Origin of the sequence: Jiangella endophytica (genome assembly GCF_003427025.1) — a bacterium.
GTDB classification, from domain to species: Bacteria; Actinomycetota; Actinomycetes; order Jiangellales; family Jiangellaceae; genus Jiangella; species Jiangella endophytica.
The window spans coordinates 1-54,321 of record NZ_QVAI01000029.1 but is presented as its reverse complement, the minus strand read 5'-3'; the positions used below and the strand labels follow the sequence as shown (position 1 = coordinate 54,321).

The 54,321-nt window shown below is 71.3% G+C and carries 45 protein-coding genes; 16 read left to right on the top strand and 29 right to left on the bottom strand.

The genetic code is table 11. From position 1 onward, the window contains the following. Positions 1-139: 139 nt before the first annotated feature. From DZA62_RS33160 to DZA62_RS33085, 16 genes are all read right to left on the bottom strand, one after another. Positions 140-1,168, bottom strand: a complete 1,029-nt coding sequence (locus DZA62_RS33160; RefSeq protein WP_116953252.1) for an ABC transporter ATP-binding protein — start codon at positions 1,166-1,168, stop codon at positions 140-142. Next, complete coding sequence (locus DZA62_RS33155; RefSeq protein WP_232827668.1) at positions 1,143-2,192, bottom strand: ABC transporter ATP-binding protein; 1,050 nt, start codon at positions 2,190-2,192, stop codon at positions 1,143-1,145. Before DZA62_RS33155 ends, DZA62_RS33160 begins: the two co-directional genes overlap by 26 nt. A 26-nt stretch (positions 2,193-2,218) precedes the next feature. Then, entirely contained in the window at positions 2,219-3,145 is a 927-nt protein-coding gene (locus tag DZA62_RS33150; RefSeq protein ID WP_116953251.1) for an ABC transporter permease, read from the bottom strand. Next, positions 3,138-4,064, bottom strand: coding sequence for an ABC transporter permease (locus DZA62_RS33145; protein WP_116953250.1), 927 nt, complete (start codon positions 4,062-4,064; stop codon positions 3,138-3,140). The genes DZA62_RS33150 and DZA62_RS33145 overlap by 8 nt, the downstream gene beginning before the upstream one ends. A 105-nt stretch (positions 4,065-4,169) precedes the next feature. Further along, positions 4,170-5,828 (bottom strand): peptide ABC transporter substrate-binding protein, encoded by a 1,659-nt coding sequence (locus tag DZA62_RS33140; RefSeq protein WP_198664466.1) that lies wholly within the window; start codon positions 5,826-5,828, stop codon positions 4,170-4,172. 326 nt (positions 5,829-6,154) lie between these two features. After that, positions 6,155-7,057 (bottom strand): ABC transporter permease, encoded by a 903-nt coding sequence (locus DZA62_RS33135; RefSeq protein WP_116953248.1) that lies wholly within the window; start codon positions 7,055-7,057, stop codon positions 6,155-6,157. After that, positions 7,050-7,970, bottom strand: a complete 921-nt coding sequence (locus tag DZA62_RS33130) for an ABC transporter permease (protein ID WP_116953247.1) — start codon at positions 7,968-7,970, stop codon at positions 7,050-7,052. The genes DZA62_RS33135 and DZA62_RS33130 overlap by 8 nt, the downstream gene beginning before the upstream one ends. Positions 7,971-8,083: 113 nt before the next feature. After that, entirely contained in the window at positions 8,084-9,724 is a 1,641-nt protein-coding gene (locus DZA62_RS33125; RefSeq protein WP_116953246.1) for a peptide ABC transporter substrate-binding protein, read from the bottom strand. Positions 9,725-9,962: 238 nt separating this feature from the next. Continuing rightward, positions 9,963-11,822: a translational GTPase TypA gene (gene typA / locus DZA62_RS33120; RefSeq protein WP_116953245.1), complete on the bottom strand. Its 1,860-nt coding sequence runs from the start codon at positions 11,820-11,822 to the stop codon at positions 9,963-9,965. A 481-nt stretch (positions 11,823-12,303) separates the two neighbouring features. Further along, on the bottom strand, positions 12,304-13,344 hold the full coding sequence (locus DZA62_RS33115) for an ABC transporter ATP-binding protein (RefSeq protein WP_116953244.1): 1,041 nt from the start codon (positions 13,342-13,344) through the stop codon (positions 12,304-12,306). Between the two features lies 1 nt (position 13,345). Next, entirely contained in the window at positions 13,346-14,512 is a 1,167-nt protein-coding gene (locus DZA62_RS33110) for an ABC transporter ATP-binding protein (protein WP_232827667.1), read from the bottom strand. Next, positions 14,512-15,510 carry an ABC transporter permease gene (locus tag DZA62_RS33105; protein ID WP_116953242.1) on the bottom strand — a complete coding sequence of 333 codons (999 nt, stop codon included), beginning with the start codon at positions 15,508-15,510 and terminating at the stop codon, positions 14,512-14,514. The genes DZA62_RS33110 and DZA62_RS33105 overlap by 1 nt, the downstream gene beginning before the upstream one ends. Before the next feature lie 13 nt (positions 15,511-15,523). Continuing rightward, positions 15,524-17,056 (bottom strand): ABC transporter permease, encoded by a 1,533-nt coding sequence (locus DZA62_RS33100; RefSeq protein WP_116953241.1) that lies wholly within the window; start codon positions 17,054-17,056, stop codon positions 15,524-15,526. A 175-nt stretch (positions 17,057-17,231) separates the two neighbouring features. Then, entirely contained in the window at positions 17,232-18,992 is a 1,761-nt protein-coding gene (locus DZA62_RS33095) for an ABC transporter family substrate-binding protein (protein WP_198664465.1), read from the bottom strand. Positions 18,993-19,172: 180 nt separating this feature from the next. Continuing rightward, positions 19,173-20,399: an MFS transporter gene (locus DZA62_RS33090; RefSeq protein WP_157988062.1), complete on the bottom strand. Its 1,227-nt coding sequence runs from the start codon at positions 20,397-20,399 to the stop codon at positions 19,173-19,175. Further along, positions 20,396-20,986: a winged helix-turn-helix domain-containing protein gene (locus tag DZA62_RS33085; protein WP_116953256.1), complete on the bottom strand. Its 591-nt coding sequence runs from the start codon at positions 20,984-20,986 to the stop codon at positions 20,396-20,398. The genes DZA62_RS33090 and DZA62_RS33085 overlap by 4 nt, the downstream gene beginning before the upstream one ends. Positions 20,987-21,186: 200 nt before the next feature. Between DZA62_RS33085 and DZA62_RS33080 the strand changes: the two genes are divergently transcribed. The 7 genes from DZA62_RS33080 (at position 21,187) to DZA62_RS33050 (ending at position 27,103) form a co-directional block, all read left to right on the top strand. Continuing rightward, on the top strand, positions 21,187-21,474 hold the full coding sequence (locus DZA62_RS33080) for a hypothetical protein (RefSeq protein ID WP_116953239.1): 288 nt from the start codon (positions 21,187-21,189) through the stop codon (positions 21,472-21,474). 79 nt (positions 21,475-21,553) lie between these two features. Next, entirely contained in the window at positions 21,554-22,351 is a 798-nt protein-coding gene (locus DZA62_RS33075) for a hypothetical protein (RefSeq protein ID WP_116953238.1), read from the top strand. Between the two features lie 16 nt (positions 22,352-22,367). Continuing rightward, positions 22,368-24,155, top strand: coding sequence for a fumarate reductase/succinate dehydrogenase flavoprotein subunit (locus tag DZA62_RS33070; RefSeq protein ID WP_116953237.1), 1,788 nt, complete (start codon positions 22,368-22,370; stop codon positions 24,153-24,155). Between the two features lie 42 nt (positions 24,156-24,197). After that, positions 24,198-24,968 (top strand): succinate dehydrogenase/fumarate reductase iron-sulfur subunit, encoded by a 771-nt coding sequence (locus DZA62_RS33065; RefSeq protein ID WP_408620152.1) that lies wholly within the window; start codon positions 24,198-24,200, stop codon positions 24,966-24,968. 45 nt (positions 24,969-25,013) lie between these two features. Further along, on the top strand, positions 25,014-25,310 hold the full coding sequence (locus DZA62_RS33060) for a 4a-hydroxytetrahydrobiopterin dehydratase (protein WP_116953255.1): 297 nt from the start codon (positions 25,014-25,016) through the stop codon (positions 25,308-25,310). Positions 25,311-25,318: 8 nt separating this feature from the next. Continuing rightward, the gene (locus DZA62_RS33055; RefSeq protein WP_116953235.1) at positions 25,319-26,317 is read left to right on the top strand and encodes an acetamidase/formamidase family protein; all 999 of its coding nucleotides are present in this window, start codon (positions 25,319-25,321) and stop codon (positions 26,315-26,317) included. Between the two features lie 27 nt (positions 26,318-26,344). Next, positions 26,345-27,103, top strand: a complete 759-nt coding sequence (locus DZA62_RS33050; RefSeq protein WP_116953234.1) for an SDR family NAD(P)-dependent oxidoreductase — start codon at positions 26,345-26,347, stop codon at positions 27,101-27,103. Between the two features lie 752 nt (positions 27,104-27,855). Here DZA62_RS33050 and DZA62_RS33045 read toward each other — a convergent pair. The 7 genes from DZA62_RS33045 to DZA62_RS36095 all read right to left on the bottom strand — a co-directional run bounded on the left by DZA62_RS33045 (position 27,856) and on the right by DZA62_RS36095 (position 38,565). Beyond that, on the bottom strand, positions 27,856-28,440 hold the full coding sequence (locus DZA62_RS33045) for a class I SAM-dependent methyltransferase (RefSeq protein ID WP_116953233.1): 585 nt from the start codon (positions 28,438-28,440) through the stop codon (positions 27,856-27,858). A 12-nt stretch (positions 28,441-28,452) separates the two neighbouring features. Next, on the bottom strand, positions 28,453-30,105 hold the full coding sequence (locus DZA62_RS33040; protein ID WP_157988061.1) for an exo-alpha-sialidase: 1,653 nt from the start codon (positions 30,103-30,105) through the stop codon (positions 28,453-28,455). 29 nt (positions 30,106-30,134) lie between these two features. Further along, complete coding sequence (locus tag DZA62_RS33035) at positions 30,135-31,052, bottom strand: dihydrodipicolinate synthase family protein (RefSeq protein WP_116953231.1); 918 nt, start codon at positions 31,050-31,052, stop codon at positions 30,135-30,137. Then, positions 31,052-32,665 (bottom strand): FAD-dependent oxidoreductase, encoded by a 1,614-nt coding sequence (locus DZA62_RS33030; RefSeq protein WP_116953230.1) that lies wholly within the window; start codon positions 32,663-32,665, stop codon positions 31,052-31,054. Before DZA62_RS33030 ends, DZA62_RS33035 begins: the two co-directional genes overlap by 1 nt. Then, a complete protein-coding gene (locus DZA62_RS33025; RefSeq protein WP_116953229.1) occupies positions 32,662-34,677 on the bottom strand; it encodes an MGH1-like glycoside hydrolase domain-containing protein in 2,016 nt (671 codons plus the stop codon). Before DZA62_RS33025 ends, DZA62_RS33030 begins: the two co-directional genes overlap by 4 nt. A gap of 82 nt (positions 34,678-34,759) precedes the next feature. Beyond that, positions 34,760-35,836, bottom strand: coding sequence for a LacI family DNA-binding transcriptional regulator (locus DZA62_RS33020; RefSeq protein ID WP_198664463.1), 1,077 nt, complete (start codon positions 35,834-35,836; stop codon positions 34,760-34,762). Between the two features lie 263 nt (positions 35,837-36,099). Continuing rightward, positions 36,100-38,565 (bottom strand): hypothetical protein, encoded by a 2,466-nt coding sequence (locus DZA62_RS36095; RefSeq protein WP_157988060.1) that lies wholly within the window; start codon positions 38,563-38,565, stop codon positions 36,100-36,102. 151 nt (positions 38,566-38,716) lie between these two features. Here DZA62_RS36095 and DZA62_RS33010 point away from each other — a divergent pair, with 151 nt between their 5' ends. The 3 genes from DZA62_RS33010 to DZA62_RS33000 are packed head-to-tail and all read left to right on the top strand — an operon-like array spanning position 38,717 to position 41,099. Continuing rightward, positions 38,717-39,607, top strand: a complete 891-nt coding sequence (locus tag DZA62_RS33010; RefSeq protein WP_198664462.1) for a phytanoyl-CoA dioxygenase family protein — start codon at positions 38,717-38,719, stop codon at positions 39,605-39,607. Further along, positions 39,597-40,508 (top strand): helix-turn-helix transcriptional regulator, encoded by a 912-nt coding sequence (locus DZA62_RS33005; RefSeq protein ID WP_198664461.1) that lies wholly within the window; start codon positions 39,597-39,599, stop codon positions 40,506-40,508. Before DZA62_RS33010 ends, DZA62_RS33005 begins: the two co-directional genes overlap by 11 nt. Positions 40,509-40,541: 33 nt before the next feature. Then, entirely contained in the window at positions 40,542-41,099 is a 558-nt protein-coding gene (locus DZA62_RS33000) for an AAA family ATPase (protein ID WP_116953225.1), read from the top strand. Here the strand turns inward: DZA62_RS33000 and DZA62_RS32995 are convergent. Beyond that, entirely contained in the window at positions 41,072-41,296 is a 225-nt protein-coding gene (locus DZA62_RS32995; protein ID WP_198664460.1) for a KTSC domain-containing protein, read from the bottom strand. The genes DZA62_RS33000 and DZA62_RS32995 overlap by 28 nt on opposite strands. Before the next feature lie 94 nt (positions 41,297-41,390). On the opposite strand from DZA62_RS32995, the gene DZA62_RS32990 reads away from it, so the two are divergent. Together DZA62_RS32990 and DZA62_RS32985 are read left to right on the top strand one after the other, a co-directional pair. Continuing rightward, positions 41,391-43,106, top strand: a complete 1,716-nt coding sequence (locus DZA62_RS32990) for an ABC transporter ATP-binding protein (protein WP_116953224.1) — start codon at positions 41,391-41,393, stop codon at positions 43,104-43,106. Next, entirely contained in the window at positions 43,103-44,908 is a 1,806-nt protein-coding gene (locus tag DZA62_RS32985) for an ABC transporter ATP-binding protein (RefSeq protein ID WP_116953223.1), read from the top strand. Before DZA62_RS32990 ends, DZA62_RS32985 begins: the two co-directional genes overlap by 4 nt. Positions 44,909-44,912: 4 nt before the next feature. On the opposite strand, the gene DZA62_RS32980 is transcribed toward DZA62_RS32985, so the two are convergent. Both DZA62_RS32980 and DZA62_RS32975 read right to left on the bottom strand, forming a co-directional pair. Next, a complete protein-coding gene (locus DZA62_RS32980; RefSeq protein WP_116953222.1) occupies positions 44,913-45,503 on the bottom strand; it encodes a DinB family protein in 591 nt (196 codons plus the stop codon). 38 nt (positions 45,504-45,541) lie between these two features. Further along, positions 45,542-45,946 (bottom strand): RidA family protein, encoded by a 405-nt coding sequence (locus tag DZA62_RS32975; RefSeq protein WP_116953221.1) that lies wholly within the window; start codon positions 45,944-45,946, stop codon positions 45,542-45,544. Between the two features lie 31 nt (positions 45,947-45,977). Between DZA62_RS32975 and DZA62_RS32970 the strand changes: the two genes are divergently transcribed. Together DZA62_RS32970 and DZA62_RS32965 are read left to right on the top strand one after the other, a co-directional pair. After that, the gene (locus DZA62_RS32970) at positions 45,978-46,553 is read left to right on the top strand and encodes a CGNR zinc finger domain-containing protein (RefSeq protein WP_232827666.1); all 576 of its coding nucleotides are present in this window, start codon (positions 45,978-45,980) and stop codon (positions 46,551-46,553) included. Between the two features lie 207 nt (positions 46,554-46,760). Continuing rightward, positions 46,761-47,063, top strand: coding sequence for an HNH endonuclease (locus tag DZA62_RS32965; RefSeq protein ID WP_116953219.1), 303 nt, complete (start codon positions 46,761-46,763; stop codon positions 47,061-47,063). Here the strand turns inward: DZA62_RS32965 and DZA62_RS32960 are convergent. Beyond that, positions 47,038-47,517: a hypothetical protein gene (locus DZA62_RS32960; protein ID WP_116953218.1), complete on the bottom strand. Its 480-nt coding sequence runs from the start codon at positions 47,515-47,517 to the stop codon at positions 47,038-47,040. The two genes, DZA62_RS32965 and DZA62_RS32960, sit on opposite strands and share 26 nt — an antisense overlap. Positions 47,518-47,557: 40 nt before the next feature. Further along, on the bottom strand, positions 47,558-48,631 hold the full coding sequence (gene ychF, locus DZA62_RS32955; RefSeq protein WP_116953217.1) for a redox-regulated ATPase YchF: 1,074 nt from the start codon (positions 48,629-48,631) through the stop codon (positions 47,558-47,560). A gap of 130 nt (positions 48,632-48,761) precedes the next feature. Here ychF and rmuC point away from each other — a divergent pair, with 130 nt between their 5' ends. After that, on the top strand, positions 48,762-50,243 hold the full coding sequence (gene rmuC, locus DZA62_RS32950; RefSeq protein WP_116953216.1) for a DNA recombination protein RmuC: 1,482 nt from the start codon (positions 48,762-48,764) through the stop codon (positions 50,241-50,243). A 139-nt stretch (positions 50,244-50,382) separates the two neighbouring features. On the opposite strand, the gene DZA62_RS32945 is transcribed toward rmuC, so the two are convergent. Next, the gene (locus DZA62_RS32945; protein WP_198664459.1) at positions 50,383-53,112 is read right to left on the bottom strand and encodes a glycosyl hydrolase family 18 protein; all 2,730 of its coding nucleotides are present in this window, start codon (positions 53,110-53,112) and stop codon (positions 50,383-50,385) included. Positions 53,113-53,705: 593 nt separating this feature from the next. On the opposite strand from DZA62_RS32945, the gene DZA62_RS32940 reads away from it, so the two are divergent. Further along, positions 53,706-54,321, top strand: a 616-nt coding sequence (locus tag DZA62_RS32940) for a phosphatase PAP2 family protein (protein WP_116953214.1), incomplete at its 3' end; no start/stop codon positions are given.

The window sequence follows — 54,321 nt, the reverse complement described above, 5'->3', positions numbered from 1 at the left end:
TCGTCGGGGAACCCGGAGAATACGACCGGGCGGGCGATGGGCGGGCTGGGTTTATGGGCGGCCCGCCCGGTCGTGAGACGAGGGTAGGCGACGACACGTTGCAGTCGCGTTGCGAGCGCGGCCGCCCGGGTCGAACCCCTCAGTGCTGGACGACGACGTCTTCGCGGACGGCGGCGTAGTGGCAGGCCGACTCGTGGTCGCTGCCCGGCCGCACCGTCAGTTCAGGGTCCTCCTCGGCGCACTTGTCCGTGGCCTTCCAGCAGCGGGTCCGGAACCGGCAGCCGCTGGGCGGGTTGGCCGGGCTGGGGACGTCGCCGCTGAGGATGATCTGCTGCCGCTGGCCGCGCACGGACGGGTCGGGCACCGGCACCGCGGACAGCAGCGCCTGGGTGTACGGGTGGGTCGGCCGCTCGTAGATCTCGGCGTCGGTGCCGGTCTCGACGATGCGGCCGAGGTACATGACGGCGACGCGGTCGGAGATGTGCCGGACGACGGAGAGGTCGTGCGCGATGAAGATGTACGACAGGCCGAACTCGTCCTGCAGTTTCTCGAGCAGGTTGACCACCTGTGCCTGCACCGACACGTCCAGCGCCGACACCGGCTCGTCGCAGACGATGATCTCGGGTCGCAGGGCCAACCCGCGGGCGATGCCGATGCGCTGGCGCTGACCGCCGGAGAACTGGTGCGGGTAGCGGTTGATGTGCTCGGGGTTGAGGCCGACGACCTCAAGCAGTTCCTGGACGCGCTTGCGCCGCTCGCCGCGGGGTGCCGCCTCGGGGTGGATGTCGAACGGCTCGCCGACGATGTCGCCGACGGTCATGCGCGGGTTCAGCGACGAGTAGGGGTCCTGGAACACGATCTGGATGTTCCGGCGCAGCTCGCGCAGCGCCTTGCCCTGCAGGTCGTAGATGTTCTGGCCCTTGAAGAACGCCTTGCCGCTGGTCGGCTCCTCCAGCCGCATGAGCAGCTTGGCCAGGGTCGACTTGCCGCAGCCGGACTCGCCGACGATGCCGAGGGTCTCGCCGCGGTGCAGCTGCAGTGAGACGCCGTCGACCGCCTTGACGGCGCCGACCTGTCGCTTGACGACGACGCCGGTGGTCAGCGGGAAGTGCTTGACGAGGTTGTCGACCTCGAGGACGACCTCACTGCTGGGCGGGTTCGATGTCACCCTCGAGCACCTCCTGTGCGAAGTGGCAGGCGCTGAACCGGCCGGGGACGACCTCGGTCAGTTCAGGACGCTGCTCCTTGCAGATCTCACGCGCGTAGGGGCAGCGCGGCCGGAACTCGCACCCGGCCGGGATGTTCGTGAGGTTCGGCGGCAGCCCCTTGATCGCCGAGAGTTCCTGGCCCTTGAGGTCGACCCGAGGGATCGACTCGAGCAGCCCTTTGGTGTAGGGGTGGGCCGGCGTCGCGTAGATGTCGTGCACCGGCGCCTGCTCCATGATGCGCCCGGAGTACATGACCTCGATCTTGTCGGCGACGTCGGCGACGACGCCGAGGTCGTGGGTGATGAGGATGAGGCCCATGTTCCGCTCGCGCTGCAGGTCGGCCAGCAGCTGCATGATCTGCGCCTGGACGGTGACGTCGAGCGCCGTGGTGGGCTCGTCGGCGATGAGGACGTCGGGGTCGAGCGCGATCGCCATGGCGATCATGATGCGCTGGCGCATACCGCCGGAGAACTGGTGCGGGTAATCGCCGGCACGCTCTCTGGCGGCCGGGATGCGCACCTGCTCCATCAGCTCGACGGCGCGGTTGCGGGCGTCCTTCTTCGACATGCCCTCGTGGACGCGGAACATCTCAGCGATCTGCCAGCCGACCGGGAACACCGGGTTGAGCGCGGACAGCGCGTCCTGGAAGATCATCGAGATGCTGCGGCCGCGGTAGGCGCGGCGCTCGTCGTCGGGCAGCGCCAGCAGGTCCTGGCCGCGGAAGCGCACGGCGCCGCCGGTGACGAACCCGGGCGGGCTGTCGAGGATGCCCATGATGGCCTGCGCCGTGACGCTCTTGCCGGAGCCGGACTCGCCCAGCACGGCCAGCGTCTCACCCTCGTGCAGCGTGTAGGACACGCCGTTGACGGCCTTGGCCACACCGTCGCGGGTGCGGAACTCCACGCGGAGGTCCTCGACCTCCAGCAGCGGGGTCGCCCCGGTCTGATCCGGCAGCGGTGCGATGCCGGTTTGTGTGGTCGCCACTCGTCGCCCTCCTCCTGTGATGTCGCTCAACGCAGCTTCGGATCGAGCGCGTCACGTATGGCATCACCGAGCATGATGAAGGCCAGCACGCACAATGACAGCGCTGACGCTGGGAACAACAGCATATGCGGCGACGTGCGAACGTAGTCCTGTGCCCGGCTGATGGCCAGCCCCCACGAGACCACCGGCGGCTGCAGTCCGACGCCGAGGAACGACAGCGTCGCCTCGGCCGCGATGTACCCGCCGATACCGATGGTCGCGACGACGATGACCGGCGCGATCGAGTTCGGCACGACGTGCTTGAGGATCATCCGGGTGCCGCCGGCGCCGAGCGCCCGGGCCGCCTGGACGTAGTCGGCCGAGCGCACCTGCAGCACCGACGAGCGGGTGATGCGCATGATCTGCGGCCAGCCCAGCACGGCCAGCGCCAGCACGACCTTCGAGATCGTGACCAGCTCCGGTGTCTCGGCGTTGCCCGGGAACGAGACCAGCACGATCAGCGCGCCGAGCAGCAGCGGGATCCCGAAGAAGATGTCGCCGAGCCGGGACACGACGGTGTCGGTCGAACGCCCGTAGAAGCCGGCCACGGTCCCGGCGATGCCGCCGATGAGCAACACGCCGACGGCCGTCAGCACACCCACCATGATCGAGGCGCGGGCGCCGTAGATGGTGTGGGTGTAGACGTCGCAGCCGTTGTTGTCGTACCCGAACCAGGCCGCGCTGCTGGGGCCCTGACGGCTCAGCGAGAGGCTGCAGTCGGTGGGGCTCAGCGACGTGAACAGGCCCGGCACGATCGCGATGGTCACGAAGATCACGAACAGCACGCCCGAGACGATGAACGTGGGCTTGCGGATGAGATCGTGCCAGGCGTCGCGGCCGAGGGTGCGAACGGTCGTCTCCGTCGCCGCGGGCGCTTCGGCCTCGACGATGACGGGGGGTGTGGGGTCAGCCATGACTGATCCTCGGGTCGAGCCAGCCGTAGATGAGATCGACCAGCAGGTTCACCAACAGGAAGACGAGGACGAGCACGGTCACCGCGCCGGTGACCATGACGCCGTCTCTGGTGGTGATGGAGCGGAAGATGAGGTTCCCCACGCCGGGGACGTTGAAGATGCCCTCGGTGACGATGGCGCCACCGAGCAGCGCGCCGAAGTCGGCACCGATGAACGTGACGACCGGGATCAGCGAGTTGCGCATCGTGTGGATGCCGATGACCCGTCGCTGCGGCAGGCCCTTCGCGACGGCGGTGCGGACGTAGTCGGCCCGGCGGTTCTCCGCCAGGCTGGTCCGGGTGAGCCGTGCGACGTAGGCCAGCGAGAGTGAGGCGAGCACGAACCCGGGCAGGATCAGGTTGTAGAGACTCGCGTCGCCGCCGACGGTGGCCGGGAAGATCCCCCACCGCATACCCAGGAACAGCTGCAGCACGGAGCCGATGACGAACACCGGGATCGAGACGACGACCAGGGTGGAGACCAGCACGAGGTTGTCGATGAAGCTGCCGCGTCGCAGGCCGGCGAGGATGCCGGCGCCGATGCCGATGATGATCTCGAACGCGATGGCGACGAGGGCCAGCTTCACCGTGGTCGGGTAGGCCCGCAGCAGTTCCTCACCGACCGAGAGGCCCTGGAACGTCTCGCCGAAGTCGCCTCTCAGCAGATTGCCGAGGTACTGGATGTACGCGAGGGGCAGCGGGTCGTCGAGGTTGTACTTGGCCGTCATGTCCGCGACGTAGGCGGCCGGACACGGCCGCGCCCCGCACCTGCCGGCGAACGGATCGCCCGGCAGCGCCCAGACCAGGGCATAGATGATGAACGTCGTGCCGATGACCACGGGGATCATCTGGAGCAGGCGGCGGGCGACGTACCGGCCCATGGCTCAACCTTTCCGTGCGCAAGCGGTCTGCGCCAGCGTACGGGGCGTCCACCCCGTGTACGACGAGATGGACGCCCCGCAACCGACCGCTGCGACTCTAGAGCATCAGTTCTGCACCGAGATCGACAACGGGTCGACGTAACCCTTCCAGGTGAACTGCGGCTCGTTGACGTTCGTCGACCAACCGCGCTGGCCGTTGTCGTACCAGAGCGGGATGATCGCCATGTCCTCGGAGAGAAGCGACTCGGCCTGGTTGTACAGGTCGAGCGCCTCCTGGCCCTCCAGGCCGGCGGCCTGGCGGATCAGCTCGTCGAACTGCGGGTTGGAGTACCCGCCGTCGTTGGCCGAGCCGTTCGAGGTGTAGAGCGGCGCCAGGAAGTTCTGGATCGACGGGTAGTCGGCCACCCAGCCGGTCCGGAACGGGTTGGTGATCTCGTTGGCGTTGACCCGGGCCCGGAACGAGCCGAAGTCGGGGTCGTAGTCGCCCTGGCAGTCGATGCCCAGCGTCTCGCGGATCGACGTGCAGGCCGCCTCGACCCACTCGCGGTGACCGCCGTCGGAGTTGCTGGAGATCAGCAGCGTGCCCTGCACGCCGGCCGTCTGCGCGTAGAGCTCCTGCGCCTTGGTGGCGTCGAACTCGCACCACTCGCCACAGGTGCCCTCGACGTAGCCGTCGTTGCCCGGCGGGACCCAGCTGTTGGCCGGGACGTAGTTGCCCGGGCCGTAGGCGGCCGCGATGACGGCCTCACGGTCGATGGCCAGCGAGATGGCCTTGCGCAGGTTGGGGTCGGCCCACGCCTCGGTGTTCGTCAGCGGGAACGTCATGCTGGTGAACCGGGTGGTGAGGGGCTCCGAAGCGGAACGGCCCTCGAGGTCGGTCTTCCAGACGTCACCGGCCAGACCCACCGGCGGGATCTTGTCGAGGATGTCGAGCTGGTTCGCGACGACGTCGGCGTAAGCGGCGTCGAGGTCGGCGTAGACGCGGTACTCGATGTTCTCGACCTGCGGCTTCGGGTCGCCGGCGTAGTCGGCGAAGGCCGTCAGGTTGATCGAGGTGTTCGGGACCTCCTCGACGAACTCGAACGGGCCGTTGCCGACCGGGTGCTCGATGAACGCGGCCTGGTCGGTGAAGAAGCTCTCCGGCATCGGGTAGAACGCCGAGTAGCCGATGATCGTCTCGAACAGCGAGTTCGGCGAGCCGAGCGTGACCGTGAAGGTGGACTCGTCGACGACCTCGAGGCCGCTCATGGTCTCGGCCGTGGCCGAGCCCTCGACGAAGGCACCGGTGTCGTCGGTCTGGCCGGCGACCGCGTCGTACCCGGCGATGTTGGCGCCGTCGGGGCCGAAGAAGTACTGGTTCAGCTGCGCGTTCGGGCCGTAGGCGCCGAAGTTCCAGGCGTCGACGAAGCTCTGCGCGGTGACCGGCGAGCCGTCGTGGAACGTCCACCCGTCCTTGATCGTGATGGTGAACTGCGTGAAGTCCTCGTTCGGCTCGATCGACTCGGCCACGGCCAGACCGGGCTCACCGGTGGCGGAGTCGTACGAGACCAGACCGGTCCACATGGCGTCGACGATGTTGCCGCCGCCGACCTCGTTGGTGGTGGTCGGGATGAGCGGGTTCTCCGGCTGCGTGCTGTTGATGGACACCGAGCCGGTGGGGCCCTCGCTGGAGCCGCCGTCGCCACCGGAGCCGCTGTCGTCGCCGCCGTCGTCGTCGCCACCGCACGCGGCGAGCACGAGCGTCAGGCCGACGGCTGCCGCCACCACGGCTCCTCTGCGAGTAGAGCCTCGCATGGAATCCTCCTCAAACGGGCCTGCGCCCGGTGATTACGGGCGTGACCGATCGGTCTCGCCACCATTGGTGCGGATCTGCGCACAGCCGGGTACGGTCGCGATCCTGATCCGCGCCCTCATTTCTAAACCCGCTCATCTCTGCGGGCAAGTCTGACCGGACTGCCGTCACACAACGCAACCGGACTGTGACCATACCGGCTGATTGCTGTGATCCTGCCGTGTGAGCTGCGAATTCTTCGGTGGAATCGGCCCGTTGGCGCCGTGTTTGCGGGGCTTCGGGTGGTGACGGTCACAGGTCAGCGCAGCCTCGGGTCGAAGGCGTCGCGGACGGCGTCGCCCAGCATGATGAAGGCGAGCACCGTCACCGAGAGGAATGCGCCGGGAAAGAGCAGCATATGTGGCGACTGGCGGATGTAGGCGCGCGCGTCGCTGATCGCGATACCCCAGGAGATGACCGGCGCCTGCAGCCCGATGCCGAGGAACGACAGCGTCGCCTCCAGCACGACGAACACGCCGAGGATGATCGTGGAGTACACGACGACCGGGGCCACGGCGTTGGGCAGGACGTGCCGCAGCAGGACCCGCCGGCTGCCGGCGCCGAGGCCGCGGGCGGCCTGCACGTAGTCGGACTGTTTGACCTGGATCACCGTCGATCGCATCAGCCGGGCCACGGTCGTCCAGCCGAGCACGCCCAGGGCCAGGACCACCTTGCCGATGGTCTGCCAGGAGGGGGTGTCGATCGTCGACGGGAACGTCGCCAGCACGATGATCGCGCCCAGCAGCATGGGGACGGCGAAGAACATGTCGGTGAACCGCGACAGCAGCGCGTCGACGCGGCCGCCGTGATAGCCGGCGAACATCCCGACCACGCTCCCGACGACCGCGATGACGACCGTCGTCAACACGCCGACCAGGATCGATGCCCGCGCGCCGTAGATGGTCCGCGCGTACATGTCGCAGCCCTGCAGGTCGTAGCCGAACCATGCGTCGCCGCTCGGCGGCTGCCGGGAGTAGGCGAGATCACAGGCGCGCGGGTCGGCGTTGGTGAACAGGCCGGGCACGGCGGCCATCGCGACCAGCACCAGGATGATCGCCGCCGAGCCGACGAAGAGCGGGCTGCGGCGCAGGTCGCGCCACGCGTCGCCGGCCAGCGAGCGTGGGACGGCCGCCGCGTGGCCACCGCCACGCCGCCTAGACATGGCGGATCCTCGGGTCGAGGACGGCGTACAGCAGGTCGACCAGCAGGTTCACGATCATGAAGACCAGCACGAGCACGGTGACGGCGGCGGTCACGGTGGCGCCCTCGTGCGCGTTGATGCCACGGAAGATCATGTTGCCGACACCCGGGATGTTGAAGATGCCCTCGACGACGACGGCGCCGCCGAGCAGCCCGCCGAAGTCGGCGCCGACGAACGTCACGACCGGGATCAGCGAGTTGCGCAGCGTGTGCACGCCGATGACCCGCTGCCGCGGCAGGCCCTTGGCGATCGCGGTGCGGACGTAGTCGGTGCGCAGGTTCTCGACCAGATTGGCCCGCACCAGCCGAGCGACGAACGCCAGCGACAGGCTGCCCAGCACGACCGCGGGCAGGACCAGCGAGTAGAGGGAGCCGTCGGACGTCACCGGGAACCAGCCGAGCCGAACGCCGAACGTGACCTGTGCCAGCAGCCCGAGGACGAACACCGGGATCGACACCACGACCAGCGTGCTGACCAGCACCAGGTTGTCGACGAAACCGCCGCGGCGGATCCCGGCCAGCACACCGGCCGCGACGCCGATGACCACCTCGACGAGGATCGCGAGCAGGGTCAGCTGCAGCGTGATCGGGTACCGCTGCGCCAGCTCAGCGGCGATCGACGCGCCGGAGAACGTCTGGCCGAAGTCGCCGGTGAGCAGCTTGCCCATGTACTGCAGGTACGCGATGGGCAGCGGGTCGTCGAGGTTGTACTCGGCTGTCATGCGGTCGACGTAGTTCTGCGGGCACGGCCGGTCGCCGCACCTCGCGGCGAACGGGTCGCCCGGCAGCGCCCACACCAGGGCGTAGATGAGGAACGTGGTCCCGATGACCACGGGCACCATCTGGCCGAGGCGCTGGACGACGTACCGACCCATGACCTTCCTTCAGCGATCAGCAGCGCTCCGGTGCGCGCCGGAGTCAGACTGTACGGCGCGCACGCCGGCCCGCCGTGGCGAGGTGCGCGACGGCGGGCCGGGCGGGCGTGGTGTCAGCCGGTCGTGGTGACGCTGAGCAGGTCGACGGTCTGGAACACGGTGATCCGGACGTTCTCGACGTGGGTGGAGTAGCCGGCGATGTTCACGCGGTGCCACAGCGGGATGACCGGCATGTCCGCGGCCAGCAGCTGCTCGGCCTGGCGGTAGAGGGCCGCGCCGTCCGCACCCGGGGTCGCGGCGGCCTGACGGACCAGGTCGTCGAACTCGGGGTTGCTGTAGTCGCCGTCGTTCGCCGAGGCGCCGGTGGCGAAGATCGGCACCAGGAAGTTCTCCAGCGACGGGTAGTCCATCTGCCAGCCGGTGCGGAAGATGCCGCCCGTCTGGCGGGCGGTGATCTCGTTGCGGAAGGTGGCCAGGTCGACCACGGGCGAGCCCTGGCACGGGATCTGCAGCGTGGCGGTGATGTCGTTGCAGACCGCGTCGACCCAGGCCTTGTGGTCGGAGTCGGCGTTGTACGAGAGCGCCAGCGTGCCCTCGAAGGGCTCGACCTCCGCGTACAGGTCCTGCGCACCCTGCTGGTCGTAGGTGCAGTACGGGTCGCAGGCGCCGTCCTCGAAGTCGGGGACCACCGGCGAGACCCAGCCGTTGGCCGGGGTCCGGGCGCCGGCGAAGATCTTGTCGACGATCTCCGGCCGGTTGATCGACATCGAGATGGCCTGCCGCAGCCGGGGATCGGTGAAGCTGGCGTCGACGCTCTCCGGCGCGAACGTGATGGTCTCGAAGACGCCCGTCTCACGCGAGACGAACCGGTCGCCGAGGTCGATGCGGTACGTGTCGCCGGCCAGCGCCGACGTCGGCAGCAGCGGCATGATGTCGAGCTGGTCGGCCTGCAGGTCGTTGTAGGCGGCGTCGTCGTTCTCGTAGATGCGGTAGACCGCGCCGTCGATACTCGGCTTCACGTCGCCGGCGTAGTCCGCGTAGGCGGAGAGCCGGACGTCGATGTTCGGGTCCCAGGACTCGAACCGGAACGGCCCGGTGCCGACGGGGTGCTGGCCGAACGCCTCGGGGTCGTCGTAGAACGACTGGGGCAGCGGGGCGAAGGCGGTGTAGCCCAGCCGCATCGGGAACTGCGACTCGGCCTGGGCGAGCGTGACCCTGAAGGTGAGGTCGTCGACCACTTCCAGGCCGGACATCGTCTCGGCCGCCGCCGAACCATCGACGTAGTTGCCCTCGTCGTCGAAGGTGCCCTGCACGTCCGCGTAGCCCTGGATCGGCTCGAAGAAGTAGCTGTTCAGGGTGGCGTTCGCGCCCAGCGCGGCCCAGTTCCAGGCGTCGACGAAGCTCTGCGCGGTGACCGGCGAGCCGTCGTGGAAGGTCCAGCCGTCCTGAAGCGTGATGGTCCAGGTCTGGCTGTCCTCGCTGACGATGTCGGCCGCGATCTCGTTCTCGGGTTGCCCGGTCTCCGGGTCGTACCGCACGAGGAACGAGAAGACCTGGTCGAGGATGTCACCGCTGCAGACCTCGTTGCTGTTGGCCGGGACGAAGTCGCCCTGCGGGTTGCAGCCGCGGACCGTGACGGTGTTGGCGCCCTCGCCGGCCGCGTCGCCGCCGTCGTCGCCACCACCGCAGGCTCCGAGCGCGAGCGCGAGTGCGACGGCTCCCAGCACCACCGATCTGCGTGGCGAGACTGGCATCGGAATCCTCCTGGGGTATGCCCGAGGCGAGGCTGCGGAGTCCCGTCGCCTGCGCCACCCATGGCCGTTTTGGCCGATTTGGGCACATACGTGCCCGTCACTTTCTATGTGCCGTCCTCGTCCCAGGGCAAGTCCTGCGGTTCCCCGCCATCGCACTCGCAACACGAATGTGACCTCCCCCGGGCCGGCGCCATCATCGCTCACCAGCGACGACGGCGCACGGCCGGGGTCGGTGGCGCTACTGGGCGTGCTTGCGACGAGCGGCCGCGCGGCCGCGGGTGGAGGCGTCGAGCACCACCTTGCGGATGCGGACCGCCTTCGGCGTGACCTCGACGCACTCGTCGTCGCGGCAGAACTCGAGCGCCTGCTCGAGCGAGAGTTTGCGCGCCGGGACGAGCTTCTCGAACTCGTCGGCGTTGGAGCGGACGTTGGTGAGCTTCTTCTCCTTGGTGATGTTGACGTCCATGTCGTCGGCGCGGGAGTTCTCGCCGACGATCATGCCCTCGTACACCTCGGTGGCCGGCTCGACGAAGAGCGTGCCGCGCTCCTGCAGGTTGATCATCGCGTAGGACGTGGCCGCACCGGACCGGTCGGCCACCAGCGAGCCGCTGGGTCGGGTGCGCAGCTCGCCGAACCACGGCTCGTAGCTGTCGAAGACCTGGTGGGCGAGGCCGGTGCCGCGGGTCTCGGTGAGGAAGTCGGTGCGGAAGCCGATGAGTCCGCGGGCCGGCACGACGAACTCCATGCGGATCCAGCCGGTGCCGTGGTTGGTCATCTGCTCCATGCGGCCCTTGCGGACGGCGAGCAGCTGGGTGATCGCGCCGAGGTACTCCTCGGGGCAGTCGATGGTGAGCCGCTCGACCGGCTCGTGCACCTTGCCGTCGATCTCGCGGGTGACCACCTGCGGCTTGCCGACGGTCAGTTCGAAGCCCTCGCGGCGCATCTGCTCGACGAGGATGGCCAGCGCCAGCTCGCCGCGGCCCTGCACCTCCCACGCGTCCGGCCGCTCCGTGGGCAGCACCCGCAGCGACACGTTGCCGATCAGCTCGCTCTCGAGCCGGTCCTTCACCAGCCGCGCGGTCACCTTGGTGCCGCCGGACCGACCCGACAGCGGCGACGTGTTGGACCCGATCGTCATCGACAGCGCCGGCTCGTCGACGGTGATGAGCGGCAGCGGCCGCGGGTCGTCGACGTCGGCCAGCGTCTCGCCGATGGTGATCTCGGGGATGCCTGCGACGGCGATGATGTCGCCCGGGCCGGCCTTCTCGGCCGGGACCCGCTCGAGCGCCTCGGTCATGAGCAGCTCGGTGACCTTGACCCGCTCGATGCTGCCGTCCTTGCGGCACCAGGCGACCTGCGTCCCCTTGGCGATCTCGCCCTCGCGGACGCGGCACAGCGCGAGCCGGCCCAGGAACGGCGAGGCGTCGAGGTTGGTGACGTGCGCCTGCAGCGGCGCGCCCTCGGTGTAGGTGGGCGCCGGGATGGTCTCGAGGATGGTGTCGACGAGCGGCGCGAGGTTCTCGGAGTCCGGCACGCTGCCGTCGGCCGGCCGCTCGTTGGAGGCCTTGCCGTCGCGGGCGCACGCGTAGACGATCGGGAAGTCGAGCGCGCCTTGGTCGCTGGAGTCGTCGAGCAGGTCGATGAAGAGCTCGTACGTCTCGTCGACCACCTCGGCGATGCGCGCGTCGGGCCGGTCGGTCTTGTTCACGACCACGACGATCGGCAGCCGGCCCTGCAGCGCCTTGCGCAGCACAAACCGGGTCTGCGGCAGCGGCCCCTCACTGGCGTCGACCAGCAGCACCACGCCGTCGACCATGGACAGGCCACGCTCGACCTCGCCGCCGAAATCGGCGTGACCCGGGGTGTCGATGATGTTGATGGTGGTGTCGCCCCAGCGGACGGCGGTGTTCTTGGCGAGAATCGTGATGCCCTTCTCCCGCTCCAGATCACCGGAGTCCATCACCCGGTCGGCGACGTCCTGGTTGGCGCGGAACACCCCTGACTGCCACAGCAGCGCATCGACGAGGGTGGTCTTGCCGTGGTCGACATGGGCCACGATGGCGACGTTGCGGAGGTCGTCGCGGCTGCGCACGGACATGCGGAGAACTCGTTCCTGACTGGGGGGAGATGACAGCCCATCCTACGGCGTGCCGGGCACGAGCTCATCCACAGCCGTGATCCGTGGCCGGGTTGCCGCCGTGGTGGCCGGGGAGTTGCACGTCGATCGCGGTGTGCGAGAGCGGGCCGTCCACCTCGTGAGATCGCTCGGCGATCCGCGGGCCTTGCCCAGGACTGTGTTCGCTGGACCAGGCATGCATTCCTGGTGGAGCGGGAGAACGCCTGGTGAGGTACATCATCGTTGATGATCATCGCCGTTCAGAGGCCCAGGTCGCCGGTGGGTGGAGGCGACGGCCGCCGATGGGCCGGTCGACGTCCGCGAACGACCGTAGCGTCGGCTGCGGAGCCCGAGGTGTGCCCAGACTCGCCCCGTCCCCCTGCTAGCCGACCGAACCGCCCGGCCAACCGAGCAGACCGGCCGACCGAACCGCCCGGCCAACCGTCACCGAGCCCCACCAGCGTCAGACCACGCGGGTCTCGACCTCGGCGAAGTGACACGCCACCGGATGGCCCACGCCGGTGTCGATGAGCGGCGGTTCCTTGGCGGCGCAGATGTCCTGGGCCTTCCAGCAGCGGGTGCGGAACCGGCAGCCGCTCGGCGGATCGAGCGGGCTGGGGACGTCGCCGGCGAGGATGATGCGCTCGCGGCGGCGCTCCTCGACCGGGTCGGCGGTGGGCGCCGCCGACAGCAGCGCCTGCGTGTACGGATGCGCCGGGTTCTCGTACACCTCGTCGCGGGTGCCGGTCTCGACGATCTTGCCCAGGTACATGACGGCGACGCGGTCGGAGATGTGCCGGACCACGGACAGGTCGTGGGCGATGAAGATGTAGGCCAGCCCGAGCTCGTCCTGCAGGTCCTCGAGCAGGTTCACGACACCTGCCTGCACCGAGACGTCCAGCGCCGACACCGGCTCGTCGAGCACCAGCAGCCGCGGCTCCAGGGCCAGCGCACGGGCGATGCCGATGCGCTGGCGCTGACCGCCGGAGAACTCGTGCGGGTACCGGTTGCCGTGCTCGGGGTTGAGGCCGACCAGCTCGAGCAGCTCGGCCACGCGCTTCTTGCCACCGCCGCGCCACCTGCCGTGCACCTTCAGCGGCTCGGCGATGATGTCGTTGACCGGCATCTTCGGGTTCAGCGAGGCGTACGGGTCCTGGAACACGATCTGCAGGTCGCGGCGGACCTCGTTCATGCCGCGCGCGTCGAGGCCCGTGAGCTCCTTGCCCTGGAACACGACCGAGCCCGACGTGGGCTTGTGCAGCTGCAGGATCGCCCGGCCGGTGGTGGACTTGCCGCAGCCGGACTCCCCCACGACGCCCAGGGTCTCGCGGGCGTCGACGTGCAGTGAGACGCCGGTGACGGCCTGGACGTGGCCGATGACGCGGCGCAGCAGGCCGCCGCCGTAGACCGGGAAGTGCATGACGAGGTCGGTCACGTCGAGCAGGTGCTGCCCGGTGCCGCTCTCCGGCGCCACCTCGGGCGAGATCTCGGTGGAGGTGACCATGTCAGACCGCCTCGCTCTCCGTGCGGAAGAACACTGTCGGGTCGTCGACGTCGGCGAGCTGGTCCCAGTGGTGGCAGGCCGCCACGTGGCCCAACTCGTCCGTCGGCTCCAGAGCCGGCTCCGACTCGTGGCAGACGTCGGTGGCCAAGGGGCAGCGCGGCGAGAACGGGCAGCCCTTCGGCAGGTTGATCAACGACGGCGGGGTGCCGACGATCGGCCGCAACCGCGATCCCGAGCCGCCGCTCTCCAGCGCCGGGATCGAGCCCAGCAGCCCCGCGGTGTACGGCATCCGCGGCTGATAGAAGATGCGGTCGGTCTCGGCGATCTCGACCGGCTTGCCCGCGTACATGACGAGGACGCGGTGGGCCATGCCGGCCACCACGCCGAGGTCGTGCGTGATGAGCACGATGGCCGCGTTGACCTCGTCCTTCACCTGCACCAGCGTCTCCAGGATCTGCGCCTGGACGGTGACGTCGAGGGCCGTGGTGGGCTCGTCGGCGATGATGACGTCGGGGTTGTTGATGACCGCCATCGCGATCATCGCGCGCTGCCGCATGCCGCCGGAGAACTCGTGCGGGTAGTTGTCCAGCCGCTTCTTCGGCTGCGGGATGCCGACCAGCGCCAGCATGTCCTCGGCCCGGGCGAGCGCCTGCTTGCGCGGCATGATCTCGTGCGAGAGCACCGCCTCGGCCAGCTGGTCGCCGATGGAGTAGACCGGGTTCAGCGCCGTCATCGGGTCCTGGAAGATCATCGCGATCTTCTTGCCGCGCAGCGCCCGCTGCTGCTTCGGCGACTTCTTCAGCAGGTCGTCGCCGCGGTAGAGGATCTTGCCGGCGATGCGGGCGGACTTGGGCAGCAGTCCCATGACCGCCATCGACGACACCGACTTGCCCGAACCGGACTCACCCACGATGCCCAGCACCTCGCGCTCGTGGACGGCGTACGAGACGCCGCGCACCGCGCGGACCAGGCCGTCGTCGGTGGGGAACGAGACGGTGAGGTCCTCGACCCGCAGCACCTCCGTCTGACCGGGGCCGGAGGTCTCCTCCAGCTTGGTGGCGACGTGCACCTCGGCGGCGGACTCGGTGACGGCGGGCTGGTCCAGCCCGCCCTGGCCCGCGGCGGGGTCGGGCAGTGGGGAGCCGATCGGCATGCCTGGAGTCGTCATCAGTCACGCACCCGGTTCTGTCGAGGGTCGAAGGCGTCGCGCAGGCCGTCGCCGATGAAGTTCACCGACAGGGCGATCGCGATGATGAACACGCCCGGGAACCAGAAGAGCCACGGTCTGGTGGAGAACGCCGACTGGTAGAGGCTGATCAGCCGGCCCAGCGAGGTGTCCGGGTCACGCACGCCGAAGCCCAGGAACGACAGCGCCGCCTCGAGCAGGATGGCCGCAGCGACGGCCAGCGTGGCGCTCACGATGATGACGCCGATGATGTTCGGCAGCATGTGCTTGACGATGATGCGGCGCGCCGACGTGCCGGCGGCGCGGGCGGCCTCGACGAACTCCTTCTCGCGCAACGCCAGGAACTCGCCACGCACCAGGCGGGCCAGGTTGGTCCAGGTGACCAGGCCGATGACCAGACCCAGCACGACGATGCCGGAGTCGCCGTAGCGACGGCCGAGGACCGCGGCCACGACCAGCAGCGGGATGGTGATCATGACGTCGGTGAAGCGCATCAGCACCGCCTCGACCCGGCCGCGGAAGTAGCCGGCGGTCGCGCCGACCAGCGTGCCGATGACGGTTCCGACGATGCCGACGATGAACGCGATCGTGATCGACTGCTGCACGCCGCGCATGGTCAGCGCGAAGTAGTCCTTGCCGACGTTGTCCTGCCCGAACGGGTGCTCGCCGAGGTGGACACCGCTGCCGCCCAGCCAGGTCGGGATGACGCTCAGGGTCGGCCGGCCGCCGTTCTCGACGGTGGCGATGGACCAGTAGTCCTTGTCCCACCAGCCCGGGACGTTGGCGAAGCCGATCGAACTGAACGCCAGCAGCACGATCAGCAACAGGGCGATCAGGCCGCCCATGGCGGCGCGGTGCCGGAAGAACCGGCGCCGGACCATCTGCGCCTGGGTGCGCGCGACGACGGTCATGCCCTGTACGTCGGCGGCCGCGGCCGCCGCGGGGACCGGCCCGGGGCCGGGAGTCGTGGGATCGCTCATCGTTTCGTCCTCCTCACGACAACCGGATGCGCGGGTCGAGGAATGCGTAGGCGATGTCCGCCAGCATGTTGAACACCACCGCCGCGGCGCCGGCGATCAGGAAGAAGCCCATGACCGGGTTCGGATCGACCCGGGTCAGGGCGTCGGTGAACAGTTTGCCGAGGCCGGTCCAGCCGAACACGTTCTCGGTGATGACGGCGCCGCTGAGCACGCCGGCGAAGTCGAACGCCATCAGCGTCGTGATCGGGATCATCGCATTGCGGAACGCGTGCTTGACGACGACGCCCCGCTCGGCCAGGCCCTTCGACCGGGCCGTGCGCACGTAGTCCTGGTTCAGCACCTCGAGCATGCTCGAGCGGGTGTACCGGGTGTAGGTGGCGAACGAGATCAGCACGATCGCGATCGTGGGCAGGATCAGGTGGGTGGCGCGGTCGAGCCCCTCCTCCCAGAACGTGCCCTGGAAGTTCGGAGTGCGCGCGCCGATGGTGGCGATGACCCGGCCGCTGACGCGGTCGGAGTAGGTGTCCCAGGCACCGAGCAGGCGATCCAGGAAGAGCAGCGCACCGGTGCCGAGGCCGGTCAGCACGGCGGCCTGGATGGCCTGCCGGCGCTGCAGCCCGCCCAGGGCGTAGCCGAGGCCCACTCCGACGGCGACGGTCACCAGCGCGAGCAGCACGATGATCATGGCGCTGGGGTCGTCGAGCACGGAGTCGAGCGCGAAGTGGCAGACGATACCGACGCCCGCCGACGCGAGCGCCGCGTAGAGCACGTTGCGGTAGGTGAAGCCGGCGACGAGGGCAGTGGTGAGGAACGCCAGTCCCACGGCCGTGACGGCGATGACGACGACACCGAGGCCGGGGTCGGCGAACCACTGGGTCTCCGACAACAGCCACAGCGCGCCGGCCGAGGCGACGAACGCCGCGGCGAACGTCGTCAGACGTCTGGTGCGGTCGCCGGAGATGACGATCATCCAGAACAGCCCGCTGACGACGCCGAGGACCACCGCCACCCCGATGGGGACGGTCGGATCGCCGAGCCAGTCGTTGAACCGGATCGCGCCGTACTCCTTGAGCAGCACCGCGACCCAGAAGATCGGCAGCGAGAAGAAGAGGAAGGCGCTGAACGTGACCGTGTAGTCCAGGCCGCTGTACTGACGCAGGGCGGTGACGATGCCGACCGTGATGCCCAGGATCATCGCCAGCACGGTGGCGGCGATGACCAGCTGCAGCGTCTGGGTGAATGCCACGCCGAGCAGCGCGCTGACGTCCTGGCCCTGGACGCTCTGGCCGAGGTCACACTCGAAGACGAACGGCGCGAGACAGCCGGCCGCGCCCTTGAGCCAGATGAAGTAGCGCAGCGGCGCCGGCGTATCGAGGTTCAGCAGCCGGATGCGCGCCTCGATCAGGGCCTCGCGGTTCGGCGCCCGGGACTCCTGCAGATCGCCCAGCGGATTGCCGGCGTTCGCGGTGAGGAGATACATCACGAACGTCGCGGCGAGCAGGATGAAGAACGAGACGATCACCCTGCGCACGATGAAGACCAGCATGGTTACACCAGCCCGTCGACAGTCATCAGATCAGATCCAGCCCTTGTCAGGTCCGCACCATCGTCGGCCGGGGTACGACGCGACCGGGTGCAAGGTTCGGGCCAGGAGCGACGAGGCTCCTGGCCCGAACCATCGAGCCGGTCCGGCCGGGGATCCCGGCCGGACCCGCGAACGGTCAGGACGAACGCGCCCACTCTTCCAGGTTGAACGTCACCTGGGTCTGGGCGGCGTTCTGCTGGACGCCCGTGACGTCCGGCGCGTGCGCCGTGACACCCGGGTGCGCGTACAGCGGGATGCTGAACAGATCGGCCCAGAGGTCGGTCTCGATCTCGGTCAGCAGCTCCACCTGCCGGGCCTCGTCGGTCGTGACGACCAGCTCGGTCCACGCGGCGTCGACGTCGGGGTTGGAGTAGCCGTACGGGTTCTGGCCCTCAGCGGTGCGGTAGAGCGAGGCACCGGAGGTCAGGACGCCGGAGCCGGCCCAGGCGAACAGCGCGACCTCGTAGCTGGTGACGTCGGTGATACCGGCGCCCAGGTCGGGGGTCGGGGTGTCGACGATCTCGAAGCCGGCCTGGTCGCAGGACGCCTTGATCGCGGCGACCGTGTCGGCGCGACGCGGGTTCGGGTCGGACCGCAGGATGCGGATCTGGGTGCCCGCGGCACCGGCGGCGTCGATGAGCGCCTTCGAGCCGGCGATGTCGGGCTCGTCGTACTCGCCGCCGTAGGCAGCGCCCACCACCTGGTCGTACTCCGGGTCCCACGGGAAGAACTCGCGCAGGTTCATGACGACCGCTTCAGGGTTGGCCGGCGCGATCAGGTTGTCGACGATCTGCTGGCGCGGCACGCACATGGCGAACGCCTGGCGCAGGTTCGGGTCGGCCATGACCGCGCCCGGGGTCTGGTTGAAGTCCAGGTGCTCCCACGTCATCTCGTCACCGGTGATGACCGTGACCTGGTCGCCCAGCTGCTCGAGCGAGGCCACGAGGTCGACGTTGACCTGCGGCGCGATGACATCGACCTCACCGTTGGCCAGTGCCTGGACCTGCTGGTCCTGCTGGATGAACCGGATGACGATGGTGTCGGTGGCCGGCGGGTCGCCGTAGTAGTTCTCGTTGGCGACCAGCGTCAGCGACTGGCCGGCCTCCCAGCCGTCGATGACGTACGGGCCCGACGCCGGGAGCAGCGCGGAGTCGAGCAGCGCGCCCGGCCCCATGTCCCAGCCGGTGTTCCAGAACTCCCCGACCGGCGCCAGGGCCGTGAGGTCGTCGTTCTGGATGGCGGTCACGAGATCTTCAGCCGTCATCCCGGCCTGCTCGGCCACGATGTGGGCCGGCAGCATGCTGGTGTTCGTCACCTGCTGCCAGTCGGCGAACGGCTCGGAGTAGACGAACTCGACTTCCTTGTCACCCGGCTGGCAGGTCGGCTTGGCCACCAGGTCGTAGCCGGTGGTGCCCGGCACCCGGAACAGCGGGACCGGGTTGCCGTCCTCGCCGATCTCCGCGGTCTCGTAGCCGGCGCCCTGGGTCGCCCACTCCAGCAGGAGGTCGTCGCAGTCGATCGGCTCACCGTCGGACCACACGGCGTCCTCGGCGAAGGTGTAGAGGACGGTCAGCGGTTCCTCGGACGTGACCTCGTAGGTACCGAACGCCTCGTTGCGGACGATCTCGCCCTGCGGACCGTAGTCCCAGAAGCCGTCCTGAACGCCATTGAGGACGAACGTGTTCCAGGTACCGTTGCCGGTCTCGGAGTTGCCGTTGTACGACGTGAACTCCGAATCGGACGCGACCGTGATCGGGCCGCTCGACGAGCCGCCCGGAGACTCGGTGTCGCCGCTACCGGAGCCGTCGCCGTCGTCGTCGCCGCCACATGCAGAGAGCGCCAGCGCCCCTGCCGTGAGCACGGCGAAGAACGCCATACCCCTGCGCTTGGTGGTCAAGGTCTGACTCCTCGTGTGTCGGATCGCAAGGATCGCAGAATGAGTGTGGCTAAGACCATCACCGCCACTGACGTACACACAAGGTGGCCGGGCGCGCTGTTACTGACCTGCAACCCAACTAGGTCGGCAGGCTACGAAATCACAACGGATCGGACACGAACCTTCGTGAAATTCTCCTGTCTAATTCGTCTTGGACAGGACGGAAAACGTTCGCCCTACTCCGAATGCCGCCACCGCGATTCCGATTCCGCCGACGATGAAGGGCAGCCGGAGGTCGATCGCGCCGAGTAGTCCGCCGGCGAGCGTGCCGATGGGCATCAGCCCCCAGCCGAAGGCCCGCCACGCGCCGTGCGTGCGGCCGAGCAACCGGCTCGGCACCAGTTCCTGGCGGGTGGTGACGCTGAGGACGTTCCAGGCCGCGACGCTGAGGCCGGCTCCGACCATGCCGACGGCGGCGGTCGCCGGGTGTGCCACGAACCCGCACAGTGCGTACGACGCCCCCGTGACCAGCACGGACGTGGTCATCAGCGGCCCACGCTCGAACCGCCGGGTCAGCCGGGGCATGATCAGCGCGCCGAGCACCGCGCCGACCGCCGCGGCCATGGCGAACAACCCGTACACGGCGTCGGGCAGGCCGAGCTGGTCGAGGACGTACAGCACGAACACGGCCTGAGCCAGGGAGTTGAACACGGCCAGCACGATGTTGACCGCCCACAGCCGGCGCAGCAGCGGGTGGCCGAGCAGGAACCGGATGCCCTCGGCCAGCGACCGGCGGGTCAGCGGCTCCTTCGGCTCATCGGCGGCCCGCGGCGCCCGGGCGGCGCTCAGCGGGAGCAGCAGCACGAGAACGGCGGCCAGCGCGTAGCCCGCGGAGTGCACGACGAACGGCAGCGCCGCCGCGACCGCGAACAGCAGGCCGGCCAGCGGCGCCGCGACGAAGTTCTGTGCGACGACCTCGGTGGCTTGGAACCGGCTGTTGGCCCGGACCAGGCCGTCGCGCCCGGCCACGGCCGGCACCATGGCCTGCAGCGACCCGTCGGCCACCGTCTCGAACGCACCGAAGACGAACACCGCGCCGATGAGCACGGCGATGACCATGTGGTCGGTGGCGACCAGCAGGCACACCGCGGCGGCGACCACGGCCCGCACGCCGCAGGCGAACGCGGCCACCCGGCGGCGGTCGAAGCGGTCGACGATGCTGCCGGACAGGACGCCGAACAGCAGCCACGGCAGGAACTGCGCGACGCCCACCAAGGAAACAAGGACGGGATCGCGCGTGAGCGCCGCCGCGAGCAGCGGCGCGGCCGTCGCCGCGAACCCGTCGGACAGGTTGGCGCCGACGGCGGCTCCCCACAGCCGGGTGAACGCCGGGCCGAGCCCGCGGGCGGGCGCGGCGGTCACCGTCACGGCAGGTCCTGAGCGGCGACCGGGAAGGTGTGGATCTGCACCTCGACGATGCGGGCGTCGTCGTCGGTGGCGGATTCGCGGCCGACGGCCCGCTCGTGCCAAGCATCGACGACCGCCGCCAGCTCGGCACTGATCCGGGCCAGTTCGTCGGCCCGCAGCCGCAGGTGTGCCGTCGAGTTGATGGTGGCCTGTCCCCACTCGCGGGGGGCCTGGAGATAGCCGTCGGAGAGCCAGTGCCCGAGGCGGGCCGACTGCGCGCGTCGGAGTTCGTCGACGACCAGCCGGGCCGCCTCGCCGCTGGCGCTGCCGGCCAGCTCGTAGCTGTCGAGCTCGGTGCCGCCGGGATAGGCCCGCCAGTACCGCTCGCGCCCGGCGCCGCGGGCGGTGTCTTCCTCGACGAATCCGTGCTTGGCCAGCTGACGCAGGTGGTAGCTGGTCGAGCCGGTGCTCTCGCCGAACCGCTCGGCCAGCATGGTCGCCGTGGCCGGGCCGTACGTCACCAGCGCGTCGTAGAGCTGGACCCGCAGCGGGTGCGCGAGACCACGCAGCGTGGTCGCGTCGATGCGGCGTCTCGGGGCGTCTGGCATGCCCGGACCGTACCGCATGCCAAGACTTCTTTGCAACCATTCCTTTGCATCGCTGCGGCTATTTTGAAAACAAGATCGTCCAGAAAATCAAGGGCACGGTCGTGTGATGTTCATCCCATCGCAGACAACCCCTGGATTCGGGGCCGTACCCGTGCCAGGCTGCGGCCTATCGCGACCGCCGACGCTCGCGGGAGGCAGTGATGGGAATGTCCGAGAGCCGGGCCGCAGTGGCCGAGGCCGTATCCGTCCTCGACGCGGCGGTGGCCACCCTGCGCCTCCATTACGGCGACACCCTCGGCGTCAGGCGCCTGGTCAGCGACGTGGCCCGGCTCGGCGACGACCTCGCCGAACTCGGCGAACCCCAGCCAGGCCATCGGCCGCATCCGGTCAGGCAGCTGGAGATCGTGCCCGACGAGCCGTACGACCCGAGCATGTGGGCCGGCGCCGAGGACGAGGGCCTGGGCGCCCCGGACCGGCGAGCTCCATGACCGGTCGCTCCGCCGCCGCGTGAGGCCGCATCCGTTCCCGTCCCGTCCCCCCGTTCTCTGAAAAGAGCATTCAGACGACATGGCCGCCCCTACCGGAATCAAGTCTCCGACCCGGGCCCGCATCGCCGCGCGCACTCTGCGCACGGATCGCTGGTGGCTCTACCCCACGTTCACCGCGCTGGTGCTGCTCGCCTTCGTGGTCTACGCCACCTACCGGGCCTTCTCCGGACAGCACTACTTCGCCGAGCCGTACCTGACGCCGTTCTACTCGCCGTGTGTCACCACCGAGTGCGTCGAGGGCTCGGCCCACCTGGGCACCTGGGTGGGTGACTGGTGGCCGTTCTCGCCGGCCGTGCTGATCCTCGTCATCCCGCTGAGCCTGCGGCTGACCTGCTACTACTACCGCAAGGCGTACTACCGCTCGTTCTGGATGTCGCCGCCGGCCTGCGCCGTCGGCGAGCCGCACCGCCGCTACACCGGCGAGACGCGGTTCCCGCTGATCCTGCAGAACATCCACCGCTACGCGCTGTACATCGCGCTGGCGTACAACGTGCTGCTCACTTACGACGCGGTGATGAGCTTCAAGTCGCCCGAGGGCGAGTGGGGGCACATGGGTCTGGGCTCGCTGATCCTCGTGGTCAACGCGGTGCTGCTGGCGCTGTACAGCCTGTCGTGCCACTCGTGCCGGCACATCATCGGCGGACGGCTGCGCAACTTCTCCAAGCATCCGGTGCGTTACCGCCTGTGGGGAGGGGTGTCGGTGCTCAACGGCCGGCACGCGCAGCTGGCGTGGGCGTCCCTGGTCTGGGTGGCCTTCACCGACTTCTACATCTGGATGGTCGCGTCCGGCACCTGGTCCGACCCGCGGTTCTTCTGAGGAGCAGAGCGACACCATGGCTGAAATCGAACGCCACAGCTTCGACGTGCTCGTGGTCGGCGCCGGCGGCGCCGGCCTGCGGGCGGCCATCGCGGCCCACGACGCGGGCGCGAAGGTCGGCATCGTCTGCAAGTCGCTGCTGGGCAAGGCGCACACCGTCATGGCCGAGGGCGGCATCGCCGCCGCCATGGCGAACGTGTGGAAAGAGGACAACTGGCAGGTGCACTTCCGCGACACCATGCGTGGCGGGAAGATGCTCAACCACTGGCGAATGGCGCAGCTGCACGCGCAGGAGGCACCGGACCGCGTTCGCGAGCTGGAGGAGTGGGGCGCGCTGTTCGACCGCACGCCCGACGGCCTGATCTCCCAGCGCGACTTCGGCGGGCACCGCTACGCGCGGCTGGCGCACGTCGGCGACCGCACCGGCCTGGAACTGATCCGCACGCTGCAGCAGCGCGCCGTGGCCCTCGGCATCGAGGTGTTCATGGAGTGCACCGTCACCAAGCTGCTCACGTCGGACGGGCGGATCTCCGGCGCGTTCGGCTACTGGCGCGAGTCCGGCCGGTTCGTCGCCTTCGAGGCGCCGTCGGTCGTCCTGGCCACCGGCGGAATCGGCAAGTCGTACAAGGTGACGTCGAACTCGTGGGAGTACACCGGCGACGGCCACGCGCTGGCGCTGGAGGCCGGCGCGAGCCTGGTGAACATGGAGTTCGTCCAGTTCCACCCGACCGGCATGGTCTGGCCGCCGTCGGTGAAGGGGATCCTGGTCACCGAGTCGGTCCGGGGCGACGGCGGCGTGCTGCGCAACAGCGAGGGCCGCCGGTTCATGTTCGACTACATCCCCGAGTTCTTCAAGGCCGAGACGGCGGACTCCGAGGAGGAGGCCGACCGCTGGTACGAGGACAAGACGAACAACCGCCGGCCACCGGAGCTGCTCCCCCGCGACGAGGTCGCCCGGGCCATCAACGCCGAGGTCAAAGCCGGTCGTGGGTCGCCGCACGGCGGCGTGTTCCTCGACATCGCCTCGCGCCGGACGCCCGAGTACATCCGCCGCCGGTTGCCGTCGATGTATCACCAGTTCAAGGAGCTGGCCGACGTCGACATCACGGCCGAGCCGATGGAGGTCGGCCCGACCTGCCACTACGTCATGGGCGGCGTCGCCGTCGACCCCGACACCGGCGAGTCGGCGGTCCAGGGCCTGTACGCGGCGGGCGAGGTGGCCGGCGGCATGCACGGCGCCAACCGCCTGGGCGGCAACTCGCTCTCGGACCTGCTGGTCTTCGGCCGCCGGACGGGGCTCAACGCGGCCTACGCGGCGGCCCGGCGAGGACAACGACCGGAGATCACCGACGAGGAGATCCGCACGGCGTCCGAGCACGCGGTCGCGCCGTTCGGCATCGAGGGCGGCGAGAACCCGTACACCGTCCAGCACGACCTCCAGGAGGTCATGCACAACCTGGTCGGCATCATCCGGACCGCTGACGAGATGGAGCGTGCGCTGAGCGACCTGGCCGGCCTGCGTGAGCGGATCACCCGGCTCAGCGTCGAAGGGCACCGGCAGTACAACCCCGGCTGGCACCTGGCGCTGGACCTGCGCAACATGCTGCGGGTCTCCGAATGCATCGCCCGGGCGGCGCTCGAGCGAACGGAGAGCAGGGGCGGGCACACGCGCAACGACTACCCCGCCACCGACGACGCGTGGGGCAGGCTCAACCTGCACTGCCGCCTCGACGGCGAGAGCGTCGACATCGCCCGCGAGCCGCTCCCCCAGATGCCCGACGACCTGCGCGAGCTCTTCAACTAGCTGTGACCGCCGAGGAGGCGTGAAGTGGGATACGACCTGCAGATGAAGGTGTGGCGCGGCGACGCCACCGGCGGGGAACTGGTCGACTACACCGTCCCCGTCGAAGAGGGCGAGGTGGTCCTCGACGCGCTGCACCGCATTCAGGCCACGCAGTCCGGCGACCTCGCGGTGCGCTGGAACTGCAAGGCCGGCAAGTGCGGCTCGTGCAGCACCGAGATCAACGGCCGGCCGCGGCTGGCCTGCATGACCCGGCTCTCGACGTTCGAGGAGGGCGAGACGGTGACGGTGACGCCGCTGCGCACCTTCCCGGTGGTCCGCGACCTCGTCACGGACGTCTCGTACAACTACAAGGTCGCCGAGACGGTGCCGCCGTTCGCGCCGGAGCCGCGTCCCGCCGACGGTCAGTACCGCATGCAGCAGGTGGACGTCGAGCGCGGCCAGGAGTTCCGCAAGTGCATCGAGTGCTTCCTGTGCCAGGACGTGTGCCACGTCATCCGTGACCACGAGGAGAACAAGCAGTCCTTCTCCGGCCCGCGGTTCTTCCTGCGCTATGCCGAGCTGGAGATGCACCCACTGGACACCAACGACCGCCGTGAGCTGGCGCGCGAGCAGGCCGGCATCGGGATGTGCAACATCACCAAGTGCTGCACCGAGGTGTGCCCGGAGGGCATCCACATCACCGACAACGCGATCATCCCGATGAAGGAGCGCGTCGTCGACCGGTCCTTCGACCCGGTCACCTGGCTCGGCCGGAAGATCTTCCGCCGCGACCAGTTGCCCGAGGCGCAGGTTCCCCAGGGCCGGTCCGAGTAGACCGGCGGATCACCGGGTATGCGGGGGGTCATGGAGGTGGACCCCATGACCCTGCTCGACCACGACGGCGTCCGGGCGGCCCTCGAAGGGCTGCCCGGATGGTCCGGCGACCCGTCCGCCATCACCCGCAGCGTCGAGGCGCCGGACTTCTCCACCGGCATCCGCATCGTCGACGACGTCGCGGCGGCGGCCGAGGCGGCCGACCATCACCCGGACATCGACATCCGCTGGACCAAGGTGACGTTCACGCTGCTCACCTACTCCGAGGGCGGCGTGACGCAGAAGGACGTCGGCCTGGCCGGCACCATCAACGAGATCGCCGCCCGGCACGGGGCGCGATAGCGTGGAACATGGACGTCACCGAGTACACGCCCACCCGCGACCAGTACGCCTATACCTTCGGAGGCGCCGCCGCGGCCATGCGGGTGACACCGGGGACCGCGCTGCGGCTCTGGTCCGACGACGCGTTCGGTGGCGTCCTGCGCACGACCGGCGACCTGTCCAGCGCCAAGGTCGACCTCCGCTTCGTCAACCCGCAGACCGGGCCGTTCTACGTCGAGGGCGCCGAGCCGGGTGACACCCTGGTGCTCCACCTGGTCGCGCTGGAGCCGGCCCGCGACTGGGGAGCGTCGGCGGCCATCCCGTTCTTCGGCGGCATGACGAGCACCGATCGGGTCGTCACCCTGCAGGAGCCGTTGCCGGACACGACGTGGATCTACGAGCTGGACCGCGACCGGAACACCGTGGCCTTCGCGGCGCGGCACAGCGACCATCGCATCGAGCTGCCCGTCGCCACGATGCTCGGCACGGTCGGCGTGGCCCCCGCCGGTGGCGAGGTGCGCTCCTCGCTGGTGCCCGACCGGTTCGGCGGCAACATGGACACCCCGCAGATGCGGGCCGGCACGACCGTCTACCTCGGCGTGAACGTCGAGGGGGCGATGTTCTCCGTCGGCGACGGCCACTACCGCCAGGGCGAGGGCGAGGCCTGCGGCACCGCCGTCGAGGGCGCGATGACCACCACCCTCATCGTCGACCTCATCAAGGGTGGGGCGCCGGGCTGGCCCCGGCTCGAGGACGACACGCATTGGATGACCGTCGGCTCGAGCCGCCCGCTGGAGGACTCCTGGCGCATCGGCAACGCCGAGCTGGTGCACTGGGTCGGCGCGCTCTACGGCCTGCACCCGATGGACGCGTACCAGCTGTGCTCGCAGATCGCGGAGGTCCCGATCGCCAACGTCGTCGACGCCAACTACAGCGTGGTGGTCAAGGCGGCGAAGGCGCTGCTGCCGGCCGCCGACGCGTTCGACGGCATCCACGCCGACCTGCGGGCCCGCGCGGCCACGCTCTGACGCTCCTTCCTCGACGAAAGGCCGGCCATGGATCTGCAGCTCAGCGGCACCCGCGTTCTCGTCACCGGCGGTACGCGCGGCATCGGCCGGGCCATCGTCGCGGCGTTCCTCGACGAAGGCGCCACGGTCGGCTTCTGCGGGCGCACCGCCGACGCGGTGAGCGCGACCCAGGAGGCGCTCGGCTCCCGCGGCCCCGTCACCGGCACGGTGGTCGACGTCGGCGACGGCGACGCCCTCGCCGCCTGGGTCGACGAATCCGCCGCGTCGTTCGGTGGTCTCGACACCGTGGTGGCCAACGTCAGCGCGCTGGCGATCCCGGACACCGAGGAGAACTGGCAGCTCAGCCTGAACGTCGACCTCATGCACACCGTCCGGCTGGTCCGCGCGGCCCTCCCGCACCTCGAGCGGTCCGCGGCGCCCTCGATCATCGCGATCTCGAGCGTGTCCGGACGCGAGTCGGACTTCGCCTCCGGCCCGTACGGCACGGCCAAGACCGCCATCATCGGGTACATCAACGGGCTGGCCATGCAGCTGGCCGAGAAGGGCATCCGGGCCAACACCGTGTCCCCGGGCAACACCTACTTCGAGGGCGGCGTCTGGGCGAGCATCGAGAGCGGCGACCCCGACCTGTACCGCACGGCGGTGGGCCTCAACCCCACCGGCCACATGGGCACACCGCAGGAGATCGCCGCGCCCGTGGTCTTCCTCGCGAGTCCCGTGGCCAGCCGGGTCAGCGGCACCAACCTCGTCGTCGACGGCGCCCTGACCCGCGGCATCCAGGTGTAGCGGCGGCGCTCACCGGGCACAGTGCCGCACTCCGCTTCGCCGACTCGAGCCGTGGCACGCTGGCGCGTTCACGAACCGGGATGAATCGGGCGCGCCGCGGGCGCTCCGGCCGGCGTGGCCGTTTCTGGGGTGGCATCGGGGCTTGTGGACAGCGATGATCATCAACGATCGCTTACATCACTAGGCGTTCTCCCGCTCTGCGAGGCGTGCATGCCTGGTGGAGTGGGAGAACGCCTAGTGAAGTCGGTGTGAACCCGTGTTCACGGGCGTTTCGTGCTTCCAAGGCTCTTGTGGGCCGCCTCTTGATCACCGTTCTCACCATGGCGCACGCCGATGTCAACGGGGGCCGTGTCAACGGACAGTGGCGGCTGGATCGACGGTGGATACGGCCGGGTGGTCGGCGTCCGGCAGTGGCAAGGCCGCCGGTGGGCGCGGCCGGGTCAATGGCTGACGGCCGACCCTGCAGCACTGGACCCTGGACACCGGACCGCTGGATCCCGGGACCACGCCCGCGAAGCCCAAGGTGTGCCCAGACCCGCCCCGTCCCCCTGATAGCTGCCAGTTCGTCGACCGTGCGGCCGTGGGTCAAGCGGTCATCGCCGGCGCGAAGCGCCCGTTGGTCCGCTTTGAGGCGCGGTTGCGCGGCTGAGACAATGGGCAGCAGGGGACGGCGAACGGCACGAACCCCGGCCAACGAGTGCACCAGCCAACCGACCGGTTGGCGGTCGGGCCTCGGCGTGGCGGCTTCGCGGTCAGGAGTGCCGCAGCACGCTGACCGCGAAGTCGGCGTCGTCGTGCCAGGCGCGCAGGTCCCAGGTGGCAAACCGGTGCTCCAGCCGCAGCCCAGCGTCGGCGGCGTAGCGGTCGAAGTCGGCCAGGGCGAGGTCGCGGTTCACGTGGAAGCCGGCCACCACGAAGCCGCCGGGCACGACGTGGGCGCCGACCCGCCGCAACACCGCGGTCTCCGTCCCGGGCGCGACGAACACCATGACGTTGCCGGCCAGGACCGCGGCGTCGAACGTCTCGCCGAGGTCGAGCTCGCTGAGATCCGCGACGACGAACCGCGGGCCCGGGTAGTCCTGCCGGGCCGCCGCGATGAGCTCCGGGTCCGCGTCGACGCCGACGACGGCGTGCCCGCGCTGGTGCAGGACGGCGGCGACCCGGCCGGTGCCGCAGCCGGCGTCGAGGACTCGGGACCCCGGCGCGACCATGGCGTCGACCAGCCGAGCCTCGCCACCGAGGTCGGCGCCGCCGGCCGCCATGGTCCGGAACCGCTCGATGTACCACCGCGAGTGACCGGCCTTGGTGTCGGTCACCCAGCGCGTCGGCTTCGCCACACCTCCATCACATCACGCCAGGACCAGCCCGATGAGGTCCGGGCTGAACCGGACGCCGCTGGCGTCGACCTGCTTGTCGACGACGGTGAACCGGACGGTGTGCCGGCCCCGGCCCAGCGCGACCCGGCCGACCCGCTCGGTCCGGAACGACCGCACCGACACCGTCGACGTGTCGATCGGGCCGCCCAGCCGCTCGCCGTCGACGTCGATCACGACCACGCCGCCGTTGGCCAGGTGCCGGAACCGCGCGAACAGGTCGTACTGGCCGCCGCGGGTGATCTCGATGGTCGCCTCGACGTACTGGTCGTAGTCGGTGGCCAGCACCTCGACGCGGGCACCGCCGCTGGCCGCGGCGTCGGCCGGCCGGTTGACGGTGACGCCGGAGGTCGCGGTCAGCGGCAGCGACTCGACCTCGAAGGTCAGCCGCGTCGCCGGCCCGCGCCGCCCGGTGTCGGCGCCACCGGTCAGCCAGGCGAGGTCGAAGGTCGCGAACACGATGTCGCGCGAGAAGCTCGTCGTCACGCCCGGAACGTGCTCGCGCCCGTACAGCACGCCGATCCGGCCGTCGGGCAGCGCGACGGTGTCCGAGTACGACGCCGGCCCCTCGGTCAGCACCCGGCTGTACGGCCAGGTCATGCCCTCGTCGTAGGAGATCGAGACGGTCATGTTGCGCCGGGTCGGAGAGTCGGTGCGCGAGAACACCAGCCGGCTGTCCTCGCGCTCCCCCAGCCCGGTGAGGCGGACGATGCCGGTGTCGATCGCGTTGACCGGCCGGGTGGCCGCGTCGAGCACGGGCGGCGACCAGGTGGCGCCGCGGTCGGCGCTGACGGAGACGATCCGCGGGTGGGTGCCGCCGGACGCATACCGGCCGAGCACCACCAGCGCGCCGTCCGGGCGCTCGACCAGCCGCGCCTCGTTCAGCGGGTACGCACCGTCCAGCGGGACGCCGCCACCCGCCTGCCAGGTGGCGCCGCCGTCGTCGCTGTGGATGACGGTGACGCCGTAGCGTCGCTCGGCGACCGGGAACGCGATGGCCCGGCGGTGCCAGACCTGCAGCACCAGCCGGCCGTCGGCGAGTTGCAGGCCGTGTCCGGGGCCGGGCATGTGCAGCGTCTGGCCGTTCGGGTCGCCGTCGAACAAGTGGGTCAGATCGGTGGGCTCGGACCACGTCTCGCCGTCGTCGTCGCTGGTCACGACGTAGAGCCGGGAGCTGTCCGGCGAGCCGCCGGTGTTGCCCTCGTCGCGGAAGCACTCGGCGTGGAACAGGAAGATCCGGCCGGACTCGCGGTCGACGAGCGGGGTCGGGTTGATGAAGGACTGGACGCCGTCGGAGCGGCGCACGTAGCCGAGTGGGCCCCACGTCCGGCCACCGTCGCGGCTGCGGCGGACGGCGAGATGGTGGGGGTCGGAGTCGTGCGGGCCGATGCGGGCCTCGGCGAACGCGAGCACCGAGCCGGCCACCGTCGTCGTCAGACCGAAGACGTGGAAGACGGCGAGGCCGTCGTCGCCGGCCTGGAACACCAGCGACTCCTGGACATCACCGGACGCCGGCGCGGCCGCCGCGCGTGGCAGGGCCGCGGACGGCGCGGCCAATGCGCCGATCGCGGCGGTGCCGGCGGCGGCGCCGAGGACGAGGGTGCGACGACTGATCGAGGTGCGCTCCACTGCGCTCTCCTTCGAGTGCGGGGTCGGGATCAACGGGGCGTGATCAGGTGCGGGTCGAGCGGGGCGAGCAGGTCGAGCAGACCGGCACGTTCGGCCGGGTCCGCCGGGACGAACGGGGCCGCGACGTGCGGCGGGCAGAGGCCGCGGGCCGCGAGCACGGCCTTGACGGCGGGCACGCCGCGCCGCACGGTGTGCAGCGCGAGGACGCGGTCGACGATCTCCTGGGCGGCGTCGGCCTCGGCCAGGCGCCCGGACCGGAACGCGTCGTACAGCTCGACGCTCGGCACGGGCGCGAGGTTGGCGATGCCGGGCACGATGCCGTCGGCGCCCGCCTCGAGCCCGGCGACCAGCTGCTTCTCCGAGCCCTGACTGACACCGACGTCGTCGCGGCCGCGGGCCGCGGCGATCACGTGGCCGAGCACGGCGAGGTCGCCGGAGCTGTCCTTGATGCCAACGACGTGCGGCATCGCCAGCACCTCGTTCAGGACGCCGGGCGTCATCGGCACGCTGTAGCTCGGGACGTTGTAGGCGACCACCGGCACGCCGACGCCGGCGAACGCGGCGAAGTGCCCGACCACCTCGTCGTCGCGGTGCCGGTAGTAGATCGGCGGGCTCACCACGATGGCGTCCGGCTCGGCCAGGCGCACGGCGGCGGCCCGCTCCAGCGCCTCCGCGGTGCCGGCGGCCGTGACGTTGATCAACACCGGCCCGTCGCCGGTGAGCTCGCGCCAGCGCGCCGCGACCCCGGCCGCGAACTCCGTCAGCGCCGCCGTCGGCAGCAGCGGCCCCTCGCCGTTGCTGCCGAACAGCATGAGGCTGCGCGCGCCCGTCTGGGCCAGCGCGTCCAGCAGGCCGTACGCCGCGGCCGCGGACGGCTCGCCCGGCGCGCTCATCGGCGTCACCAGTGGCACCATCACCCCGCTGAGCAGGGCTCGACCATCCGTCATCAGTACCCCTTGATCTCCGGCCAGGCCAGCTCTACGCCGTCGGCCGCCAACTCGTCCTGGAACGCGGTCAGCCGCGTGCCGTCCTCGTGTACCTGTCCCGGCTCCAGCCCGCCGGCCAGGCAGTGTGCCGCGAGCGCGCCGGCCACCTCGCCGACGTTCCACTCCACCGGGTGCAGCCGGTAGCAGCCGTTGGTGATGTGCGTGGTGCCGATGTTCTTGCCCGCCGGCAGCAGGTTGCGCAGGCGCACCGGCAGCAGCGCGCCGAGCGGGATCTGGAACGGGCTGCTGGCGACGTCGACGTAGGTGTCGCCGCCGGTCGACGGGTGCAGGTCGATGCGGTACATGCCCACCCCGACCGAGTCCGGGTAGCTCACCGCCCCCGCGTCGCCGCGGACCGTCAGCGACAGGTCCTGCTCGACGACCGTCGTCCGGGCGCGGATCCGTCGCGACTCGCGGATGTACGGCGCCTTCGCCAGACCGTCGGTGGTGCCCATGACGTCGCCGCGCAGCCGCAGCCCGGGCCAGCCGGTGCCGCCGTCGGGCCGCGGCGCCTCGGTCTGCAGCCAGTACAGCATCGACATGGACAGCTCGCGGGCGCCGGCGAGGTGCTTCTCGCGCTCCTCGTCGCTGACGCCGACCAGCGGCCCGGGCAGATAGTCGATCATCGGCCAGTTCACGACGGTGACGTCGCTGTCGGCGAACCCGGGCCGGAACACCGACCGGGCGACGATGCGGCGGAACGCCCACAGCTCGCGGTCGCCGGGGTCCTTGCTCTGGTCGGCCACGACCGGGCCGTCGTCGCCGTTGGGCAGGAACGCCCGCTCGAACGTCTCCAGCGTCCGCGGGTCCGGCCCGCTGAGGCTGATCAGCGGGTTCGGCCACTTCGGCGGCTGGTACGCGCGCCAGGCGGCGTAGCCGGCGGGACGGTCGATGGTGTGGTCCTCGCCCGCGCGGTGGTCGACCGCGAACACCCAGGAGAACGCCTGCATGTTGTCCGGCTGCGCCTCGTCCGGCGCGCTCGGCTCACCGGTGTCGTGCCGCGACTCGAACCCGGTGACGTGCTCGGTGCCGGTGAGCGGCAGCAGGTCGCCCAGCTCGGTCGCGTCGAGGACGTACGGCGCGCGGACCTCCAGCCGGTCGCCGTCCGGACCCTCGACCACCACGGCGGTGACGCGGTCGCCGTCGACGCTCGCGGCCACCGGGCGGTGCCGGTAGAGGACGCGCAGCCGGCCGGCCGCGATCCACGGCGAAACCATCGCCTCGAGGACGGCGGCGCCGACCCGCGGCTCGTGGCACAGGCGGCTGACCTTCCCCTGACCGGGGTTGAGGTCACGGGTCTCGCGCGCCCAGTCGGCCAGCGGGTACCAGGTGCGGTAGTAGGCGCGGATGTTCTCGCGCAGCTCGCGGTAGCTGCGGGTGCTGCCGAACTGCTCGATCCAGGCGTGCTCGTCCGGCGGAACGCCCTGGCTGGTCAGCTGGCCGCCGATCCAGTCGGTCTCCTCGGTGAGCAGGACCTGCCGGCCCCGCCGCAGTGCCGCGAGGGCCGCGGCGACGCCGCCCAGCCCACCGCCCACCACGAGGATGTCGGTGGTCGTTGCCGTCTCATTGCTCACGCGGGGGATCCCTCTCTGACGAACTGGACGTGCCGGGTGCCGCCGTCGACGGTGACGACTTCCGGCTCGCCTTGCCTGCCTGGTGCGGTGATGCGTACGTCGCCCGTGCCGGTGATGGTGGCAGCGACCTGGTCGGGCGTGCGCCGGTACGCGGTGACGACGACGCCCGGCGCGGCGTCGAGCAGGACGGCGCCGTCGAGCGCGACGACCAGACGGTCGCCCGCCCGCACCGTCAGCCGGCCGTCGCCGAGCGGCAGGCCGGACAGCGACGCCGGCTCGCCGGGGTGGGCGAACCGCCAGCCGTCCGGGCGCGCCTCGGCCAGCTCGCCGAACGCGAGGTGGGCCAGCAGCCCGCCCCACGCCATCAGCCCGTCCGAGCGCTGCTGGAAGCCGGTGAGGTCCTCGCCGTCGAAGGCCGGGTAGTTCTCCCGGACCGCGCTGTGCGTCTCCCACTCGGCGAGGAACAACTCGAGCAGGGCGACGCTGACCGCCCGGCTGTGGTCGCGCAGGTCGTAGCGGCGCAGCCCCTGCACCGCGAGGTAGGCCATCGGCGCCCAGATGCGGCCGCGCCAGTACGTGGCGGCGAAGCCGGAGTCGTTGCGGGCGACGCTGGGCAGTGGCCGGTCGCCGCCGAGCACCTCGGGTGCGAGCAGCGCGCCGGCGATGTCCCGCGCGGTCTCGGCCGAGGGGAAGCCGCCCAGCAACGGGTAGAGCAGTGTCGGCGAGACGTGCGGGTCGTGGCTGCCGTCGGCGCGCAGGTTGCGATACTGCCGCGCGTCGTCGTCCCAGAACGCCCGAGCGGCGGCGGTGCGGGCGGACTCCGCCTCGGCGTCCAGGCGCGCGGCGGTCGTGTCGTCCCCCAGGATGCCCGCGATGGTGGCGAGGGCCTCGGCGTCGGCGATGTGCAGCGCGTTCAGGCCGGCGTCGGCAAGGTCCATCGTGCGCGTCGCCGGGTCGTACGCGGCCTCGTCGTACATGGGCGAGTCGTCCAGCCCGGACTCGCGCTTGGTGCGGTCCAGCGTCGCCGACTCCGGGTCGCCGTCGATCGGGTCCGACCCCCACGCGAGCAGCCCGTGTGCGCCACGCCGGTGCGCCGGCCACCAGTCGTGCCAGGCCAGCAGGCCGGGGAAGGTCTCCGCCAGCAGCCGCCGGTCGCGGGTCTCGTCGGACAGCCCGCCGGAGAGGTACGCCGACAGCACGGTCATCGCCCCGACCGGCGGCTGCGACCGGTCCCACGTCGTGCCCCGCTCGTCGCTGACCCGGTTCGGGATCATCCCGGCGGCGTCGGCGAACGGCAGGATCTGTCCCAGGATGCCGCGCGCGTAGTCGCGGTCGACGACGGTCGCGACCAGCCCGGTGAAGAACGTGTCCCATGCGTGCAGCGCCCAGCTGCCGTAGAACCCCTGCCGCTCGACGGAGACGAAGTCGCGCGAGGTCGGGGTGAGCACACGGTCCAGGTCCGGGGCGTGGATGGTGTTCCAGGTGACGGCGCGGGTCAGCGCGTCGGCGGCGTCACGGTACCGGCCGCCGGACCTCGGCCGGACGGCGTCGGCGGCCGCCCGGCGCTCCTCGACCACGGCGCCGGCCTCGGCGGCCGTCGCGGCGGAGCCGGACGGCGCGACCAGGAAGTCGTCGCCGGAGCGCTCCAGCCGCCACGCCTCGGAGTCGCGGCCCGGCCAGAGCGCCGGGGTGGCGTCGCGGCTCGGCGCGACGTCGGCGACCACCGTCCCCGCGGACTCGGCCCGCACGTACAGCTCGTCGCCCGGGCCGCCGGCCATCGTCAGCCGCAGCTCGACGCCGTCGACCTCGACCGTGACCTCGGCGAACGAGCCGTCGACGGTGTGGTGGCCGAGCCGGACCAGGCCGTGCCGCCACGTGAACCCGTCGAGCACGGGGGTCCCGGCGGCGTCGAGCAGGCCGAACCGGACCCGCAGCCCGGACGGCAGGTGCGTCATGCCGGTGTGGGTGCGGACGTCCCAGGTGTTCCAGCCGGCCGGGGTGGGTGTGGTCATGCCGCCATCGCCGGCCGGCCGAGCCGGGGCGCGCCCGGCATGACGAACACGCGCATCAGCAGGCGGCGGAGGACGACCAGGGTCATGCCTGGTCACCTCGCGGCACCGGGCCGATGGAGTCGCCGGGGACGAACGTGCACGGGAGGGTGACCTGGTGCGACGTCGACCGGGCGTCGCCGAGGAGGCCGACCAGCATGCGAACCGCCTCACGGCCCATCTCGGCGCGCGGCAGCGAGAACCGGGTCCAGTCGCGCAGCTGCGGCGTCCACGACGGCGGCTCACCGAGCAGGGCGATCGAGCAGTCCTCGGGGAAGCGCACCCGCGCGCCGTCGGTCATCGCCGTCAGCGCGTCGACCAGCCGGTTGTCCTCGGTCGGCTCGACCAGGATCGCGGTGACGCCGTAGCGGCCGATCCAGTGCAGGACGTGCTCGGCGGAGAGCTCGGCGGGGTCGGCAAGCCCCTGGATGAGCCGCTCGTCGACCTCGATGCCGGCGGCGGCAAGGCCCGCACGGTAGCCCTGCTCGCGGTCGCGGGTGGGCTCGGTGTCCTCGATGGCGCGCAGGTAGAGGATGCGCTCGTGGCCCCGCCGGTGCAGCTCGGCGACCATCGCGCTGGTGGCGGCGACGTAGTCGGCGCCCACGTAGCTGATCTCGCCGTCGGTGACCTCGCGGCGGCCGATGAAGACGAACGGGAAGTCCTCCTGGACCAGCGCGTTCAGCTCCTCGTGGCGGACGTTGCGACCGAGCAGGACGCAGCCGTCGGCCAGCTTGAGCCGGTTGGCGCCGCCGGCGTAGATGGACCGGTCGGCCGCCGAGGTGACCGAGCTGAACAGCAGCAGGTCGTAGCCCTGGGCCGCGGTCTCCTCCTCGACGCCGAGCAGGAACGGGTAGTAGAAGTCGTGCTGGTCGGTCGGGAACACCGGCTCGAACGTGTAGAGCCCGAGCAGGTGGTTGCGGCCGCCCTTGAGGCTGCGCGCCGCGACGTTGGCCGAGTAGCCCAGCTCCGTGGCCGCCGCGAGAACGGCCTGCCGCGTCGACTCGGCGATCTGATCGCTGGCCGCGCCGCCGCTGATGACCAGCGAGACGGTGGCCTGCGAGACGCCGGCGCGGCGGGCGATATCCACCTGAGTGGGCCGCCGTCGTCGCGGTCGTTCGGTCACGGAGGCTCCCATTAATACGTATAAACGCCTGACGAGGCTCGACTGTAAGGCCGAGGTTTCGGGATCGTCAACCCCAGATGTCCCGATCTGGGCCCCTGCCCCATGATCATGTTCCCTGGCGGTCGCTCACACGCCTGTGGTGTCTAGGGACATCGCTGACGGTCAGGGTGTCATGGTGGACCAGACCAACCAGGACCCGTCATCGAGGTGTGAGCGATGTCCTGAAACCACGCAGGTCGCCGACCCGCCGCGGCCGCACCTGATCACGGAGAGGCGGCGGCCGTGATCGACCAGCCGACGACGACGCTGGCGTCCTCGGTCGTGTCCGCCCCCAGGACGACGACCTGTTCGCCCAGCTCAGCGGCACCGACGGCCACCACGTCGCGCTCGTCGAGGAGGTCGCCGTCGACGGGGACCAGCGCGCCGTCGCGCTCGAACGCGATCAGCGGGTCCTGACCGGCAGCCGGCCGCCACCACGACCCGACGAGGACGGTGCCCGCCGGGGTGCTCGGCACGGCCGCCCGGATCGCCGGACGACTGCGGAACCGCTGCTCGGCGGCCGCCCAGTCGTCACCGTCGGCGCGCGCGACGCCTGACGTCGAGGCGGTGCCGTCGCCGTTCGGCAGCTCCAGCGGCAGGCCCGCGGTGCCGGCGACCAGGAAGTCGGCGCCGACCCGCTGGGCCACGAGCAGCTCGGCGAAGTCGGTGCCGTCGAACGGCATGGGCGACGTGCTCCACGTCTGGCCGTCGGCGGACTCCAGCGCATAGGCCTGCGGCGAGTACCTGAATCCGCCGCCAGGGGTGTTCTCGGGCTCGCCGTAGTGCCCGACAGCCACGACGGTGCCGTCCACGCGCGTGCCGACGCCGAACAGCACCTCGATCCCGTGGGCCCGGAACGGCGCCTCGGCGGTGGGGACGGCGGCCCACGTCGCGCCGAGGTCCGTCGAGCGCCAGATGCCCACGTCGCGGTACCCGCGGCCCTCGGCCTCGCTGGTGCCGACGGCGACGATCGCGTCGCCGGCCTGCGTGACGGCGTAGCCGACGGCGCCCGCGTAGACCGGGTCGGTGAGGTCGGCACGGGTCCACTCGGCGCCGTCGGGCGAGGTCCAGACGCCCAGCAGGTCGTCATCGTCGTCGTCGGGATCGGAGCCGGTCACCTGGCCGACCGCCACCACACCACCCTCCTCGGTCACGGTCAGGCCCTCGATGACGCCGGTGGCCTCCTGGAGGGCCGGCGACTCGACGGGCGTCCAGGCGATGCCGTCGGCGGACGTCCAGGCAGCGGGCCGCTCCTCGTCCTCGGCACCGACGGATCCGGCGGCGATCAGGCCGTCGCCGAGCGCGGCGACCCGCGTGATCGTGGCGCCGGGTGCGAACCCGGTGACCTCGAGCGGCGCGACCTCGACCGGCGGCGCGGCCGCCTCGTCGGCGGCGAGGCCGACGAGCCAGCTCGCGCCGTGCGTGGCCAGCGGCGCGGCCGCGTCGTCCGCCTCGTCCTCCGTCGGCCGGCGCTGGTCGTTGCCGACGACGACCACCTGGTCGCCGAGCGCGGCCAGCCCGGCCGCCTGCTGACGCCCCGACCCGGCCAGCGCGGGGTCGTCGAGCGAGCGCCGCCACGTCTCCAGGTTCTCGCTCACCCAGAGCTCGAGCACGCTGGGACGCCGGCCGTTGAACGTCTCGCCCTCGGTCCGGCCGGCCACCACCAGGGCGCCGGACTCCAGGGTGACCGCGGCGTCAACGCTCTGCCGGCCGCCACCGCCGAAGATCGCCGGGCCGGAGTCGACGCGGGCGAACGTGCCGCCGCCGTCGTCGCTGCGCCAGGCGGCGGCGTCGGTGCCGGCCCGGGTGAAGGCCAGCAGCGTGTCACCGTGACCGTGCAGGAGGTCGACGGTCTCGCCCTCGAACAGCTCAGCATCGGTGCCGAGCGACACCCACGCGGCGTCGTCCTCGGCATCGCCGCGCCAGAGCGTGGTCGTCACACCCTCGGAGCCGGGCAGGCCGACGGACAGCACCGGGGCGCCGTCGTAGCCGATCAGCCCGACCTGGCCGGGGGCCGCCTGCTCGATCACCTGCGGGCCGGTGTCGACGACGCGCAGCTCGTCCGGCAGCTCCAGCGCCGTCCAGGTCGCGCCGTCGTCGTCCGAGGCCAGCACATGCAGCGCGGCGATCGCGTTGCGCGGGTCGTCGGTCCCCTCGATGCCCACCGCGGCGACGAGGATCCGGTCGCCGGTGCCGGCGGCGGCCCGCACCGAGGCCGGCCGGTCAGTCTGCGGGAAGGGCAGCTCGACCGGCTCGGCGCCGTCGGCGCTGACGCGGACGGCGGCCGGGCGGCCGTCGGCGTCGTTGCCGAACGCCAGGACGTCGTCGCCGGCCGCGACCGCGGCGGCCAACGTGCCGCCGGCGATCGGATCCGGCAGCTCGGCCGCCGCCCACTCCCGACCGTCCGTGGTGCGCAGCACCGCGGCGGTGGACCGCTCACCGGTCGCGTCGCGCTGCCGGCCGACGGCGACCACGGCGTCGCTCGTCGCGGCCGCCGCGGCCAGCTCCAGCCGCTCGTCGCCGGTGCCCGGGATCAGCGGGCTGCCCTCCGCCGGGATGACCCGCTCGACGCCGGCCGTGAGGACGGCCGGCGTCGTCGGCCCGGGGTCCGGCGAGCAGCAGTCCTCGGCCTCACCCGAACAGGCGACCAGGAGCAGCATGACAAGACCGGCGACGATCGGTCGCGACACTGGACGCATGGTGCCCGATCCTGTCAGGTCCGTTCGCGGCGCGAGGCATCGTGACAGAATTCGCCATCAGGCTGCTCCGTGCAGCCATGGTGCGCCGGAGCGGCCGGGAGCACGCTGGTGGGTGTTCGTTCGCCGTCGTCTGGAGGTTGCCGTGACCGCCGCACCCGTCGCACCGTCCGCCACCGATTTCTCCGCGCCCGGAGTCCTCGAAGGACGCTATGAACAGGACGGTTTCGTCATCCTGAAGGACGCGCTGAGCCGGCCGGAGCTGGACGCGCTCCTCGCGGAGACCGCCCGGATCTGCCGCGGCGAGCTGGGCGAGATCGACGGCGCCGTCTCGTCGTCACCTGACGAGACCGACGACGAGGTGATCCGTCGGTTCCTCTGCGTCCACTACCCGCACAAGCTGTCGTCGCTGATGCTCGACACGATGCGCCATCCCGCGATCGTCGAGAGCCTCACCCGGATCATCGGGCCCGACGTCAAGGCGATGCAGTCGATGCTGTTCGTCAAGGCCGAAGGCAAGCCCGGCCAGGCCTGGCACCAGGACGAGATGTTCATCCCGACCCGCGACCGCTCGCTCACCGCGGCGTGGATCGCCCTCGACGACGCCACCGTCGAGAACGGCTGCCTCTGGGTGCTGCCCGGCTCGCACCGCGACGGCGTCATCTACCCCAACCGCGAGCACGACGACCCGCGCTACGACTGCACCGTCGAGTCCTTCGACTTCCCGTGGACCGACGACGACGCCGTGCCGGTCGAGCTGAGCGCCGGGTCGGTGCTGCTGTTCAACGGCTACCTGCTGCACAAGTCGTTGCCGAACACCGGGCGGCACGGCTACCGGCGGGCGCTGGCCAACCACTACATGAGTGCCGCGTCGCTGCTGCCGTGGGCGCTGCCGTACGAGGGCCAGAGCATGGCGCAGGCCGACTTCCGCGACGTCGTCCTGGTGGCCGGTCGCGACCCGTACGCCTACAAGGGCATCGAGCAGCTGCGCAAGCCGCGCATCCGGCCCGACCGCGACGGTGGCTGTGACCGCTGACGTCGCCGTCACCGGTTCGGGGCTCTCCGGCGGGTTCGAGGTGGGGCTGGTGCCCCGCCTCGGCCCGGCCGTCGCCGACTACCCGCCGGGGTCCACGTTCGGGCCGCGCGAAGCCCGCACCCACGAGTTCGTCTGGCTGCTGTCCGGCAGCGCGACCTGGCTCTGGGACGACCTGCGCGTGCCGCTCACGCCGGGCACGTTGCTGCTGGTCCGGCCGGGCATGCGCGACTCGTTCCACTGGGATCCGCGGCGGCCGACGCGGCACGCGTACGTCCACTTCACGGTGAGCGGCGAGGGCCTCGCCGGAGGCACGGCCTGGCCGATCGTGCGCGACCTCGGCGGCCGGCCGGACCCGATGGGGGCGCTGTGCCAGTACCTGCTCTGGCTCGGCGCAAGCTGCCCGCCGCGATGGCGCGAGCAGGCCGCCGAGACGCTGCGGCTGCTGGTGCTGACGTTCCTCGCCCCGCCGCCACCGTCCGCGGCCGACGCGTCCGGCGAGCTGCCGGGGCCCGTCGTCGCCGCCATGTCCGCGGTCCGCTCCGCCTGGTCCGACGGCGTCGCCCGGCCGGTCGGCCTGGATCGGCTCGCGTCGGCCGCCGGAGTGTCGGTCTCGACGCTGTGCCGCGCGTTCCGGCGCCGGTTCGGGCTCGGGCCGGTGGCCGCGCTGGAGCGGCTGCGGCTGGCCCGGGCCGAGCCACTGCTGTGGATGAGCAACCTGTCGCTGCACGCCATCGCCGTGCAGTGCGGCTTCGCCGACGCTTACCACTTCTCCCGCCGGTTCCGCGCGGTGTACGGCGTCGCGCCGAGCGCGTTCCGGGCCACCCCACCCCAGGCCGCTCCCCCGTCGCCGCTGATCGCGCCGGGTCTTGCCGCGCTGGAGCCGCTGACCCCGTCGTCCTGAGTCCGCCGGCCCGGGGCCCGGCAATGTGCGAGCATGGCCCGCGTGGCCGACGACCTCGTCCTGGTGAACGGGCTCCCCGGCGCGGGCAAGAGCACGCTGGCCACGGAGCTGGCCCGCACCGTATGCGCTCCCCTGCTGTCGAAGGACGCCATCAAGGAAGCACTGGCCGACGTCGTCGGCACCGCCGCACGCTCCGCCCTGGGCTCGGCGGCCATGGAAGCGGCGTGGACCATCGCGGCCGGCCTGCCCGGCCTGGTCGTCATGGAGTCGTGGTGGTTCAAGCCGCGCGACATCGGCCATGTGAGAGCAGGCCTGGACCGCTGCGGCGCGAGCGCGGTCGTCGAGGTCTGGTGCCAGGTGCCACCCGACGTCGCACGCCGGCGGTTCGAGATCCGCCGTCGCCACCCGGTTCACGACGACAGGCAGCGGCTCGCCGAGGCCTGGTCCGAGTGGGCGGCCTCACCCGAGCCGCTCGGCGTGGGCCGCACCGTCCGGGTCGACACCACGGGCCCGGTCGACATCGGCGCGCTCGCGCAGCGAATCCTGCGCTCGCTCGCGGGCGCTCAGAACTCGACCTCCTCGACCTCGTGACGCGGCTTGATCATCTCGTTGAGGTACGCGCCCATGCTGTCGGCGCGCATCATCGCCTGGACGTCCAGCGGGTCGACGTCGAGGTAGCGGTAGACCGCGCCGGACTCGAACTCGACCTCGAGCGTCCACGTCTGCGGGTCGTAGCCGACGGAGCGCAGCGCGGACGACGACACCGGCCAGCGTCTGATCCCGCCCATCGAGTCGATGGTGGGCGCCGCGGGCGGGCCGGTCAAGGGCCGCCGCGAAAATACATTGTCTCCGAGCGCCGGGACGACTAATCTCCCCTGTCTCGTGCGGCGTTTTCCCGATCCGGATCCCGGCGAGCCTCGCCGTCTCAGCCCCGGTCACTATCTGCTCTGGCTGGCCCGTACCCAGCTGGCCGTCGTCCTGCTCGGCGCGTTCTACGGCGTCCTCTGGCCGACCGCTCAGGCGCTGATGCCGTACGCCGTCGGCCGGGCCATCGACGACGGCCTGACCGGGCGCGGCCGCGGCGACCTGCTGCTCTGGGCCGGTGTGGTGCTGGCGCTCGGGGTGAGCCAGGCGCTCACCGGCATGCTGCAGGACCGGTGTGCGCTGACGAACGCGCTCGGCGCCCGGTACCGGACGTTGCAGCTGGTCACGCGGCAGGCCGCGCGGCTCGGCGCGACGCTGCCGCGCAAGACGTCGGCCGGCGAGGTGATGAGCGTGGGCGTCGCCGACGTCATGCACATCGGGCGGGCCCTGGACCTGAGCTCGCGGACCATCGGCGCGATCGCGTCGATCGCCGTGGTCGCCGCCATCATGCTCGCGACGTCGTGGCAGCTCGGGTTGGTCGTGCTGGCCGGCGTGCCGCTCATGGTGTGGGCGGTGGCGCTGCTGCTGCGCCCGCTGCACGACCGGCAGGCCCGGCTGCGCGACCAGCAGGCGGAGCTGACCGCGCAGGCCGTCGACATCGTGGGCGGGCTGCGGGTGCTGCGCGGCATCGGCGGCGAGGAGCTGTTCGGTCGTCGCTATCAGGCCGAGTCGCAGCGGGTCCGGCACTCCGGTGTGCACCTCGCCCGCGCCGAGGCCGCCCTCGAGGCGGCCCGCATGCTGCTGCCCGGGTTGCTGGTCGCCCTGATCGTGTTCCTCGGCGCGGGGCAGGTGCTGGAGGGCGACCTCACCGGCGGTCAGCTGGTGGCGTTCTACGGCTACGCGGTGTTCCTGGCGACGCCGGTGCGGCGGCTGAGCGTCGGCGCGAGCGCGATCATGAAGGCCCACGTCGCGGCCCGGCGGGTGGTGACGCTGCTGGCGCTGTCGCCGGAGATCGCGTCCGGCGGAACTGCCGGCCTCGACGGCGCCGAGCGCGGGCCCGATCTCACCGAGCCGTCGTCCGGGCTGGTCGCGGCCGGTGGCCGGTTCACGGCGGTCGCGTGCACGTCGCCCGGCGACGCCGCCACGCTGGCCGACCGGCTGGGCCGCTACGCCGAGTCCGGGGTCACTTACGGCGGGGTGCCGCTGCGCTCCGCGGACGTCGACGAGGTGCGGCGGCGGATCCTGGTGTCCGGCAACGAGGCCCGGCTGTTCGCCGGGCCGCTGCGCACCGAGCTGGCGGTGGACGGCGTTCACGGTGTCGACGACGCGCGGCTGCTCGCCGCACTGGACGTCGCGTCGGCCGCCGACGTTCTCGAGGCGCTGCCCGACGGCCTGGACACGGCCGTCACCTCGGGCGGCAAGGAGTTCTCCGGCGGCCAGCTACAGCGGCTGCGGCTGGCCCGGGCCGTACTCGCCGAGCCGGACGTGCTCGTGCTGGTCGAACCGACCAGCGCGGTCGACGCGCACACCGAGGCCCGGATCGGTTCCCGGCTGGCCGCCGCCCGAGCCGGCCGGACCACCGTCGTGTTCGCGACCAGCCCGATCCTGCTGGACCACGCCGACCATGTCGCGCTGGTCGACGACGGCGCCGTCGTCGCGACCGGCACTCACGCGTCCCTGCTGGACGATGCGCGGTACCGGGCGCTGGTCGCCCGTGAGGAGGGGACGGCATGAGCGGCTCGACGGGGTCGCCGCCCGGATCCGCGGGCTCGCCGGCCGGAGGATCGGCGGGGTCGCCGGCCGGCCTGCCGGTCGCGTCGGTGCGGGACGTGCGCCGGCACGCCCGGCGGCTGGCGCTGCGGCATCGGCGCGAGGTCGCCGCCGCCGTGACCCTGCACGCGCTCGGCGCGGCGTCCGGGCTCGCCGGTCCGTGGCTGCTGGGCCGGCTGGTCGAGGACGTCGGGGACGGCGTCGACCACGTCACCCGTGTCACGTTGCTGATCTGCCTGTTCGTCGTGCTGCAGGCCGCGCTGACCGCGCTGGCGATGTTCGTGTCGGCCCGGCTGGGCGAGAAGGTGCTCGCCCAGCTGCGCGAGGAGTTCGTCGACGGCGTGCTGGCGCTACCGCTCGGCACCGTCGAGGAGGCCGGCACCGGCGACCTCATCACCCGCACCACCCGCGACGTCGACCTGCTGGCCCGCGCGGTGCGGTACGCCGTCCCGGACACGCTGATCAGTGCGGTGACGATCGTGCTGACGTTCGGCGGGCTGGTGCTGCTCGGGCCGCTGCTGGCGCTGCCCGCGCTGGTCGGCGTGCCGGTGCTCTGGGCGGCGTCGCGGTGGTACCTGCGCCGGGCCCGCGACGCCTACCTGCGGGAGAACGCGTCGTACTCGCGGCTCGCCGAGGGCCTCGCAGAGACGGTCGACGGCGCACGGACGGTCGAGGCGTTGCGGCTGGGCGGCCGGCGGTTCGAGCGGGTGAACCGCGACATCGCGACGTCGTACGCGGCGGAACGGGCGACGCTGCGCCTGCGCACGCTGTACCTGCCGACGATCGACGTGGCGTTCGTGCTGCCGGTCTTCGCGACGCTGGTGATCGGCGGTCTGCTCTACCTCGACGGCATGGTCTCGCTGGCCGCGGTGACCGCGGCGACGCTGTACACGCAGCAGCTGCTGGTGCCGGTCGACACGTTGCTGTTCTGGCTGAACGAACTGCAGATCGGCGGGGCGGCGATGGCCCGGTTGCGGGGAGTACGGCGCGAGCCTGCGATCGTCGAGGGTGAGGGGGCAGCGCCTCGCACCGACACCGTGACAGAAGGATTCGAGGTCCGCGGGGTGAGCCATGCCTACCGGCCCGGCCACGACGTCCTCCACGACGTCTCGCTGACGATCGCGCCCGGCGAGCGTCTGGCCGTCGTCGGCCCGTCCGGCGCCGGCAAGTCCACCCTGGGCAAGCTGCTGGCCGGCATCCACGCCCCGCGCGCCGGCACCATCACGGTCGGCGGCGTCCCGGTCTCCGCCCTGCCGCTGGACCGGCTGCGCACCGAGGTCGCCCTGGTCACCCAGGAGCACCACGTCTTCCGCGGCACGCTGCGCGACAACGTCGTCCTCGGGCGCCCGTCGGCCTCGGACTCCGAGGTGGCCGCCGCGCTGCGCGCCGTCGACGCGTGGGGCTGGGCGTCGTCGGCCGGGCTGTCAGCCGCGGTGGGCGCCGGCGGGACGGAGCTCTCGCCGGCGCAGGCGCAGCAGCTCGCACTGGCCCGGCTGGTGCTGGCCGATCCGCACACCCTGATCCTGGACGAGGCGACGTCGCTGCTCGACCCGAGTGCGGCCCGGCACCTGGAGCGGTCGCTGGCCGCCGTGCTGGCCGGCCGGACCGTCGTCGCGATCGCCCACCGCCTGCACACCGCGCACGACGCCGACCGGATCGCCGTCATGGAGGCCGGCCGCATCGTCGAGCTGGGCACGCACGACGAGCTGGTCGCCGCGGGCGGCTCCTACGCGGCGCTCTGGTGGTCGTGGCACGGCCGGGGCTGAGGCGTCAGATCCGGAACTGGGCCTCTTCGGCGGTGCGCTTGAGCTTCTCGACGTAGTCGGACCACCACTGGGCGTCGCGGTCGGGAAGGTTGGAGACGCCCTGGCGCAGGCCGATCTCGCCGTCGATGGTCTCGCGCAGGATGTCGGCGTGACCCGCGTGCCGGGCGGTCTCGGCGATCATGTGCACGAGGATCCAGTGCAGCGTGACCGGGTTGCGGTCGGCCGGCCACCACGGGACCGTGCCGGTGTCGTCAAGGCCGAGCGCGTCGATGGTGGCGTCGGCGTGCGCGATGGCGCGGTGGTAGAAGCCGACCACCCACTCGCGGGACTGGTCCGTCGTCGCCCAGAGATCGGCGTTGGCCTCGGCATCGTCGTCGAGCCAGGGCATCGGCTCGGGCGCGGGCCGGTCGAAGACCTTGCCGAAGTAGTCGTACTCCATGCTGGCGACGTGCTTGACCAGCCCGAGCAGGTTGGTACCCGTCGGCGTCATGGGCCACCGGGCGTCGCGCTCGCCCAGCCCGTCGAGCTTCCACAGCAGAGCGTCGCGGTGGCTCTGCAGGTAGCGCTTGAGGGTGTCCTTCATCGGGTCCGGCATGGTCGCGACGCTACCCCGCGCTGCCGACAGCGCGGTTGCTAGGCCGCCGGCGGCACGGCCGCGATGGCCTCGATCTCGACGAGCGCTCCCGGCACTGCCAGACCGGCGACGAACGCTCCCGTGATGGCCGGCGGGTTCGGGCGCTGCCCCCAGACCTCGCCGAACGCGGCGAAACCCTCCTGCAGCGACGCGCCCTCCTTGATGAGGATCGTCCACTTCACGACGTTCTCCGGTGTGGCGCCGGCGGCGTCGAGCACCGTCAGCAGGTTGGTGAGGGCCTGCCGCGTCTGGCTCGCGATGTCCGGCCCCACGATCTGCCCGCTCGCGTCCACGCCGTTCTGGCCGCCGACGAAGACCAGGTCGGCGCCCGCGGAGACCCGGACGGCCCAGGTGAACGCGGGGTTGGCGTGCATGGACTCCGGGTTGATGTGCGTGAGTGTCATACGCCACACCGTAACCGGTTATAATGGTGTCGTGCAACGCCGCGAGGATCTCCCTCTCTCCGTCCGCGTGCGGTTCCTGACCGGGCGGGTCTCGCTCGACTTCACCCACACCGGCGGCGAGGGCGACTACGCGCGGTGGGAGATCGTCCACACGCCGGCTGACCTCGCCCGCTGGCTCGGCGTCATCCTGTCCGTCGACGGCCTGGCCGCCGGGCCCGCCGACCTGGAGTCGATGCGGCCGCTGCGGGCCGCGATCACCGATGCCGCCCGCTCGCTCGCCGTGGGCGGCGAGGTGCGTGCGGCCGACGTCGCGACGATCAACGCCGCGGCCTCGGCGCCTCCGCTGGTGCCCCGGCTGGGCACGGTCGGCTCCGGCGTGAGCTATCCGGCGCCGACGACCCCCGCCGCGCTGTCGACCATCGCGCGCGACGCGATCGACCTGCTCGGCGGACCACTGGCCGAGCGGATCCGCGTCTGCGCCTCCGAGACCTGCGGCCTGCTGCTGGTCGACACCTCGCGGCCGGGGAAGCGGCGGTGGTGTTCCATGCAGCGCTGCGGCAACCTCGCGAAGGTCCGCGGCCACCGTCAGCGTGCAGCCACGTCCTGACGATTGGGTATGCTGGTGGTGCCGGTGGAGGTGCTTCCACCACCTTTGATGCCGGTGGACCGCGACGCAGTCCCGCACCGGTGCTGCGTCGCGGTCTCATTGGTTGAAGCGCGGTCAATACCCGGATCGAACGACCGGGGGCCGTACGCTCGGATCGTGCCGTCTCGCCGTCGAGCCGCTGTCTACGCCCGCCGCCGTCAGCGCCGGATGGCGAAATCCGACCACGACCTCACCGACGCCCAGTGGGTGTCGCTGACCGCCGCCTGGGGCGGCTGCGCCTACTGCGGCGCCGACGACGGCCAGTTGCAGAAGGACTGCATGCTGCCCATCTCCCGCGGCGGCCGCTACACGCTGGCCAACGTGGTGCCGGCCTGCCGCTCGTGCAACGCCAGCAAGTGCAACGCCGAGGTCACCACCTGGATGCGCCGCAAGAAGCTGGACGAACAGGCGTTCCTCGTCCGGCAGGTCGAGATCAGCCGCGCTGTCACGGCCGACGCAGCGTCGATCTGAGCCGTGCGGAATCGTCGATGACGCGGAGGAGTTCGAGGGCCCGGCCCAGCTCCGGCGACTCACGTCGCTCGGCGATCTGACGCACGAGAGGCGCGATCGACGACACCAGCCCCTGGACCTCGGTCAGGTCGTGGACCTGCCCGTCGGCCGTCCGGCACGCGGTGTCGTCGATGGTGAACAACCACGAGTCCGTCAGCACGTCCAGCGCGGTCGCGAGGGACCAGCCCCGCATCTGCGGGACAGACGCCGCCAGGCCGCGAACCCCGGGGACGATCGCCGGATACGGCGATCCGCTGTGGTTGTGCGCCAGCGCACCGAGGAGCTGGTGATACGCGCGCACTGCGCTGGTCTCGTCCGTGACCGCCACCAGCGCCTCGAAGGCGGGAACGACACCGCCGGGATCGTAGGCCCACGGGCGATCGACCGCGGGGACGGCCCAGGCGGGCCACCGCACCCCCGGATGCCGGCGAGGGCCCGCTCGACCTCCGGTGTCGTCACACGTTGAAGCGGAACTCGACCACGTCGCCGTCGGCCATGACGTAGTCCTTGCCCTCCATGCGGACCAGGCCCTTCGCGCGCGCCTCGGCCATCGAGCCGGTCGCGACCAGGTCGTCGTACGAGACGACCTCGGCCTTGATGAAGCCCTTCTGGAAGTCGGTGTGGATGACGCCGGCCGCTTCGGGGGCCGTGGCGCCCTTGCGGATGGTCCAGGCGCGCGCTTCCTTCGGGCCCGCCGTGAGGTAGGTCTGCAGCCCCAGCGTGTCGAAGCCGACCCGGGCGAGCATGTCGAGGCCGGACTCCTCCTGGCCCATCGACTGCAGCAGCTCCAGCGCCTCGGCCTCGTCCAGCTCGGAGAGCTCGGCCTCGATCTGGGCGTCGAGGAAGATCGCCTCGGCGGGCGCGACCAGCCCGCGCAGCTCGGCCTTGAGGCCGTCGTCGGAGAGCTCCTCGTCGTCCATGTTGAAGACGTAGAGGAACGGCTTGGCGGTGAGGAGGTGCAGCTCGCGCAGCGGCTCGAGGTCGAGGCCGGCGGCGAAGACGGTCTGCCCGCCGTCGAGGACCTCCTTGGCCCGCTCGACGGCGGTGACGGCCTCCTGCTTGTCCTTGGCCATCCGCGCCTCCTTGACCAGGCGCGGCAACGCGTTCTCGATGGTCTGCAGGTCGGCGAGGATCAATTCGGTCTCGATGACCTCAATGTCAGATCTTGGCGCGATGCGCCCGTCGACGTGGACGACGTCGGGGTCGTTGAAGACGCGGATGACCTGGCAGATCGCGTCGGCCTCGCGGATGTTGGCCAGGAACTTGTTGCCCAGGCCCTGGCCCTCGGAGGCGCCCTTCACGATGCCGGCGATGTCGACGAAGCTGACGGTGGCGGGCAGCTGGCGGGCGGAGTCGAAGATCTCGGCCAGCTTCGCGAGCCGGGGGTCGGGCACGCCGACGACGCCGACGTTGGGCTCGATGGTGGCGAACGGGTAGTTCGCGGCCAGCACGTCGTTCTTCGTCAGGGCGTTGAACAGCGTGGACTTGCCGACGTTGGGCAGGCCGACGATGCCGATGGTGAGACTCACAGGTGCCAAGGGTACGTGGCCCGGCGGCCGGCGACTAAGCGGATCTTGATTCGCCACGAAAGGCCTGTTCCGGACCGGTTCCCGCCGCGCCTCCCCGACTTTGTCGGAGGTCCCCGGCAAAGTAGCCCCCATGAACGTCTCCACGGTCCTCGCCGCTCTCGTCGCCCTGCTCCTGGGCGGCGTCGTGGGCGCGCTGCTCGTCCGCGTCCGCACGGCCGGCCTCGCCGCCACGGTGGCCGCCGAGCGCGACGCCGCGCGGGCCGAGCTCGACACCGTCCGGCGCGAGAAGCAGGACCTGCAGGCCGAGCGCGAGGTCGACCGCGAGCGCATGCTCGACGCCCAGGCCGAGCAGACCCGGCTGGAGACCGAGCTGGCTCACGCGCGCAGCAGCGGCGAGGAGAAGCTGGCCATGCTCCGCGCCGAGCAGGAGCGGCTCACGCAGGAGTTCCAGCGGCTGTCCACCGACGCGCTGCGGCAGAACCGCGCCGAGTTCCTCGAGCTGGCCACCGAACAGTTCAAGGGCTCGGAAGAACGCGTCAAGACCGAGCTCGAGCACCGCCGGCTGGCCGTCGAGGCCATGGTGAAGCCGCTGAACGACCAGCTGCAGAAGGTCACCGACCACGCGAACCAGCTGGAGAAGACCCGCGCCACCGCCTACGGCGAGCTGCGCAACCAGCTCGAGACCATGGGCAAGAGCTCCGAGCAGCTGCGGCTCGAGACCCAGCAGCTGGTGACGGCGTTGCGCGCGCCCCAGGTGCGCGGCCGGTGGGGCGAGCTGCAACTGCGCCGGGTGGTCGAGGCCGCCGGCATGGTCGAGCACGTCGACTTCGCCGAGCAGGCCACGGCCGAGACGTCCGACGGCAAGCTCCGCCCCGACCTCGTGGTGAGCCTCGCCGGCGGCAAGAAGGTCGTCGTCGACGCCAAGGTGTCGTTCAACGGCTACCTCGAGGCGCAGGAGGCCCGCGACGAAGCGACGCGCGACAAGCGGCTGGCGGCGCACGCCCGGCACCTCAAGACGCACATCGATTCGCTGGCCGGCAAGCAGTACTGGGAGCAGTTCGCGCCCACGCCCGAGTTCGTCGTCATGTTCGTGCCGTCCGACGTGTTCCTCAACGCCGCCATGGAGCAGGACCCCACACTGTTCGAGCACGCCTTCGAGCGCAACGTCGTCATCGCGACGCCGTCGACGCTGGTCGCGCTGCTGCGCACGGTCGGCTACACGTGGCGGCAGGAGGCGCTGGCGCAGAACGCGCAAGAGGTGCTGAACCTCGGCCGCGAGCTGCACTCCCGGCTCGCGACCATGGGCGGTCACCTCGCCCGGCTCGGCCGCCAGCTCGACGGCGCGGTCAAGGCCTACAACGACGGCGTCAGCTCGCTCGAAAGCCGGGTCCTGGTCAGCGCCCGCAAGATGGCCGACCTCAAGGTGGTCGACGAAGAGATCGAGGCGCCGCCGCAGGTCGAGCGGGCCGCCCGCCAGCTCCAGGCGCCCGAGATGGTCGACGACGCCCTCATCGCGCTCGAGGACATCCAGGTCGATCCGCGGTTCGGCCTCGGCCCGGGCAAGGGGCCGGGCTCGGGCTCGCGACGGCGGCGCAGCGGCACCGACGGCTGACGACGACAGCTCAGGAACGACGATCCGGGCGGACGCCGCACGGGCACCTGCTCGGGCCGCCGGCGGCCGTGCGTCTGGCGATGGCGGGCGGTTCGGTGGCGCCAGAGCACCATCGAACCGCCCGCCGTCCCGCTGTCGCTCAGCCGGTGCCGAGATAGGCGCCCAGCGTGTTCGCGAACTGGTAGCCGTTCGTCGCGTCCCAGTTGACCGACCACGTCATCGCCCCGCCGATCGGGCCCCACGGATCCGACGGAACGAAGCTGCCGCACCGCGTCGCGGTCGCCAGGCAGTCCAGGGCGGCCGTGACGTTCGACGGCGACTGGTAGCCGCCGCCCGCGGCCTGCGACGTCGCCGGTAGGCCGAGCCCGACCTGATGCGGCGCCAGACCGGCCTCGAGCTGGATGCACGCGAGCCCGGTCAGGAAGTCGACCGTGCCCTGGGCGTAGACCTGCTGGTTGCAGCCGAGCATGGTGCCGGAGTTGTAGTACTGCATGTTGACGATGGTCAGGATGTCGCGGATCGCCAGCGCCAGCTTGTAGTACTCGAACGTCGGCGCCTGGAAGTCGATCGTCTGCGGCGCCATGGTGACGATCAGGTCCGAGCCGGCCAGCGTCCGCAGCTGCCGCAGCGCCTGCTCCATGTACGTCGCGTTGATCCCGTGCTCCAGGTCGATGTCGACGCCGTCGAAGCCGTACTCCTGCATCAGCGCGTAGGTGGTCTGCGCGAAGTTGGCCGCCTCGGTCGCGTTGGTGACACTGACGTGACCGTTCTGACCGCCGACCGAGATGACGACGGTGCCGCCGGCGGCCTGCCGGGCGGCGACGTCGGCCTTGAACTGGTCGACGGTGTAGCCGCCGAGCCCGCCGGTGTCGAGGTTGAACGTGATCCCGCCCGGCGTCCCCGCCACGTTGTCGGCGAACGCGATGGCCAGCAGGTTGTACGCCGCCGGCACCTGCGAGACGCGCAGCACGGTGGAGCCGTTGTCGAAGTTGTGCCAGTAGCCGGTCAGCCAGCGCCGGCCGGGATCACCGGGGCCGCCGGGATCGCCGCCGTCCTCGGCGCCGGTATCCCCACCGGTCTCGGAGCCGGTCTCGGAGCCGGCATCGCTGCCCGTCTCCGCGCCGGTGTCGGAGCCGGTGTCGGTCCCGACGTCGGTGCCGTTAGCTGTGCCGCCTCCGGAGCAGGGGCCGTCGTCGCGCCAAGGGCCCCACTCGCTCGGGGCCGGGGTGTCGCCCTGGGTCCAGTGCCGCGCCGTCCAGTGGTGCCCGTCGTACGAGACCTGGTCGCCCCCGACGTAGACCGCGGTCCGGTCCCAGGCCGGCGCCGCACAGGCCTGCGGCCCGCCGTCGTCACCGCCCGACGCGTCACCGCCAGAGACGTCACCACCTGAGACGTCGCCACCCGACACATCACCGCCGCCCGGGTCGCCAGGCCCGCCGGTCGCCAGGCGCGAACCCATGAGTCCGACCAGCTCGTTCTGGTAGTCCCCGGCGAGGTCCCACCACATCGCGCCGCCGAAGCCGCCGGCCGTGATGTAGTCGGCCTTCTTGTCCACCAGCCACGGGTCGTCGAACGACCAGAACTCGGTGCCGTCGTACGACCACGAGGCCAGTACGTCCTCGTCGTGGAAGATCTGGCCGCCGCGCAGGTTGCGGTAGCGGTCGGTCCCCGGTTCCTCGGGAAACTCGCCCGGCGCGGCACCGGTGGCCGGCTGCCATGCGCCGTTCGTCCCGCCGTCGGTGACCCCGGTCCAGCCACGGCCGTACAGCGGGATGCCGACGGTGAGCTGCGACGGTGGCACGCCGCGATCGACGTAGTAGCTCATCGCCGCGTCGACGCTGAAGCGCTGCCCGTCCTCGAGCGGGTTCGCCGGGTCGTCGTTGGTGTTGGCCTGATGGCCGGCGAGGTCCGGTCGCCAGGTGCCGTGCAGGTCGTAGCCCTGCACGTTGCCGAAGTCGAGGGAATCGAAGATCTGTGAGACGTCCCACCCGGCGTCGACCAGGACGGGGTTCGCCGGCAGGAAGGCGCTGAGCTCGTACGCCTCGCCGGTCTCGGCCCCCAGAGCGTCGAGCTGGCGGCGGAACTCGGCGAGCAGCGCGGTGAAGTTCTCCTTGTCGTTCTCCGACCAGTGGTTGCCGGGGTGCTGGAGCTCCTCGGGCACGCCGGGCCACTCCCAGTCGATGTCGAACCCGTCGAAGACGCCCGCACCGGAGCCCGGCCCGCCCCGTCCGTCGATCACCGGCAGATTGCCGCGCAGGAACATGTCGACGCACGACGACACGAAGCGCTCGCGGCTCTCGGGCGTGGCGGCCGCCCGCGAGAAGTGCCGCGACCACGTCCAGCCGCCGATCGAGACCAGCGCCTTGAGCTGCGGGTGCTTGGCCTTCAGCTCCTTGATCTGGTTGAAGTTGCCGGCCAGCGGCTGGTCCCAGGTATCCCCGGCGCCGTCGACCGAGTCACCGGCGGCGAACCCGCGGCCGTAGTCGGCCCACGCGTCGCCGGCGTAGTCGCCCTCGGCCGGCGAGTCCTTGGGCCCGTTCGGCCGGTTGGCCTCGAAACAGGTCAGCGTGTCCGGGTGGATGTTGGCGAACGCGTAGTTCAGATGGGTGAGGTCGGCCGCGGCGCCACTGAGGTCGAGATCCTGGACCAGGAAGTCGCGGCCGTAGATTCCCCACTGGGTGAAGTAGCCGACGTTGCGGTAACCGTTCTCGGCCGCTGCGGCGGCCCGCATCTGCGGCGCCGGCTCCGACGTCGCGGCCGGATCGCCGTCCGGCCGTGGTGTCTGGCCCGCGAACGCCGCAGCGACGCTCGTGACCAGCAGACCCGCGGCAGCGCCGTACGCCACCGCGGTACGCCATCGAGTCTTCATGCCTGGCTCCCTTGCGAGATGTTCGTCCGTGACGGGTCTCGGATCGCGGATCCGAACGCGGTGACGCATCACCTCCACGAGGGCGTGTGCAGGCCGAGCACGCAGCATTGACTAGGGATATGACTCGCCGACGCGGCTGGTGAATCCGCTGATACCCCACCAACGGAGCATTGCGCCGGAATGGCCTCGAATCGAATTGGAAAGAAAGTTAGCAGAAGCGTTCAGGTCTGCCAAGGGGGTCGTGACCGGTTGTCAGGACCACGTCACGACAGCTGTCACCCCACCGCGTCGGCCTGGCCGCTCAGCGCGGCGACCAGCTCGACGTCGTCGCCCGGTACGGCTCGCACGCGGCGCTGGTCGCGCGGCACGTCAACAACGAGTTCGCGGCATCGATGCCAGGCACCGCCCACGCCGCGTACGGCAGGCGATCCAGGGCGCACCGCGGTCCGCCAAGGCAGCCCGCCTCAGTGGGCGGGCGGGCGCATACGACCCTCGTCCACCGCACCGTCGCCCGCCGTACGACGAACGTCGCACGGCTGCTGCCGACCATGGTCAGATGTACGCTGGCCTGCGCGTTCGTAGCGTTGACCGGCATGATCGCCACCGAAACGACACCCCGGCCGGGCCGGCCCGCCGTCGTCCTCACGGCCTCGCTCGGCGGTATCGGAGCCGCCACCGCCCCGAGCCGGGAGCCCGTCTACCGTGACCTCGCCGGGACCGCCGCGGACGCGCCGGCATGGGCGCGCGATCTGGTCGAGCTGGTCGCCGGGAGGGGGCTGCTGGTCCTCGTCGCGGCGGCGTTGGCGGCCACGGTGATCGTCGCGGCGAGGGGCGAGTGGGGACGGTTCCTGCTGGCGGTCGCGGCCGGCGTGGGGGCGGTCCTCGCCTACGGCGCGAGCGAACTGCTCAAGACGGCCGTCACCGAGGAACGGCCGTGCCGCACTGTCGCGATCGAGACCGTGCTCGGCTGCCCGTCACCGGGCGACTGGTCGTGGCCGAGCAACCACGCCACCATCGCCGCCGCGCTGGCGACCGCCTGCGTCGTCGTCATGCCGAAGCTGTGGCCGCTGGTGGTGCCGGTCGCGGCGGCGATCGCGCTCGCGCGAGTCGCCGGCGGTGTGCATTACCTGCACGACGTGCTCGCGGGCGCGGCCCTCGGGGTCGGGGTGACGACGCTGGCCGCGGCCGTCGCGACGCACGTCCGCGCCA

Excerpts from the sequence above, each read along its gene's own strand:
- DZA62_RS33150 (WP_116953251.1), bottom strand. The coding sequence starts at position 3,145 with ATGGCTGACCCCACACCCCCCGTCATCGTCGAGGCCGAAGCGCCCGCG.
- DZA62_RS33145 (WP_116953250.1), bottom strand. The coding sequence starts at position 4,064 with ATGGGCCGGTACGTCGCCCGCCGCCTGCTCCAGATGATCCCCGTGGTC.
- DZA62_RS33135 (WP_116953248.1), bottom strand. The coding sequence starts at position 7,057 with ATGTCTAGGCGGCGTGGCGGTGGCCACGCGGCGGCCGTCCCACGCTCG.
- DZA62_RS33130 (WP_116953247.1), bottom strand. The coding sequence starts at position 7,970 with ATGGGTCGGTACGTCGTCCAGCGCCTCGGCCAGATGGTGCCCGTGGTC.
- DZA62_RS33125 (WP_116953246.1), bottom strand. The coding sequence starts at position 9,724 with ATGCCAGTCTCGCCACGCAGATCGGTGGTGCTGGGAGCCGTCGCACTC.
- typA (WP_116953245.1), bottom strand. The coding sequence starts at position 11,822 with ATGTCCGTGCGCAGCCGCGACGACCTCCGCAACGTCGCCATCGTGGCC.
- DZA62_RS33115 (WP_116953244.1), bottom strand. The coding sequence starts at position 13,344 with ATGGTCACCTCCACCGAGATCTCGCCCGAGGTGGCGCCGGAGAGCGGC.
- DZA62_RS33110 (WP_232827667.1), bottom strand. The coding sequence starts at position 14,512 with ATGACGACTCCAGGCATGCCGATCGGCTCCCCACTGCCCGACCCCGCC.
- DZA62_RS33105 (WP_116953242.1), bottom strand. The coding sequence starts at position 15,510 with ATGAGCGATCCCACGACTCCCGGCCCCGGGCCGGTCCCCGCGGCGGCC.
- DZA62_RS33100 (WP_116953241.1), bottom strand. The coding sequence starts at position 17,056 with ATGCTGGTCTTCATCGTGCGCAGGGTGATCGTCTCGTTCTTCATCCTG.
- DZA62_RS33085 (WP_116953256.1), bottom strand. The coding sequence starts at position 20,986 with ATGCCAGACGCCCCGAGACGCCGCATCGACGCGACCACGCTGCGTGGT.
- DZA62_RS33080 (WP_116953239.1), top strand. The coding sequence starts at position 21,187 with ATGGGAATGTCCGAGAGCCGGGCCGCAGTGGCCGAGGCCGTATCCGTC.
- DZA62_RS33075 (WP_116953238.1), top strand. The coding sequence starts at position 21,554 with ATGGCCGCCCCTACCGGAATCAAGTCTCCGACCCGGGCCCGCATCGCC.
- DZA62_RS33070 (WP_116953237.1), top strand. The coding sequence starts at position 22,368 with ATGGCTGAAATCGAACGCCACAGCTTCGACGTGCTCGTGGTCGGCGCC.
- DZA62_RS33065 (WP_408620152.1), top strand. The coding sequence starts at position 24,198 with ATGAAGGTGTGGCGCGGCGACGCCACCGGCGGGGAACTGGTCGACTAC.
- DZA62_RS33060 (WP_116953255.1), top strand. The coding sequence starts at position 25,014 with ATGACCCTGCTCGACCACGACGGCGTCCGGGCGGCCCTCGAAGGGCTG.
- DZA62_RS33055 (WP_116953235.1), top strand. The coding sequence starts at position 25,319 with ATGGACGTCACCGAGTACACGCCCACCCGCGACCAGTACGCCTATACC.
- DZA62_RS33050 (WP_116953234.1), top strand. The coding sequence starts at position 26,345 with ATGGATCTGCAGCTCAGCGGCACCCGCGTTCTCGTCACCGGCGGTACG.
- DZA62_RS33035 (WP_116953231.1), bottom strand. The coding sequence starts at position 31,052 with ATGACGGATGGTCGAGCCCTGCTCAGCGGGGTGATGGTGCCACTGGTG.
- DZA62_RS33025 (WP_116953229.1), bottom strand. The coding sequence starts at position 34,677 with ATGACCACACCCACCCCGGCCGGCTGGAACACCTGGGACGTCCGCACC.
- DZA62_RS33000 (WP_116953225.1), top strand. The coding sequence starts at position 40,542 with ATGGCCCGCGTGGCCGACGACCTCGTCCTGGTGAACGGGCTCCCCGGC.
- DZA62_RS32995 (WP_198664460.1), bottom strand. The coding sequence starts at position 41,296 with ATGGGCGGGATCAGACGCTGGCCGGTGTCGTCGTCCGCGCTGCGCTCC.
- DZA62_RS32985 (WP_116953223.1), top strand. The coding sequence starts at position 43,103 with ATGAGCGGCTCGACGGGGTCGCCGCCCGGATCCGCGGGCTCGCCGGCC.
- DZA62_RS32980 (WP_116953222.1), bottom strand. The coding sequence starts at position 45,503 with ATGCCGGACCCGATGAAGGACACCCTCAAGCGCTACCTGCAGAGCCAC.
- DZA62_RS32975 (WP_116953221.1), bottom strand. The coding sequence starts at position 45,946 with ATGACACTCACGCACATCAACCCGGAGTCCATGCACGCCAACCCCGCG.
- DZA62_RS32965 (WP_116953219.1), top strand. The coding sequence starts at position 46,761 with ATGGCGAAATCCGACCACGACCTCACCGACGCCCAGTGGGTGTCGCTG.
- rmuC (WP_116953216.1), top strand. The coding sequence starts at position 48,762 with ATGAACGTCTCCACGGTCCTCGCCGCTCTCGTCGCCCTGCTCCTGGGC.
- DZA62_RS32945 (WP_198664459.1), bottom strand. The coding sequence starts at position 53,112 with ATGAAGACTCGATGGCGTACCGCGGTGGCGTACGGCGCTGCCGCGGGT.